General features: G+C 45.2%; 56 protein-coding genes, 10 tRNA genes, 1 other RNA gene and 2 pseudogenes. 14 read left to right on the top strand and 55 right to left on the bottom strand.

Going from position 1 to position 54730, the window contains the following annotated elements:
- Positions 1-288: 288 nt before the first annotated feature.
- Positions 289-372 (top strand): sporulation protein YjcZ, encoded by an 84-nt coding sequence (gene yjcZ, locus MBEAL2_RS30530; RefSeq protein ID WP_047154356.1) that lies wholly within the window; start codon positions 289-291, stop codon positions 370-372.
- Positions 373-488: 116 nt separating this feature from the next.
- On the opposite strand, the gene MBEAL2_RS33850 is transcribed toward yjcZ, so the two are convergent.
- The 3 genes from MBEAL2_RS33850 to MBEAL2_RS21830 all read right to left on the bottom strand — a co-directional run bounded on the left by MBEAL2_RS33850 (position 489) and on the right by MBEAL2_RS21830 (position 1611).
- Entirely contained in the window at positions 489-815 is a 327-nt protein-coding gene (locus MBEAL2_RS33850; protein WP_304511122.1) for a hypothetical protein, read from the bottom strand.
- A gap of 233 nt (positions 816-1048) precedes the next feature.
- Entirely contained in the window at positions 1049-1285 is a 237-nt protein-coding gene (locus MBEAL2_RS21835; RefSeq protein WP_047154354.1) for a DUF1507 family protein, read from the bottom strand.
- 2 nt (positions 1286-1287) lie between these two features.
- Positions 1288-1611, bottom strand: coding sequence for a winged helix-turn-helix transcriptional regulator (locus tag MBEAL2_RS21830; protein ID WP_047154353.1), 324 nt, complete (start codon positions 1609-1611; stop codon positions 1288-1290).
- A gap of 154 nt (positions 1612-1765) precedes the next feature.
- Here MBEAL2_RS21830 and MBEAL2_RS21825 point away from each other — a divergent pair, with 154 nt between their 5' ends.
- Together MBEAL2_RS21825 and MBEAL2_RS21820 are read left to right on the top strand one after the other, a co-directional pair.
- Positions 1766-2533 carry a dioxygenase family protein gene (locus tag MBEAL2_RS21825; protein ID WP_047154352.1) on the top strand — a complete coding sequence of 256 codons (768 nt, stop codon included), beginning with the start codon at positions 1766-1768 and terminating at the stop codon, positions 2531-2533.
- Positions 2534-2575: 42 nt separating this feature from the next.
- Positions 2576-2983 carry a DoxX family protein gene (locus MBEAL2_RS21820; RefSeq protein ID WP_047154351.1) on the top strand — a complete coding sequence of 136 codons (408 nt, stop codon included), beginning with the start codon at positions 2576-2578 and terminating at the stop codon, positions 2981-2983.
- 119 nt (positions 2984-3102) lie between these two features.
- Here the strand turns inward: MBEAL2_RS21820 and MBEAL2_RS21815 are convergent, their stop codons facing one another.
- The 3 genes from MBEAL2_RS21815 to MBEAL2_RS21805 form a co-directional block, all read right to left on the bottom strand.
- The gene (locus tag MBEAL2_RS21815; RefSeq protein ID WP_047154350.1) at positions 3103-4386 is read right to left on the bottom strand and encodes a metal-dependent hydrolase family protein; all 1284 of its coding nucleotides are present in this window, start codon (positions 4384-4386) and stop codon (positions 3103-3105) included.
- A 128-nt stretch (positions 4387-4514) separates the two neighbouring features.
- A complete protein-coding gene (locus tag MBEAL2_RS21810) occupies positions 4515-5294 on the bottom strand; it encodes an alpha/beta fold hydrolase (protein ID WP_052947904.1) in 780 nt (259 codons plus the stop codon).
- A 193-nt stretch (positions 5295-5487) separates the two neighbouring features.
- Positions 5488-6204, bottom strand: a complete 717-nt coding sequence (locus tag MBEAL2_RS21805) for a FadR/GntR family transcriptional regulator (protein ID WP_052947903.1) — start codon at positions 6202-6204, stop codon at positions 5488-5490.
- A gap of 203 nt (positions 6205-6407) precedes the next feature.
- Here MBEAL2_RS21805 and MBEAL2_RS21800 point away from each other — a divergent pair, with 203 nt between their 5' ends.
- The gene (locus tag MBEAL2_RS21800) at positions 6408-7319 is read left to right on the top strand and encodes a fumarylacetoacetate hydrolase family protein (protein WP_047154349.1); all 912 of its coding nucleotides are present in this window, start codon (positions 6408-6410) and stop codon (positions 7317-7319) included.
- Between the two features lie 22 nt (positions 7320-7341).
- A complete protein-coding gene (locus MBEAL2_RS21795) occupies positions 7342-7596 on the top strand; it encodes a hypothetical protein (protein WP_047154348.1) in 255 nt (84 codons plus the stop codon).
- Between the two features lie 222 nt (positions 7597-7818).
- Here MBEAL2_RS21795 and MBEAL2_RS21790 read toward each other — a convergent pair whose 3' ends face one another.
- The 7 genes and pseudogenes from MBEAL2_RS21790 to MBEAL2_RS21760 form a co-directional block, all read right to left on the bottom strand.
- Positions 7819-8937: a YsnF/AvaK domain-containing protein gene (locus MBEAL2_RS21790; protein ID WP_047154347.1), complete on the bottom strand. Its 1119-nt coding sequence runs from the start codon at positions 8935-8937 to the stop codon at positions 7819-7821.
- A 294-nt stretch (positions 8938-9231) separates the two neighbouring features.
- Positions 9232-9855: a nitroreductase family protein gene (locus MBEAL2_RS21785; protein ID WP_236692976.1), complete on the bottom strand. Its 624-nt coding sequence runs from the start codon at positions 9853-9855 to the stop codon at positions 9232-9234.
- A gap of 98 nt (positions 9856-9953) precedes the next feature.
- Positions 9954-10340, bottom strand: coding sequence for a DoxX family protein (locus tag MBEAL2_RS21780; protein ID WP_047154345.1), 387 nt, complete (start codon positions 10338-10340; stop codon positions 9954-9956).
- Between the two features lie 176 nt (positions 10341-10516).
- On the bottom strand, positions 10517-11029 hold the full coding sequence (yraA, locus tag MBEAL2_RS21775) for a cysteine protease YraA (protein ID WP_047154344.1): 513 nt from the start codon (positions 11027-11029) through the stop codon (positions 10517-10519).
- A gap of 108 nt (positions 11030-11137) precedes the next feature.
- Complete coding sequence (gene gnd, locus MBEAL2_RS21770; protein ID WP_047154343.1) at positions 11138-12553, bottom strand: NADP-dependent phosphogluconate dehydrogenase; 1416 nt, start codon at positions 12551-12553, stop codon at positions 11138-11140.
- 31 nt (positions 12554-12584) lie between these two features.
- Positions 12585-13922, bottom strand: coding sequence for a glucose-6-phosphate isomerase (locus MBEAL2_RS21765; RefSeq protein WP_047154342.1), 1338 nt, complete (start codon positions 13920-13922; stop codon positions 12585-12587).
- A 93-nt stretch (positions 13923-14015) separates the two neighbouring features.
- A pseudogene (locus tag MBEAL2_RS21760) lies at positions 14016-14192 on the bottom strand (glucose-6-phosphate dehydrogenase); the annotation flags it as partial.
- A 209-nt stretch (positions 14193-14401) separates the two neighbouring features.
- Between MBEAL2_RS21760 and MBEAL2_RS21755 the strand changes: the two are divergent.
- The 3 genes from MBEAL2_RS21755 (at position 14402) to MBEAL2_RS21745 (ending at position 16979) form a co-directional block, all read left to right on the top strand.
- Positions 14402-14689: a putative quinol monooxygenase gene (locus tag MBEAL2_RS21755; protein WP_047154340.1), complete on the top strand. Its 288-nt coding sequence runs from the start codon at positions 14402-14404 to the stop codon at positions 14687-14689.
- Positions 14690-14922: 233 nt separating this feature from the next.
- Positions 14923-15969 (top strand): phosphodiester glycosidase family protein, encoded by a 1047-nt coding sequence (locus MBEAL2_RS21750; RefSeq protein ID WP_161798267.1) that lies wholly within the window; start codon positions 14923-14925, stop codon positions 15967-15969.
- Between the two features lie 11 nt (positions 15970-15980).
- Entirely contained in the window at positions 15981-16979 is a 999-nt protein-coding gene (locus MBEAL2_RS21745) for a hypothetical protein (RefSeq protein WP_047154339.1), read from the top strand.
- A gap of 206 nt (positions 16980-17185) precedes the next feature.
- Here the strand turns inward: MBEAL2_RS21745 and MBEAL2_RS21740 are convergent.
- The 4 genes and pseudogenes from MBEAL2_RS21740 to MBEAL2_RS21725 form a co-directional block, all read right to left on the bottom strand.
- Positions 17186-20271, bottom strand: a pseudogene (locus tag MBEAL2_RS21740) (efflux RND transporter permease subunit).
- A gap of 308 nt (positions 20272-20579) precedes the next feature.
- Entirely contained in the window at positions 20580-21347 is a 768-nt protein-coding gene (locus MBEAL2_RS21735; protein ID WP_047154338.1) for a hypothetical protein, read from the bottom strand.
- A gap of 95 nt (positions 21348-21442) precedes the next feature.
- Complete coding sequence (locus MBEAL2_RS21730) at positions 21443-21949, bottom strand: anti-sigma factor family protein (RefSeq protein ID WP_047154337.1); 507 nt, start codon at positions 21947-21949, stop codon at positions 21443-21445.
- Positions 21950-22504, bottom strand: coding sequence for an RNA polymerase sigma factor (locus MBEAL2_RS21725; protein ID WP_047154336.1), 555 nt, complete (start codon positions 22502-22504; stop codon positions 21950-21952).
- 293 nt (positions 22505-22797) lie between these two features.
- Between MBEAL2_RS21725 and MBEAL2_RS21720 the strand changes: the two genes are divergently transcribed.
- The 3 genes from MBEAL2_RS21720 (at position 22798) to MBEAL2_RS30525 (ending at position 25601) form a co-directional block, all read left to right on the top strand.
- Positions 22798-24084, top strand: a complete 1287-nt coding sequence (locus MBEAL2_RS21720; RefSeq protein WP_052947902.1) for a bifunctional DedA family/phosphatase PAP2 family protein — start codon at positions 22798-22800, stop codon at positions 24082-24084.
- A 478-nt stretch (positions 24085-24562) separates the two neighbouring features.
- The gene (locus MBEAL2_RS21715) at positions 24563-25078 is read left to right on the top strand and encodes a DedA family protein (RefSeq protein WP_236692977.1); all 516 of its coding nucleotides are present in this window, start codon (positions 24563-24565) and stop codon (positions 25076-25078) included.
- Between the two features lie 355 nt (positions 25079-25433).
- A complete protein-coding gene (locus tag MBEAL2_RS30525) occupies positions 25434-25601 on the top strand; it encodes an MFS transporter (protein WP_082130088.1) in 168 nt (55 codons plus the stop codon).
- A gap of 251 nt (positions 25602-25852) precedes the next feature.
- Here the strand turns inward: MBEAL2_RS30525 and ssrA are convergent.
- Together ssrA and smpB are read right to left on the bottom strand one after the other, a co-directional pair.
- Positions 25853-26217: a transfer-messenger RNA gene (gene ssrA, locus MBEAL2_RS30520) on the bottom strand.
- A gap of 102 nt (positions 26218-26319) precedes the next feature.
- Positions 26320-26784 (bottom strand): SsrA-binding protein SmpB, encoded by a 465-nt coding sequence (smpB, locus tag MBEAL2_RS21710; RefSeq protein ID WP_047154334.1) that lies wholly within the window; start codon positions 26782-26784, stop codon positions 26320-26322.
- 136 nt (positions 26785-26920) lie between these two features.
- Here smpB and MBEAL2_RS21705 point away from each other — a divergent pair, with 136 nt between their 5' ends.
- Complete coding sequence (locus tag MBEAL2_RS21705) at positions 26921-27661, top strand: SDR family NAD(P)-dependent oxidoreductase (protein WP_047154333.1); 741 nt, start codon at positions 26921-26923, stop codon at positions 27659-27661.
- 62 nt (positions 27662-27723) lie between these two features.
- Here MBEAL2_RS21705 and rnr read toward each other — a convergent pair whose 3' ends face one another.
- The 14 genes from rnr to MBEAL2_RS21635 all read right to left on the bottom strand — a co-directional run bounded on the left by rnr (position 27724) and on the right by MBEAL2_RS21635 (position 42008).
- A complete protein-coding gene (rnr, locus tag MBEAL2_RS21700; protein ID WP_047154332.1) occupies positions 27724-30048 on the bottom strand; it encodes a ribonuclease R in 2325 nt (774 codons plus the stop codon).
- A 63-nt stretch (positions 30049-30111) separates the two neighbouring features.
- A complete protein-coding gene (locus tag MBEAL2_RS21695; RefSeq protein ID WP_047154331.1) occupies positions 30112-30864 on the bottom strand; it encodes an alpha/beta hydrolase in 753 nt (250 codons plus the stop codon).
- A complete protein-coding gene (locus tag MBEAL2_RS21690) occupies positions 30861-31577 on the bottom strand; it encodes an alpha/beta hydrolase (RefSeq protein WP_047154330.1) in 717 nt (238 codons plus the stop codon). The genes MBEAL2_RS21695 and MBEAL2_RS21690 overlap by 4 nt, the downstream gene beginning before the upstream one ends.
- Positions 31578-31682: 105 nt before the next feature.
- Entirely contained in the window at positions 31683-31922 is a 240-nt protein-coding gene (secG, locus tag MBEAL2_RS21685; RefSeq protein ID WP_047154329.1) for a preprotein translocase subunit SecG, read from the bottom strand.
- An 82-nt stretch (positions 31923-32004) separates the two neighbouring features.
- A complete protein-coding gene (locus tag MBEAL2_RS21680; RefSeq protein ID WP_047154328.1) occupies positions 32005-32439 on the bottom strand; it encodes a Fur family transcriptional regulator in 435 nt (144 codons plus the stop codon).
- A gap of 145 nt (positions 32440-32584) precedes the next feature.
- Positions 32585-33874, bottom strand: a complete 1290-nt coding sequence (gene eno / locus MBEAL2_RS21675) for a phosphopyruvate hydratase (RefSeq protein ID WP_047154327.1) — start codon at positions 33872-33874, stop codon at positions 32585-32587.
- 38 nt (positions 33875-33912) lie between these two features.
- A complete protein-coding gene (gpmI, locus tag MBEAL2_RS21670; RefSeq protein ID WP_047154326.1) occupies positions 33913-35448 on the bottom strand; it encodes a 2,3-bisphosphoglycerate-independent phosphoglycerate mutase in 1536 nt (511 codons plus the stop codon).
- The gene (tpiA, locus tag MBEAL2_RS21665) at positions 35445-36215 is read right to left on the bottom strand and encodes a triose-phosphate isomerase (RefSeq protein WP_500778848.1); all 771 of its coding nucleotides are present in this window, start codon (positions 36213-36215) and stop codon (positions 35445-35447) included. Before tpiA ends, gpmI begins: the two co-directional genes overlap by 4 nt.
- 2 nt (positions 36216-36217) lie before the next feature.
- Entirely contained in the window at positions 36218-37408 is a 1191-nt protein-coding gene (locus MBEAL2_RS21660; protein WP_047154325.1) for a phosphoglycerate kinase, read from the bottom strand.
- An 81-nt stretch (positions 37409-37489) separates the two neighbouring features.
- Positions 37490-38494: a type I glyceraldehyde-3-phosphate dehydrogenase gene (gap, locus tag MBEAL2_RS21655; RefSeq protein WP_047154324.1), complete on the bottom strand. Its 1005-nt coding sequence runs from the start codon at positions 38492-38494 to the stop codon at positions 37490-37492.
- 51 nt (positions 38495-38545) lie between these two features.
- On the bottom strand, positions 38546-39583 hold the full coding sequence (locus MBEAL2_RS21650) for a sugar-binding transcriptional regulator (RefSeq protein ID WP_052947901.1): 1038 nt from the start codon (positions 39581-39583) through the stop codon (positions 38546-38548).
- A gap of 134 nt (positions 39584-39717) precedes the next feature.
- Positions 39718-39993, bottom strand: a complete 276-nt coding sequence (locus MBEAL2_RS21645) for a glutaredoxin family protein (RefSeq protein WP_047154323.1) — start codon at positions 39991-39993, stop codon at positions 39718-39720.
- An 18-nt stretch (positions 39994-40011) separates the two neighbouring features.
- Positions 40012-41421, bottom strand: a complete 1410-nt coding sequence (gene rpoN, locus MBEAL2_RS21640; protein ID WP_047154322.1) for an RNA polymerase factor sigma-54 — start codon at positions 41419-41421, stop codon at positions 40012-40014.
- A gap of 374 nt (positions 41422-41795) precedes the next feature.
- A complete protein-coding gene (locus MBEAL2_RS21635) occupies positions 41796-42008 on the bottom strand; it encodes a CsbD family protein (protein ID WP_047154321.1) in 213 nt (70 codons plus the stop codon).
- A gap of 162 nt (positions 42009-42170) precedes the next feature.
- Here MBEAL2_RS21635 and MBEAL2_RS21630 point away from each other — a divergent pair, with 162 nt between their 5' ends.
- Positions 42171-42893: a hypothetical protein gene (locus MBEAL2_RS21630; RefSeq protein WP_047154320.1), complete on the top strand. Its 723-nt coding sequence runs from the start codon at positions 42171-42173 to the stop codon at positions 42891-42893.
- A 53-nt stretch (positions 42894-42946) separates the two neighbouring features.
- Here MBEAL2_RS21630 and MBEAL2_RS21625 read toward each other — a convergent pair whose 3' ends face one another.
- Both MBEAL2_RS21625 and MBEAL2_RS21620 read right to left on the bottom strand, forming a co-directional pair.
- Positions 42947-43789 (bottom strand): alpha/beta hydrolase family protein, encoded by an 843-nt coding sequence (locus MBEAL2_RS21625; protein ID WP_047154319.1) that lies wholly within the window; start codon positions 43787-43789, stop codon positions 42947-42949.
- 30 nt (positions 43790-43819) lie between these two features.
- Complete coding sequence (locus MBEAL2_RS21620) at positions 43820-44062, bottom strand: hypothetical protein (RefSeq protein ID WP_047154318.1); 243 nt, start codon at positions 44060-44062, stop codon at positions 43820-43822.
- Between the two features lie 249 nt (positions 44063-44311).
- On the opposite strand from MBEAL2_RS21620, the gene clpP reads away from it, so the two are divergent.
- The gene (gene clpP, locus MBEAL2_RS21615) at positions 44312-44917 is read left to right on the top strand and encodes an ATP-dependent Clp endopeptidase proteolytic subunit ClpP (protein WP_047154317.1); all 606 of its coding nucleotides are present in this window, start codon (positions 44312-44314) and stop codon (positions 44915-44917) included.
- Between the two features lie 124 nt (positions 44918-45041).
- On the opposite strand, the gene MBEAL2_RS21610 is transcribed toward clpP, so the two are convergent.
- The 20 genes from MBEAL2_RS21610 to MBEAL2_RS21520 all read right to left on the bottom strand — a co-directional run bounded on the left by MBEAL2_RS21610 (position 45042) and on the right by MBEAL2_RS21520 (position 54633).
- On the bottom strand, positions 45042-45299 hold the full coding sequence (locus MBEAL2_RS21610) for an HPr family phosphocarrier protein (protein WP_047154316.1): 258 nt from the start codon (positions 45297-45299) through the stop codon (positions 45042-45044).
- A 63-nt stretch (positions 45300-45362) separates the two neighbouring features.
- Positions 45363-46310, bottom strand: coding sequence for a DNA-binding protein WhiA (gene whiA / locus MBEAL2_RS21605; protein WP_047154315.1), 948 nt, complete (start codon positions 46308-46310; stop codon positions 45363-45365).
- A 12-nt stretch (positions 46311-46322) separates the two neighbouring features.
- The gene (gene mgfK, locus MBEAL2_RS21600; protein WP_047154314.1) at positions 46323-47288 is read right to left on the bottom strand and encodes a gluconeogenesis morphogenetic factor MgfK; all 966 of its coding nucleotides are present in this window, start codon (positions 47286-47288) and stop codon (positions 46323-46325) included.
- 9 nt (positions 47289-47297) lie between these two features.
- A complete protein-coding gene (rapZ, locus tag MBEAL2_RS21595; protein ID WP_047154358.1) occupies positions 47298-48176 on the bottom strand; it encodes an RNase adapter RapZ in 879 nt (292 codons plus the stop codon).
- 250 nt (positions 48177-48426) lie between these two features.
- A complete protein-coding gene (trxB, locus tag MBEAL2_RS21590; RefSeq protein WP_047154313.1) occupies positions 48427-49386 on the bottom strand; it encodes a thioredoxin-disulfide reductase in 960 nt (319 codons plus the stop codon).
- 202 nt (positions 49387-49588) lie between these two features.
- Positions 49589-51289 carry a tetratricopeptide repeat protein gene (locus MBEAL2_RS21585; protein WP_047154312.1) on the bottom strand — a complete coding sequence of 567 codons (1701 nt, stop codon included), beginning with the start codon at positions 51287-51289 and terminating at the stop codon, positions 49589-49591.
- A 304-nt stretch (positions 51290-51593) separates the two neighbouring features.
- Positions 51594-51749: a hypothetical protein gene (locus MBEAL2_RS31975; RefSeq protein ID WP_161798265.1), complete on the bottom strand. Its 156-nt coding sequence runs from the start codon at positions 51747-51749 to the stop codon at positions 51594-51596.
- Positions 51750-51926: 177 nt separating this feature from the next.
- The gene (locus tag MBEAL2_RS21580; RefSeq protein WP_047154311.1) at positions 51927-52250 is read right to left on the bottom strand and encodes a hypothetical protein; all 324 of its coding nucleotides are present in this window, start codon (positions 52248-52250) and stop codon (positions 51927-51929) included.
- A gap of 1 nt (position 52251) precedes the next feature.
- Positions 52252-52500: a hypothetical protein gene (locus MBEAL2_RS21575; protein ID WP_047154310.1), complete on the bottom strand. Its 249-nt coding sequence runs from the start codon at positions 52498-52500 to the stop codon at positions 52252-52254.
- 66 nt (positions 52501-52566) lie between these two features.
- The gene (locus MBEAL2_RS21570) at positions 52567-52860 is read right to left on the bottom strand and encodes an SEC-C metal-binding domain-containing protein (RefSeq protein ID WP_082130086.1); all 294 of its coding nucleotides are present in this window, start codon (positions 52858-52860) and stop codon (positions 52567-52569) included.
- A gap of 380 nt (positions 52861-53240) precedes the next feature.
- A tRNA-Leu gene (locus tag MBEAL2_RS21565) sits at positions 53241-53323 on the bottom strand.
- Between the two features lie 173 nt (positions 53324-53496).
- Positions 53497-53572, bottom strand: a tRNA-Lys gene (locus MBEAL2_RS21560).
- A gap of 24 nt (positions 53573-53596) precedes the next feature.
- Positions 53597-53671, bottom strand: a tRNA-Gln gene (locus tag MBEAL2_RS21555).
- A gap of 9 nt (positions 53672-53680) precedes the next feature.
- Positions 53681-53765, bottom strand: a tRNA-Tyr gene (locus tag MBEAL2_RS21550).
- Positions 53766-53772: 7 nt separating this feature from the next.
- Positions 53773-53848: transfer RNA gene (locus MBEAL2_RS21545), tRNA-Phe, on the bottom strand.
- A gap of 155 nt (positions 53849-54003) precedes the next feature.
- Positions 54004-54080: transfer RNA gene (locus MBEAL2_RS21540), tRNA-Asp, on the bottom strand.
- Positions 54081-54180: 100 nt separating this feature from the next.
- A tRNA-Thr gene (locus MBEAL2_RS21535) sits at positions 54181-54256 on the bottom strand.
- A 3-nt stretch (positions 54257-54259) separates the two neighbouring features.
- Positions 54260-54335 (bottom strand) — tRNA-Val (locus MBEAL2_RS21530).
- 64 nt (positions 54336-54399) lie between these two features.
- Positions 54400-54476, bottom strand: a tRNA-Glu gene (locus MBEAL2_RS21525).
- 81 nt (positions 54477-54557) lie between these two features.
- Positions 54558-54633 (bottom strand) — tRNA-Asn (locus MBEAL2_RS21520).
- Positions 54634-54730: the final 97 nt, after the last annotated feature.

Below are 54730 nucleotides of genomic sequence, written 5' to 3'. Positions count from 1 at the left end.
GCGGACGTCGAAGCGGGCGCAGTGGACGCAGTGGACGTAGCGGACGTCGGAGCGGGCGCAGTGGACGTAGCGGACGTCGAAGCGGGCGCAGCGGGCGTCGCAGTGGGCGCAGTGAACGCAGTGGTAGAACGGGCTGGATTATATGGCGCCGTCGCTCTATAGGGCGTCGCCGCACAACGGGTCGTCGCCGTACTACAGGTCGTCGCCGTACTACAGGTCGTCGCCGTAGAACCGGGCGCAGCTAAGTTTATCAGGTCATAGAAGATAACATATATAGGAGGTGATAGCATGGCTGGTTTTTTTGATGATGAATTCAGTATTATCCTTGTACTCTTCATCCTCCTGGTAGTTATCGCGTGTGCGTGTGATTAATGAATGGTAAGAGCCAGCCTGGGCCAGGCTGGCTGCTTTGTTTACATACTCTGAAGGTTTTAAAAAGCCTCTTCGATAAGTGGCTCCTGCAGATTACTTATTTCACGAATATCTTTTTATGGTTGGTTGCGATTAGGCTGTGGATTTTTATTTCCTCCACGTGCGCCTAAAAGACCCGCTAATCCTAATAATCCCAGCCAGCCCCAATCGCGGCGTCTGGCACCATCAGGTGCAGCGGTAGTTCGAGCACCTCTATTATCGCCTCGATAACCAGCCGTATTCGTGTAACCATCCCGGTAACCCGCTGTATTTGTATAACCATCTCGATTACCTGCCGTGTTCGTGTAACCATCCCGGTTTCCAGCCGGATTTGCATATGGATTATTGTTAGTTGTACCCATATCCTCAGCAAAAACCTGAGTTCCCAGAACAGTTGTCAGCATGAAGGCCATCAGTGCAATTTGCAGTTTTCTCAGCACGGCTAATTAAACCCCTTTTTTCTTAAATTTAACTTCAAAATTTATATTTTACATTTCGTTACTTTTTATACGTCCTGCTGTAAAGATTCGATATTTTAGAGCGCGGTGCAAATAAAGGAAAAAATAAAAAGACCGAGCAAGCTGGTCTTTTTATTTTTTCCTATAAAGAGCATTTAGTAAGATTGAATACAGCCTTCTTAAACGAGTCTTCTTTCCAACTCGTTTAAAATTCCCTTCCCTTTTTCAGCACTTATTAAATCCAGCTGAACGGTGAAATCAATAATGCGGGATAACCCAAAAATTTGCGTATCCAGAACTTCTTCATAAACGGGACAGCCTGGATTATTTAGATTGTCTTTCTGTATCTGAATTAAGCGTTCAATTTTTTGTACTTCAGCCTTCAATAACGCTAGCGTCTTCTCATTTATATGCATGCTTACGATTCTCCTTCGATTTCTATCCACGCTTGGGACCACTTTGCAATTTCACTTATTACAGGCTCCAGGGCGAGGCCTTTTTCCGTTAAAGAATATTCTATCCGAACAGGAACCTCCGGAAAAACCTGACGGTTGACAATCCCTTCGCTTTCTAAATCCTTCAGCCTTTCCGATAAGAGCCTTCCGCTAATAGGAAGATCCGCTTCAATGGTACAAAATCGCTGAGGGCCAGAAAGAAGGTGGGAAATGATTAAGCCAGTCCAACGTTTACTTAGGATTTGCATCCCTTTCTCAAATCTTGGACAGAGTAAAAATGGGTTCATGTTATCACCTCAATCTCCTATTATTATAATACTTTATTACCTTTATTAAATAAATTACTTTTCGTAACTAATCTGTATTGACGTTCGTTTGTTATTATTATATACTAACTTACGAAAAGTAAACAACAAACTTCAATGTAAGGAGGTTCAAAGAATGGTTCCGTCTTTATTTTTAGCGCATGGTTCTCCCATGATCGCGGTTGAAGATACTGAATACACTCGTTTTCTTAAAAATCTCGGTGAACAAATTAAGCCAAAAGCCATTGTGATTTTTACCGCACACTGGGAAAGTAATGTTCTTGCCATTTCTTCTATAGATGGTGTATATGATACCATTTATGATTTTGGTGGATTTCCGGATGAACTGTATGCGATGAAGTATCCGGCGAAAGGCTCAAGCAAATTAGCCTCCATGCTGGAAGAGAGGTTCAGAAAACAGGGAATAACAGTAAGGAAAGATACTACAAGAGGATTAGACCACGGTTCCTGGACACTGCTCCACCATCTGTATCCAAAAGCGGATATTCCTGTGGTTCAGGTCTCGGTCAATCCTTACCTTTCTCCGGGGGAGCAGTTCAAAATCGGCGAGGCCCTTCAAGGACTTGGGAAGGAAGACATTTTGATTATCGGCAGCGGGGTGACAGTCCATAATTTACGGATGGTGAAATGGGAACAAACAACTGCAGAACCGTGGGCGATTGAATTTGACGATTGGCTGATCGAAAAGGTACACAACAAAGATTTGGATTCGCTTTTCAAATACGATGAGCAGGCGCCTCATGCCCGCCTGGCTGTTCCACGGGCGGAACACTTCGTTCCTTTCTTTATCGCGATGGGAAGCGGAGACCCGCAGGCAAAAGCAAAAGTAATTCATCAAAGTTATGATTTAGGCACGTTAAGCTATCTTTGCCTGCAATTTTAATTATCGATCTTATAAAAATTCTTTTAGGGAGAAGTTGAAAATATGGTTAGAAAATATGAAACAGGTGCACTTATTCTTCGTTTGGTGATAGGGATTACATTTTTCATTCATGGCCTGGCTAAATTCCAGATGGGTCTCGGTAATACTGCGGGATTCTTTCAGAGTATCGGGGTTCCAGGGTTCATGGCTTATATCGTGGCCACGATTGAATTAGTTGGCGGCCTTGCGATGATTTTAGGCATCGGAACACGTATTGTATCGATTTTATTTGCCCTCGTCATGGTTGGAGCCATTGTTACCGTTAAACTCGCTGTTGGATTTATGGGCAACGGACAAATGGCCGGATATGAGCTGGATCTGGCTCTACTGGCACTCTCTATCTACCTTGCAATTAGCGGAAGTCAATTGTATTCCCTCGACTCCTTATTCCGTAAAACAGAAAACCTGTAATACGTAAATAGTACTTGTGGGCAGTAAAACAACAGCCGAACCTAAATGGTTTCGGCTGTTGTTTTATAAGTTTGATAAAAGCAAGGTTTCTAGTATTGAATAATCCACAATCATTCCTCTTAGGCTACTGTATCCTCTACTTGATGGGCAACTTCCAGAAGGTTGGTAATGTATTCTCCGTCTTTTAGAATGACTTCTAATTTACTGTGATCCTGCAATACTGTAATATCCTCTAGTGGGTTTCCATCAACAACGACGATATCCGCGAGCTTTCCGACTTCTATAGTGCCCAATTCATCTTCCATCTCCATGATTTGGGCACCATATTTTGTAGCAGAGACAATTACGTCCATCGGATCCATGCCAACCAGTTTTACAAAGTGCTCCAAATCTCTTGCATATCCGCCATGTGGACACCACTTGAATCCGTAATCTCCACCCGGTAAGATACGAACGCCAGCTTGATAGAGACGTCTCATATTTTTGAGGGCAATTTCCAATCCTTCTTTATACCCGGTAGCGTCAATCGCTTCCTGTCCAAAGTATTTAGCGCCTTCTTCAATCGTGGAAACGAGCCAGTTTAAACCAGGTACAATGAAAAGTCTATCTTTGTTTTCCACTACCATTTCAAACACTTCATCATTAATAAAGTCCGCATGAGCAATAATATCAACTTCTGCTTCTACACAAATTTTTACCGAATCCGAGGAACGCGCGTGTGTATAAACTCTTTTTCCGCGTGCGTGCGCTTCTTCGACAGCAGCCCGCACTTCTTTATACGTATAAAGCGTCATTTCATTACGGGCGTGCGGTGTAAGACTCTCACCGCTTACATTCAATTTGACGAGATCGGCCCCTTCTTTAAATAGGCTTCTTACGGTGCGGCGTACCGCATCTTCCCCATCAGCCAGAATCGATAATCCACTTACCTGTACGTGACTTGGGTGTAAATCAGTGAAGCTTCCTGTCGCGGAAACTTCAGCTCCATTCGCAAGCAATCGAGGGCCAATGAGACTGCCACGGTTAATGGCATCACGGATTGCGATGTCCACCCGGCCTCTGGCGGCAGCACTTACACAAGAAGTATAGCCGCTCTTAACCATGATTTCGGCATTCTTAATCGCCGCAACCATCGTTTCTTCAATCGGCGCAAAATCAATATCTTGAATGTAGAGGGAATTGTTCCAGGTTAAATGAGTATGCGCTTCTGTCATACCAGGCATAATGGTTTTACCATTCAATTCAATAATGTCAATATCTTGAGATTGATACTGGGATGGAACTTGTAATCCGGGACCAACAGCAGTGATTCGATTCCCTTCAATTAATACATCAATGCCAGCTTTCTCTTTTTGTCCTGTGCCGTCAATTAACAAGCCATTACGTAATAATTTTGCCTTCATAAATACATCCCCTCTCAATATATTGAATTTTCAATCTAATTTTCCTAAATGTATGCCCTTACAATTTAATGGATTTGACATTGCTAGTCCAGAAAGCATTCGTTATCCTTCCGAACTAGCAATGAATTTTAGAGCGTGGTCAAAAAGGTTAATAAAGCACGGTTAACATCATTCGGTTTTTCAATAGTTGCCCAGTGGCCGCAGTCTGGGATTATCTCTAACTTTGCATTGGAAAAACCTTTATAAAGCTGTTGAGCCATCCGAATCGGGCTCGTTTTATCTTCATCTCCTACAATCAGGAGAACAGGCTGCGTTATTTCCTCATGCTCAATGGCCTTGCCATCTGCAAGTGCTCTGCATGATGCCGCATAGCCTTCCGAATCGTTCCGCTGTAACAATTCACGTACTAATCCCACAAGCGCAGGATTTGCAAATTTAGTATAAGCGGACAAACCGCCTTCAGTAATTGCGTCAGCTACCGCATCCATCCCTTTTTCTTTTACCAGTTCAGAGCGGGCGGCTAATCCATCTTTACCTGCAGGCGGAATTTCAACAATACCGCCAACTAGGGCAAGGCTTTTCACTTTTTCCGGGTAGCGGGTTGCAAAATGCTGAATGATAAGAGTGCCCATGGAATGTCCGACTAAGTGGGCGGAATCTACGTTTTCTTGCTCAAGAAGGTCTTTCAAATCTTCTACATATTGGCTAATAGAGTATTCTGGATGAGAAGTTTCTGTACGGCCTGATCCTCTCAAATCATAGGTTATTGTTTTATAATACCGGGAACAAACGTTTACCTGGCTGTTCCAGATGTTTAAACTTCCACCTAACCCATGAACAAATACGACTACATCACCGGTTCCTTTAACTTCATAGTTAATTTGAAGGCTATTCATTTGACTAAGCACCTATGTACCTCCTCCATTTTGAATTAAAATTGGTTGTGAAAATATAAAATTGGTCGAACCATGTTTATAATCCATATAATAATGGACACCTACCGACTTCGTCAACAAAGATTTTAAATTTACAAAAAATTTTTCGTTGCAAATAAAAAAACAAGCCCGATGGAAAACTTTAAGCTTGTTTTCATAAGTTCAATTAGTCCCCTAACATGTTTTCACGTACATTTTTTAAATGCTGCAAGGTTAAAAGCTGCGCCTTGTGCGAATCACGTTCATGGATAGCTTGATATATAGTATGGTGTTCAATATGGTATTGTTTCATTTTATCCGGATTCAAACTTCTTTCCTTTAGTGTTCCCCATAACTTCTCTAGCCTTACGTTGTTTATAATGTTAACCATGTGTAACAGGAACGAATTTTTAGCAGAGAGGGCAATGGCATAATGAAATTGGCCATCCAGCTTCTCAAACTGCTGGATGTCCGTATTCTCGATTGCCGTATCAAACTCAGCTAGTATGCTCTTTAACGAAATAAAATCTTCCTGAGTCGCCCTTAATGCCGATAAATGGGCTAAATACGGTTCAAAGGCATACCTGGCTTCAAATACTTCAGATGGACTTGTTTGTTTCGATATTTCTGCAAATAAACCGTCCATGCTGGAGAAGCTGATGTTCTTTATAAAAGTCCCCTGCCCTACCTTGCTTTCAATAACCCCAATAATCTCTAATGCCCGTAATGCTTCTCTTACTGTTGCCCGGCTAGTCCGGAACTTTTCTGCTAATTCACGCTCGGAAGGCAATCTGGAATCCACCTTTAAAACACCTTTTTCAATGTTATCTCTTATTTGATTAGCAATATCCAGAAAAGCCTTATTTTCACCAACGGGTGTGAAATTTATATCTAATGCTTTCATTTCATCCCTTCCCTTCACTTCGTTTACTCTCTCTGGATCTAAATAATACATTTTGGCTGCCCATTACGTCAAATATCGGCTCCAATAAAAGTCTATCTTGACTATGAAAGGCAAGTAGGATACGATTTTATCAATAAATGGTTAGACCAATTATAAAAATCGGTCCCGATTTGTTGGAAATTATGTTAAGGAGGATACATGATATGTATTTAGCAACATTTTTACATGATGGACAATTAAAGTTTGGATTTAGAACAAAAGATGAAAATTCAATCGTTGATGCTGCGGCGGCGGAAAAACAGTTTTTTCCCCATCCTCTTCTGCCTGAAACTTTGCGTGAAGTAATTGAGAATCAGGAAGCGGTAGCGAGACTAAGAGAGCTCAACAATGAAATATCGGAAAATTCAGCCAATTACATAGTACCTTTATCTGAAGTAACACTTCAAGCTCCTCTTCCGGATCCTAAAAGGGACATTATTTGTTTGGGTCTTAATTATCATGAGCATGCTCTTGAGTACACCACAGCAATGGAAGAAGCAAAAAATGTGCCCCAGTATCCTATTGTTTTTAGCAAAGCGACGACAGCCGTTATTGGAACGAATCAAGAAATCAAAAGCCACCGCAATGTGACAAATCAAATCGACTACGAAGCGGAATTGGCGATTGTGATTGGCAAAGAAGGAACAAACATTTCAGAAGAAGAAGCTTATGACTATATCTTAGGTTACACCATTATAAACGATGTAACTGCACGTGACCTGCAAAAAAAACATAGCCAGTGGTTCCTTGGAAAAGGATTAGATACCTTTGGGCCTATGGGACCTTACCTTGTAACGGCGGATGAAATCCCTGCGCCTGTTCATTTAAATATTCAATGCAGAGTAAATGGGGAAGTAAGACAAAATTCGAACACAGAACTCCTGATTTTTGATATTCCTACCATTATTAAAACCGTTTCAGCCGGAATCACACTGCAGCCTGGAGATATCATTGCTACAGGAACTCCTAAAGGTGTAGGAATTGGCTTTCAACCCCCAAGATTCTTACAAGAGGGTGATATTGTAGAAGTTGAAATTGAAAAAATCGGGGTTTTAACGAATACGGTTGCAAATTAACATTACTTTAGGGGTGATAAAGATGTTAGATAAATCATTATTAACCAAAACGACTGTTGATTATACGGATGAGCAGCTGGATGCCATTGCAAACGGCTGCTGTCCTAAATGCCTTCCTACATTCAACAGATACCGAATTCTTGAAGCTTCTTATAACACCGAACTGAATATGGAGTTACTCCATGTTAAATGTTCCAACATTGTTGAGTGTGAATGGGATGAACAGATTCCAAATAGCAGGCCGGATCCTGGACTTGAAGGATTTTTCACTTCTTAAATCACCCTTTTACCTCTAATGAGTAAGGCTGGAAGGATTATGGGGAACCTTAAAGATTCGAAATTTAAGTAAAGAAAGGATGTAGTTTAAAATATTTGAGCAGTATATTTTTCTTTATAAAAACAGCCGGACCCGAAGTGAAGGGGTCCGACTGTTTTTTGATTACGGATTAACATGTATATCCTTAAGTTGGAGCGGTGCCTTCCCAACTCTCAATTCCTTCTATTTCTTTTTCTTGTTTTCTGAAGCTATAGTATTTTTATTTTCCCCGGCAGTTGAAGAGTCCGCACGCTTGCTACCGGGTTCTTCTTTTTTGTTGTTCGCTGAAACGGCAGGGCTTTTATTATCTCGAATGCTAGAAGAGGTCGATTTCTCGACAGGATCGGCTTCCTTCGTCTCATTTAACAACTCAATGACGGTTTCCTTCGTCTCATTGATTAGCTCATTTGCCATATCTAAGATTTCTTTATCTTCTTCTGAAACTGGCAAGTCCGAAGGGGGAATTGAAAGTTCTTCCTCTTTACTGTCTATTAAATCAACGGTAGCCACGAAATCTTTATTTTCCTGAACAATCGGAAGATCCGAACGTTCAATACGAGCCTCTTCCTTCCTAATAATACCCTGTACTTCCCTGGTTTCCTGGACTCTGCGTTTACCAATGATTACTTCCTCAACGACCATTGGTGTTTTCGTCACTTCGATCCGCTCCTCTATAATAGGGACACGAATGACCTCACTCTCGTCCATCAGGGTGCCATCGAACTTGCCGTCTATAACAGGTCGCCGCTCTACATAAACTTCCTCACGGGTGAACGGAACAAAAACCGTTCTTTCTTCTTCCACGATTGCTTTACGCAGCTCTACCTCACCGACCTGTACGCGCTCCTTCGTTACGCTGAGTTGCTCTTCCCAAAGACGAACGGCTCTTTGCTCTTCGGTCTCGTACTGTGCCTCCGTACCGGTACTGTATGCCAAATCGATGGGAGCCAGGTTCGCATCAACCATTACAAGGATTTTCCCTTTATTCACCTCTGATTCATAACGCTTCGCGGTAAAATCCGGGATGCCCATTCCGGAGAGTTTATCCGCCAGTCCACTATCGCTGCTTACCATCCCACCTGTCATGACGGTAAAAAAACTCTCCATCATTGCACCGGCTAACGTACTGGCCGGCCTGCTGGATTCTACCCGTGCCCCGGTATTTGCCACCATCGGGACAGCACTTCTGTCCTGTGAGATGACCATGATGTCTGCTGGTTGGTACCCCTGACGCTTCAAGTCATTAATGGCATAAATAGCTTCCTGCTCTGAATGATAGGTTCCGACAATTCGTTTTCCCATTTTTTTGTCCCTCCTAAAGTTAATTACCTGGACATGTGGGTCGCTGAATGGACTGCTGGAAACAATTAATTATTTGTCCCCTGTTTAAAAGTACCCCCGTTTTCTGTGCTTTAACCATGTTAAATATTAAACATTTGTAAATTTCTATTTATTTTAATGCCTTCTTCTCGCCTGTCACTATGTACATAAGATTAATTGGTTCAATTGATTATGACAGAGCTGAACATCTTTTGAGCAAGGTAAAAGGGAGTAAGCTACTATTGCCTACTCCCTTTGTTGTTTCTTAATCTCGGCTTAATGAAATGTCACAATTTTGTTGAAGTCAAATCGGTGATGAGGGTATCCCTCACCATCAGGTTTTCCTATAGGAAGGATGCCAGCGAATTTCACGTGTTCAGGAAGCTTTAATAGTTCCTTTACCTTATCCTGGTCAAAACCCAGCATGGGATTACTTGCATAGCCGTATCCCTGAACAGCAGTCATCAGGAAGCCAAATGCGATGTTGGTTTGAGTTAATCCCCATTGCCCGCGTTCCTCAACACTCATACCATTAAAGAATGCTGATAAATTCGCTACTTCCTTTTCTTTTTGCTCTTCGGAAAGTCCAGGGTGAACAGTGTCTCGAAGATTTGCTAATACATCTTCCATGTCACTTGTTACAACAATGACTGCAGGAGCAGATGTAACCTGTTTTTGTCCGTAAGCTGCTTCTTCAAGTTTTTCCTTCAGGTTAACGTCTGTAACAACATGGAAACGCCATGGCTGCAGGTTCCATGCGCTTGGAGATAAACGTACAAGCTCAAAAATCTTCTGGAGATCTTGTCTGTCAATCGGTTGTTGGACAAATTTGCGAATACTATGCCGTGATTCAATTGCTTGCTGGACTGAAATGGTTTGTTCTGTCGTTTTCTGTGTCAAGTTCATCATCCTCTTTATAATATTTGTCCACTTATCTTCTCCATAAGAAAAGAATATACCCATTTTTCTGCTTGATTAGCGCTCTTTTCGAATATTTATTAGAAAAGAACGTAAGAACCAGGACCAATCAAAGCGACACCAATTGCCACAGCAATCAAAGTAAGGTTATACTCAAACCCACCTTCTGTTGCCCAGTACCCGTTTTTACCATGCACGGTAAAGATGGATACCAGCATGGTAATGACGATAAGAGCAGCTCCAACGGGTGTTAAAACGCCTGCTGCAAACAAAAGACCTCCGATCAGCTCCCCTGCTCCAGCAAGAAAGGCCATCAATACACCCGGTTTCGCACCAATCGATTCCATCCATCCAGCGGTACCTTTTAATCCATGTCCACCAAACCAACCAAATAATTTTTGTGCACCGTGTCCCATAAAAGTCAATCCTATCACTAAACGAATAATCAAAAGTCCAAGATTTATCATTTTAAATCCTCCTCTTATATTTTTTGTTCGTAACAAACTTTATGTAAGTATAATAAACTCTTTTTCTTACTTTTGTCAAGTAACTATTATAAAATAAAAAAGTTCCGTCTTAAAAATAGAAAGTTTTTAAGACGAAACCATTATGTTACCGCACAAGAATAATATGCCCAGCTGTATTATTTAGCTAATAACTTTAGCGATTCACGATTAAATGCAGGAATATCATCCGGTGTACGGCTTGTTACGATGTTCTTGCTTACTACTACCTCTTCATCTTTGTAGTTCACACCCGCATTTTTTAAGTCGTTACGGATTGACTTATAACCTGTCATGTCGACACCTTTTAATAAGTCAGTATCAATTAATACTTGCGGTCCATGGCAAATCGCGAAAACCGGTTTTCCTTCTTGGACGAATGCTTTAGCAAATTCACCAAAACGATCATCCGCACGTAATAAATCTGGAGAGAACCCGCCAGGGATGAGTAAGGCATCGAAGTCTGCAGGGTTTACTTCACCAATTCCTTTATCAATGGTGATAGTCTCCCCTTTTTTACCTGTTACCTGTTTGCCTGCTTGTTTATCAATCGTGATAACTTTATGACCAGCTTCTTTAAAAGCTTTAGCTGGTTCTGTATATTCTACATCCTCAAATAAATCCGTAACAATCGCAGCAATTTTTTTACTCATTGTAGACCAACCTCCTTAGTATGACCATTACCCGTGTTTGTTATTTCTAACACAGATATCAGTATAAAGGGTTTTATAAATCTAATATGATTTACATATATCAAAACCTTATTTCTGAAACCATTCTGTATGGAAAACACCTTCCTTATCTACACGTTGGTATGTGTGTGCACCGAAATAATCACGCTGCGCTTGCAGCAGATTGGCCGGTAACGTTTCTGTACGGTAGCTGTCGTAGTAAGCTAGAGCACTAGAGAATGATGGCACCGGAATACCGCGCTGGATTGCGATACCTAGAACCTCACGCAGTGCAGATTGATAGCTTTCTACAATTTCTTTAAAGTAAGGGTCTAACAATAAATTTGCTAAATGAGGATCACGATCATAAGCCTCCTTAATTTTTTGCAGGAATTGGGCACGGATGATACAACCGCCACGGAAAATCATAGCGATATCACCGTAACGAAGATTCCAATCATATTCCTCGGAAGCAGCACGCATTTGCGCGAAACCCTGGGCATATGAACAAATTTTACTCATATATAAAGCTTTACGAACAGCTTCAATTATCTCTTCCCTGTTACCTTCGAAAGCCTTTTCTTCCGGCCCCTTTAAAAGCTTGCTTGCCTTTACACGTTCTTCTTTCATGGCAGAGATAAAGCGGGCAAACACAGATTCTGTAATAATCGGAAGTGGCACTCCTAAATCTAAAGCACTTTGGCTGGTCCATTTCCCTGTCCCTTTTTGGCCAGCTGTATCTAAAATCACGTCAACAAGCGGTTTGCCTGTTTCCTCGTCTACCTTCGTAAAAATGTCTGCTGTAATTTCAATCAAATAGCTATCTAATTCACCTTTATTCCATTCTGCGAACACTTCATGAAGTTCCCCGGCATCTAAGCCAAGAACATGCTTCATAATAAAATAAGCTTCCGAAATCAACTGCATGTCCCCATATTCAATGCCGTTATGAACCATTTTTACATAATGCCCGGCACCGTTCGGCCCAATATATGTACAGCAAGGATCTCCATTTACTTTTGCTGAAATCGCCTTTAAAATCGGTTCTACAAGTTCATACGCTTCTTTCTGGCCGCCCGGCATAATGGAAGGGCCTTTTAATGCTCCTTCTTCTCCACCTGAAACACCTGTACCGATAAAGTGAATACCCGCTGCTTCTAATTCTTTGTTCCGTCTCCTCGTGTCCTGGAAAAACGTATTTCCACCATCGATAAGAATATCTCCTTTTTCAAGGTAAGGTTTTAACGAATCAATGGTTGCATCCGTTGGCCCACCCGCTTTTACCATTAATAAAATTTTACGCGGCTTCTCTAAAGAATTTACAAATTCTTCAATGGTAGAGGTGCCCACAAAATTCTTCCCTTCCGCTTCTGTCTTTAAAAACTCCTCTGTTTTTTCAGCTGAACGGTTGTAAACAGAAACAGAGTAGCCCCGACTTTCAATATTTAAAGCAAGATTTCTCCCCATCACGGCTAAACCAATCACGCCAATTTGTTGTTCTGCCATTCATAATCACCTCTTATTTATTTTAACTAGCTTACTTGGATAAACGCTTCTCGAGTTCCTCTTTTTCCTTTTCAAAGCCAGGCTTGCCTAACAAGGCAAACATATTCTTCTTGTAAGCTTCGACCCCCGGCTGATTAAACGGATTCACACCAAGCAGATGTCCGCTGATACCACACGCCTTTTCAAAGAAATACACCACTTCACCAAACGTATATTCGTTCATTTCATCCAATTCAACGAGCAAGTTAGGCACTCCCCCATCAACATGGGCCAAAAGGGTACCTTGAAAAGCTTTCTTGTTAACGTCATCCATCGTCTTACCAGCCAGGAAGTTCAATCCATCGATGTTATCCGGATCTTCTTGGATCGTCAACTGAATTTTAGGTTTCTTTACCTGCAGCACTGTTTCAATAAGATTCCGGCGGCCTTCCTGTACATATTGGCCCATCGAATGTAAATCCGTTGTAAAATCAACGGATGCAGGGAAAAGGCCCTTCTGGTTCTTTCCCTCACTTTCTCCAAACAGCTGCTTCCACCATTCGGATACATAATGAAGAGACGGTTCATAGTTAACAAGTAATTCGATGGCCTTCCCTTTACGGTAAAGCGCATTTCGTACTGCAGCATACTGATAGCACTCATTATTCAACAGGTCCGCGTTGTTGTATTTACGACAAGCCTCTGCTGCTCCTTCCATCATCCGGTCAATATCAAGTCCGGCAGCCGCAATGGGCAAAAGACCAACGGCTGTAAGCACGGAATACCTTCCCCCCACGTCATCCGGAATCACAAAGGATTCATATCCTTCTTCATCGGCGAGCTTTTTTAACGCTCCCTTTGCCTGGTCAGTGGTCGCGTAAATACGCTTTTTCGCTTCTTCTTTTCCATACTTCTTCTCCATATAGTCACGGAAAATACGGAAAGCAACAGCAGGCTCCGTCGTTGTTCCAGATTTAGAAATGATGTTAAGAGAGATATCTTTACCTTCTAACACTTCTAACAAATGGGATAGATAAGTGGAACTAAGATTCTGGCCGGCAAAATAGATTTGTGTTGTATTGTTCATTTGGTTATGGAAGGTATGGGATAAGGCTTCAATCGCTGCTCGTGCGCCTAGATAGGAACCCCCAATACCGATAACAATGAGAGCATCTGAACTATTCTTGATTCTCTCAGCAGCTTGTTTAATTCGCGTAAATTCATCTTTATCATAGCGGAGTGGCAAATCAACCCAGCCAAGAAAATCGGAGCCTGGCCCCTTTTTTTCATGAAGCATACTGTGAGCGACTTCCACAAATTCACTCAAATGATTGACTTCGCTCTTTTCCATAAAAGATAATGCATTAGAGTAATCAAAAGAAATAGTCATATAACATCTCCCTTTTCAATTAAAAATAATACTGTCAATATCATCTCATTTAGTTTGAACTTCTGACCTTAATTTAATCATCGAGTTGTAAAATCACACCAAAGCCTCAACACGATTTTTATCTTGCCACCACTTAAATCCGTCCTCTTCCAATAATTGATGTGAAACCTCTGGACCCAGTGAGCCCGCCTGATATAGATGAAGAGGTAAAAGATTTTCCTCAAACGCCTCTAAAATAGGTTGTACCCACTTCCAGGACAATTCAACTTTCTCTTTATAAAACATTCTCCTGGAAGAAAAATGCTCGATTTCTTTTTTCACTTGTACAGATTTTACTATAACGTGTATAACATTATTTTGTAAGTACACACTTAATTAAAGTAAGGAATCCAGCCAGTAGGAAAGTCCTTTTTCAAAGACATTTGTTGTTATAATATAAATCTAGACAGCACATCTTAAATAAGAAAGAGGGACAAAAAATGGAACCAATCATCATCACAGCCATTTTAAAACCACAAGAGGGCTTCCAGGAACAGTTGTTATCAGCACTAAAAAAAGTTCAAGCGGCATCCAGGGAAGAAGCTGGTTGTATAAAGTATAACCTCCATCAATCTGTTGGTGATTATACATTTGTTCTATATGAAGTATGGAAGGACAATGAAGCAGTAGAGCGCCATATTCAGTCCAGTCATTATCAAGAATACCGAGACAACATCTCCGACATCGTTTCAACCAGAGAAGTGTATAAGATGAAAACAATCGAATAATTAGTAAGTACTTTATACTAATAACGACCGAGCCTGGTAGAGTATCTACCGGGCTATTTATGCGGCTTAAACTTATTTCTTAATATTCATATAACCATACTTCCGCCCGATGTCTGTTAAAATAGTAAGCATGTGATTGTAACTCAAGCCTGGTGTGCTTTTTCTCATTCCGTTCTAAGAAAACAATGATAAACTACTCGTGTTGTACGATATCTAGAGAAGGAGGGAATTTTTTGTACAAACCACCTGTAAAACAGCCCATTGAACAAGAACCACAAGCTGCAAAGAAAAGAGTTATCCGAAAAAAACCAAAGAAAAAGTTCAAAAGAAAAGTATTTTCTCTCTTCCTTGGACTATGTTATATATATATTTCTACAGCCCTGTTTGTTTTCAAGGGACCCTACCAAAATGTGACAGATTACGCACTCCAATCGCTCGGGACTACACAGCATCCAAAGCTTTGGATCTCTCTCTTTTCACTGAATACTGTTTCTGCGGCGGAAATTGCGAAATATGCTGCAGGAACCGGGCAGCCTACTATTAATAGCAGCGGGAACGTAACCAGCCTGGGTGATTTTGGCGGTATTAAGGATAGTTCCATCCAAGTTGATGATTACAAAGATAATACGTACTCGGCAAAGATTATGCTTGTTCGTGATCCGATGCGCATCAAAGTTGCAGTCACAAACCAAATGGGCAAGGTTGGCCAAACAGTGAGCGAAATGGTGCGTGATAACAAAGCGGTAGCTGGTGTTAACGGTGGATCGTTCCATGATGTTGGCTGGCATGGAACCGGGGGAAATCCTCTTGGGACAACCATTCATGACGGAAAATATTACGTGACCAGTGAAAACAGCAATATTATTGGTATCACCTCAAACGGTTCTTTGATTTCGGGAAAATATTCGGCGAAAGAACTGCAGGATATGGGAGTTAATGAAGCTCTGTCATTTGGGCCGATTCTTGTTAAGGACGGGCAAGGGCTTGTTCGCGGCAATGGAGGCTGGGGCAATGCTCCCCGTACTGCGATTGGTCAGAAGGCCGACGGTACCATCATTTTTGTTGTTACAGACGGCCGCTTTATCCATGGACCCCAGAACCTGGGGGCAACCCTGCATGATATACAGGATCTCATGTTGAAATACGGAGCTGTCACCGCAGTTAACCTGGACGGAGGTTCTTCTACTACAATGGTATATAATGGAAAACTGGTGAATGAACCAAGTGATGTGCTCGGAGAAAGAAAAGTCGCTACTTCATTTATCGTTATGCCGGAATAGGAGGAGGCAACATGAAAAAAATTATCTGGTTTTTGTTAATTGTAACGGGAATTCAAGTCGGGGTATTTTCTTATTATAATCACCTGCTGGTTAGGGGAGCCAATGGGCCGGCTGCAGCCGCGGTTTCATACCAAACCGGCGGATCGAATGGAGACCCGGTTAAACTTTTTGATGGGCAGACGGAGCAGGTGGCCTTATCGGACAGCAAGAATTTGGCTGCATATGTTGATGAGCAGAATACACTTCATGTAAAAGACGTAACGAACAACAAAGAGGTATATGCGCTCAGCAATGAAGGCAAGATCGATTATATAACATGGATTCAGGATAACGGATTGCTGCTTGGAATCAGTAAAGGAAGAGGTTCGAATAAAAAACTGATCGTAAAAACAGCGATGCTTTCAACGAATAACGTTCGAACCATACGAACTATCGGTCCGGTATCGTCCACTTCGACGTTTAAAAAGATGACATTTAGCCCTTTTACGAACGATATTTATATACTGGTTGGCAACAAAAAAATCTCCAAGCTTTATCATGTCGGCACAAGCGGGGACTTTACTATGGTGGATATCAGCAGTTACTATATTGATGATGTTCTCATGGCATCCACCAAAAATGAGCTTTTCTTTGAAGATGTAAAACAGAGCATTCCTTACCTGCATAGCCGGAACGAAAAGGGGACCCATCGAATCGAAAAGAATGCGGTGCCGCTTCGAGCGATTAATGATACGCTGTATTACGGCAAGCTTGATGCTGCCGGCAACGTTACTTCCGTTTACACGTATGAACAGGGGACTTCGAATAAAATTATCGACCTAAATCAGCCGGTTAAGCCCGATCGTCTGCTTGTCAAAGAAGATGGAACACTCCTACGTGTTGGGGATGCGAATTATGTGGATCTGAAAACTAACAAGGAAACAACGATAGCTGAAGAAGGACAAGCAAGCATAAAAAATAATGTGCTGTTCAAGTCGTCGCCATCAGGTACAACACTTATCAACTTATAAAGAAAATTTGATCCAGCACAAAGATAACGGGCACCTTGATTTTTCCCTCCAACTCCAACACCAACTCTTAATCCTTGCCACCTGATAAGCATCAGGACAATCATGATACGCAGGGGTATGTTCATACAAAACCCCCTATAAGTAAAAGATAAAAAGACGGATTATAACCGTCTTTTTATCTTGGGATTATATAGCGGTGATTTTAACTAGATGAGATTTTGTGTTGCCTCTGGTGCCTGATTTTTTCTTTGGTTTGTCTTGCGTTGCAGCCATTCATAAATCACAGGAATGACAAGAAAGCTGTTGAGCGTTGAGGTAATCATTCCGCCAATCACGACAATCCCGAGTGTTTGGGAGATTACTGTATCCGTGCTATGTGTAAATGCCAGCGGCAGAAGGGTTAAAATGGTCGTTCCAGCCGTCATCAAGATTGGGCGTACCCGAGATAAGCTTCCTCGAATTGTAGCTCCTGAAGTTCCATTCCTTCCAGACGATTACGCTCAATTTTGTCGATCATCACGATCCCATTTGTCACTACGATACCAACCAACATGAGCACCCCAATTAAGGCAGCCAGGTTCCATTCTCCTCCAAAAAGAATCAGGCTCAATACAACCCCGCTCAATGCCATAGGAATGCTTAAGAGAACAGCTAGAGGCGCTCTCCACCCTTTAAAGACAGCACTTGTAATGAGCAATACAAGCAGTACAGAGAAAGCTAAGGCAATCGACATATCGATAATCATTTGTGTAACCTGCTCTGAAATTCCACCTAAAGAGAATGAGACACCTTTCGGTAAGGAAGTCTGCTCCAGGGTTTGTTGTACTTTCGCAGACACACCGCTCATGTCGTTCGATATAATTTGAGTGGTTACAGCAGTATATGGTTGTCCATCACGCTCCTGAATAGAAGAAGGAGTATGATTCTGCGAAATCGTTGCAAGCTGATCGAGACGAACTTTTTGTCCATTCTTTGCGGTGAACGCTTCACTAGCAAGAGAAGACATCAGTGTTGCTGCATCGTTCCCCCCGTTGCCTTTTTCCTGCAACTGATCAAGATACATATCACCAGGAATCGCGAGTGCACTCGTTGTAATCGAAAAGTCTTTAGGCTGGGTAAAATAACGTGAAAGGACACGTGTAATATCATCCAGTTTGACACCAGCCTGCTCAATTTTATTTTGATCCAGTGCCACCATATATTTTGGTGTTCCGTTTGTCATATCCACTTTACCATCTACACTGAGTCCTGAAACTTGAGCTAAGGCAGCCCGGACTTTCTGTCCTGCATCATCCACCGATTTCTGATCCGGACCGGTAAGCATTACTTTTAACTGTGAATCATCACCGGAAATGTTCTGATTCGACACGGTATAGATGACTTTGTTTGAAAGGGGCGAAAGTGAAGACTGAAGGCTTGGAATAAAAGAATTCAGTTGATTTTTATCCTTCAGTGTGACCGATAGGTTGGCGACATTTGGCTGTGCAATAGAGCCACCACCCTGATCAAATACGTCGTCACTTTGCGGTTCAAAGCTTGAACCGAAGGTCGCAGAGAATGCAGCTACATTTGGATTCGCCTTAAGAGTGTCCTCCACTTTTTTCACTTCTGCATCAACCTGACCGAGTGTACTTCCTTTAGGAAGTTCAACTTTCACTGCAACCTGACCTGATTTTGCACTTGGTAAAAAGTTAACAGGTAAGAAAGCGGAGTAAATCCCAGCTCCAACAAAGATCACAATGGAAGTGAGAATGACCAGTCTCTTGTTTCGAAAAGCAAAGTGCAGAAGTGGTTTCATCTTTGATTCCAGTGTGACCGATTCGCCCGTGACTCCCTTCCAGCCCATAAAGAAAAAGGACGGGATAACCAGCATAGCGACAAAGAAGGAAACCACCAGCGCGGTGACAACTGACCAGGCGAATCCGGAAAAGGAAGCACTAATCACACCGCCTACCAGGGCAATCGGTACATACACGGCAATGGTGGTTGCCGTCGATGCGAAAATCGCAGGCAGCATTTCATTGACCGCAGAAGCGGTTGTGTGCAGCATAGATTTTCCGTTATCCGCTTTAGATTCCTGTATTCTTCGATACATGTTGTCTAAGATAACAATCGAATCATCCACAATTCTTCCCATCGCAACAATAAGACCGGATACGGTGAGAATATTAAGCGTAATGCCCGCCCACTTAAGGACCGCCGTTGTCGCCAGCAGTGAAATGGGAAGAGACACTGCGATAAGCAGGGTCGAACGCACATTTCGGAAAAAGAAGAAGACGCAAAGCATGGAAAACAGACATCCGAGCAGACCTTCACGAACCAATCCCATTAAGGAAGCATTTAACTCGTGTGCTCGGTCAAGCATCATAGTAAGAGAAACATCTCCATCTTTGATGGCAGGGATTTGAGCGATCCGCTGCTGTACGCGATCTGAAACATCTGTAATATTAGCTGATGGTGCTTTTAATACATTCAGCAGTACACTTGGTTTTCCATTCGTTCTTGAAACGGTCTTAACATCGGTCAGGGAATGAGACACATCCGCAACGGCAGATAACGGGATTTTCTTGCCCTGTTTATTTTGAATGGCGATATCCCGAATTTGCTGATCGCTCCAGTTTAACCCCTCAATACGAATCGGGATCGAAGCCTTTCCATTCGGAATTTTACCGGATGCCCAGGCAGGCATGGCAGTTGTAAGCGATTTGTTTATATCATCTACTGTCATTCCATTTTTCTGTAAATCATTCATACGCACCGTAATGACATACCCATCGTTGGCTGCCCCTACTGCTTGTACATTAGCAACACCAGGAACTGATTTCAATTGTTTTGTGATGGCTGTCTGAACCGTAGAGCGGAGGGCATTTCCATCCATACGGTCACTGGTGAGACTATAGCTTAAAATCGGAAAGGAATTCGTTGTCAGACGCGTAACGGTTGGCTGATTGACACCATCCGGCAAATCAGCGCTTTCTAACGCTTGTTTCACCTGACTCTGTGCTTTCGCCATATCGTAATCCATTGGGAAATAAAGATTCATGAGAAGTCCGCCATCATAGGAGGTGGTCTCTACATTGGTAAGTCCGTCCGCTGTACGAACAGCGTCTGCTACTTTATCCGTCACTGTCTTCTTGATTTGATCCGCCTGGTACGACGGAACACGAAGTGAAACAAGCAGGGTTGTATTATTAATGCTTGGCAGGTAGTCACGCTGCATTTGGAATGCTGAAATCGCACCCCATGCAACAATGAGCACGATGCAGACCAAAAGAAGCACTGCCCTTTGCATAGAAGCTTGAATTATTTTTTGCATAGTTTCTTGGAATTAAATCTAACTCCAAATTCCCCTCCTCATCGTAGTCTTATATTGAGCTTTAGAATTCTTGCGCGCATAAAATCCTTTATTAGCCGTTCATTCAATAAGACTGTAGGAAAGGACGAAAAAGTTCGGTCTTATAAAAAAGTTTTTTTCATTCATTAAAAAATCCCCCACCCAAGCCTTTAGGATTTTGGGTGGAGGACTCCTCACTTACATTGTATCTACAACCATTTCATGATGGTTTAACCAAATACCTACGGCCATTTTAATGAAATGAATTACTGATTTTCAGTTTTCATTCGTCTTTGCCAAAGCGAAACAGCCGCAACACCAACGGAGACAAACAGAACCATAAGAAGCAGAATCCAGCCAAGAAGCGGAAGATTACTTAAAGCCGTCACTAAGGTAGCCCCTGTTAAGGTCGAGAACCAAACTTCATCCCGTTTAAACCTTTCTTGGAAAAGAAAATCGCCAATGTAATAGGCAACTATAGCGTATCCAAAGGCAGCTGCACAGAATAGGACAAGGAGAAGAATGATGGTGATTGGCAAGCCAATAATAGTCAGTCCAATCAAACTACTCACAACGGAAATTAAAATAGATAACACAAGACCAATGACACCTAATTTGATGGGAGACTGTCTTAGTATATCGATTGGTTTTTGTAGACGGTTGCGGAAAATTAGAACAATAAGAATGGGCACAATGACCAATAGAACACTAAGGGCGATACGAATTCCCCAGAATCCAACCATAATCATGAGTGCCATTAGCGTGTTATTCAATAAGGTATTGTTAAAATCAAGACTAATGCTATCGAGTACCTTCGCTCCGGTTTCCTCTGTCACCGTACCACCTAGAGCAATGACGACGCCTGTATGTGAAGTTCGGGTTAAATGGACATCACCCTGGATGACAAACACGGTATCCGTAACGGTTCCAGAAATGATAGCATCATGACCAATCACCACCAAGCTTTCCATTGATTGCCCTTGAGCTATATTTGTAGGTGCGTTTCGAATCATCGTATTGGGTTGTCCCGCCAAAACAAATCCGCCGGAAGAGGCGAAAAGAAAAAGAAAATAGGCATAACATCGCCACAATGTAAGGAAGGGTTTTTTTTAGTAAATTTTTCACATACTCACCCACTTACAGCAAAATTTCTCAATAGTTTGTTTAAACTCCAAATGCTCAACGTGATGAGAACGGCGCTAATCAATAAGATTTCCCCAAATAAAACGGTGTTCTCTAGGACAAGTGAAGGTAACACCGATAAAGATTCAGAGACAACGTGCATGAATAAATAGATGACTCTCCCTTCAAGTAACCCCAACTGGGAGAAGAACCAGGTGAATACAGCGAGGACACTCATAAGGGTACCAAGTACGAAGCCGAATATCCACCGGCTTTTACTAAACATATTTTCGGATTGTTGGATATCAGCAAAGATTCGCTCTGTAAGATCGTCCGAGGCATCATACGTAACCCACTCCTTGTGAATCGATGTAGATAAAAAGGAAAGATCTTGAAAAACGGCTCGGCAAGATGAACAGGATTCCAGGTGAACTGAAACCCTTTGATTTTCTTCCTCTGAGAGTTCATCGTCAAGGAACTCTGATAATTGTTCGACAACGTGTACATCCCTCAATTATATTTCCTCCTCGTCTTCTTGTTGTAAAAGAAAATTACGCATCTGTAAGCGCCCATCCCGCAACCTGGATTTCACCGTTCCTAATGGAATCGATAGGATATTGGCAATCTCCTGGTAATCAAATCCATGAACTTCCCGAAGAATCACCACCGCTCGTTTCTCAGGGGAAAGCTTAGCAACTGCCTCTTGCAGCGAAAGACGATCCATCGATTCTAACTGTTCTTGATGAACAGAGGGATACACGTCTACTATGCTTTCGATATCTTCTGTTTGAATCGTAGCGCGTCGTTTTTTTATACGATCGAGGCAAATGTTTGTGACAATACGGGATAACCATGAATGAAAAGCATACACACTTTTTAACTTTTTTATCGAGAAAAATGCTTTCGTAAAGGATTCCTGCACAGCATCTTCTGCTTCCATGCGATCATGTAAGATTCCATAGGCTAACTGGAAAGCAAAGGATTGGTATCGACGCACAATCTCTGTGAAAGCTTCCCGATTCCCCTGCATGGCGGATTGAATCACAGGTTCTATATCGGGATTGACCATGATACAACCCTCCATACTCTTATTTCAAACGAAAATCGGTTCAATGTCCACTGTTTCCCTGATCATAGCAAAGGAAATAAATAAATGCATCTAACCAAAACTCACTGAACACTTGTATTCATTCGCTCTTATATAAAAAGGACGATTCTTTTATGTCCAAAAGTTCGTATCGATAAAAAATTTTTTATATGACAGATAATGTTAACTTGGGGATAATAATGGTATAAGTTTTGGGAAAATAGGAAGGAAGAAACGAATCAATTTTATGAAGTCAACATAGGGGAGGGAAATTTTTGGAGCACTTAACAACATGGATTAATCATTATGGATATGAAGTTTTACTCGTCGCCCTTATGCTAGAACTTCTTGCCCTCCCATTACCAGGAGAAGCAGTGATGAGCTACGCGGGTCTCCTGGTTTATCAAGGCAAGTTAAACTGGATACTAAGTATTCTCGCAGCTTTCAGCGGAACTGCAATCGGGATCACGCTCTCTTATTGGATCGGGTTTAAATTGGGGACGCCTTTTTTTCACAAATATGGTCACTACGTTCATTTGGGTCCCGAGAGGTTAGAAAAAGTTTCCCGTTGGTTCAGCCGATATGGAAACAAGCTGTTGGTCATTGCCTATTTTATTCCCGGCATCCGGCATTTCACCGGCTATTTTTCTGGGATTAACCGTTTGCCTTTTCGTACCTTTGCCCTTTATGCCTATACAGGTGCCTTTATTTGGACTGCCACCTTTATTACCCTTGGCAAAGTTTTAGGACCGCAATGGGAACATTTCCACGGTGTAATCAAGAAGTATTTAATTATCGCTGGGATTGTGGCTGCTGTGGCGATTGTTCTTTACTTGGTATATAAAAACAACAAGGAGCAAATAAAAGAGACCCTAACAGAGACCCTTAGTAGATTGGTGGATACGTTTCATTCTCTTGGGCGTGTGAGGTTTCTTGTGACGGCAGTATTGGTAATTGGGGTCTTTCTTTTCATTGCCATGATCAGTCTAATTCAGGATCTTCTGGCAAACGAGTTCAGGCAGTTTGATGAGGTTGTGAGCATTCTTGTTCCCTTATTTTTTACTCCAGGCTGGATATCCTTTTCTTACTTGGCATCTTTACCGGTTCTAATTTCATTTGGTGTCCTTTCGCTTGTGGGGATTTTCCTTATGGGGAAAAACCGAAGAGTCGAAACGTTCTTTCTTTTCTTTGTCTTTCTCGGTGCAGAATTTTTTGAAGAAGCATTGCGACGTATTTTCCACCGTTCACCACCGTTGGTATCACATACCAAACCTCTTTCGTACACCTTTCCAAGTGAATATACGCTGATGGCAACGGTTGTTTATGGATTCACTGCCTTTTTACTTTTTCGGCATCTCAAAAGCCGAGTGGGAAAGCTTTTTGTAAGCATCAGCTTTTTTCTTGTCCTTGTTCTCATCGGAATAAGTCGTTTGTATATCAGAGTGGAGTACCCGAGCGATGTGGTAGCCGGTTACGTTTTTGGGGGCGTATGGTTGAGCTTAAACATTGTATTACTGGAAATCAACCGTTTGCTGCATAAGGTCAGAGATGTACATTCATAATTTCAACGTCTTTTTAGTAAGTACGTTCACTTTACTTAAAGGATAGAATCATATAACAAGAGAGAGGACACCGTAAAAGAACGGCGTCCTCTCTCTCACAAAAAAAGAACACGGATGATTACAAGCTTCGGTTTTCTAAGTCCTGAATCCGCTTTTCAAGTCGTTGAATTTTCCGTGCATACACACGGATTTTGTTTATCACGATTGTAATCGGATTGAGTATCTGGTTGATGATTCGCAGACTTCTAGCCGATAAGGAATAACAATGGAATAAAAAGGGGAAAATTCACTGGTGAGAATATTCGCTCTGAAAACGGGTCTGTTACCTTTCATTCATGCATACTGGCGCCGCCTTTACTTGGGGCCTGATGAGTGTATATGGTTCCATCTCGGTCTACGTATTAAGGGAGGGATAAGGATGATACAGTACCTTTTAAGCTTCTTAAACGGATTGGGAATGGTGGGTTTATTAGTGGTAATGGCTATTGAAGGGTTATCTATCCCGTTTCCGAGTATTCTCGTTGTTCCAACTTACGGATATTTTTCACACCCCACTTTGCCTGAAATAGTGTTAATGTCTTTTTGGATGAGTATTACCTGCACGGTTTTTAGTTTTGTTCCTTATATCGTTAGCAATAAATTGGAAGTGAAAATCAAAAAACGATTTTCTAAGAAGTTCCAAAAAGGGCAACGCTGGTTTCATAAATACGGGGAATGGAGCATTCTATTTTCCCGCCTGTTAGGAGTAGGTTATATTTCTTATGTTGCTGGTATGAGCAAAATAAGCTGGTGGAAATATGGATTTCTTACTTTTATAGGGGTATATCCATGGGCGTTCATCCTGTTATTTCTTGGCCAGCTATATAAAGGTAATGCAGAAGAAATCAGTCGATTAGTGGGACAATACCGGTGGTACATTTTTATTAGTTTACTTATCCTTGCTGTAGGATACGGCCTTTTTTATACTCGACGCAACTCTGAACGTTTGAAATAGTGATAAGGAGGTATGTGAATTGATTTTAATGAATAAACTAAAGCCCTTTTTTCATTCTCCACTTAGAAAGTTTGGAAACTTCCTGGTACATTATCGTGGTAACCACTCTTCTTATATTGGCGATTGCATGTGATTCGGTATGATAAAGAAAGCATGGACGTTCCTTCGGAATCCAGCAGATGATGGATATGCTCGGATCTGCTCTCGGGGCCGTCATTGCTTATCTCATGATATATGGAAGTGGAACCTTTCCGATAAATGGGGAAGGAAAAAAGTTCTGGCGGCTGGTTATCTTTTATAGGGGGTAGAGAAGGCGCTTGTCGCTGATGTTGCCCCACAGGATTTAAAGGGTACCATGATGGGACTATACTCCATGGTAACAGGAATAGGGTTATTAGCTTCTTTAATTACCGGCTTTATCTGGGAGCGATTTGGGACTCCAGCGTCTTTTTACTTTAATGGTATGTTGGCTATCGTAGCAGCACTTCTTCTCTCCTTCTTTTTGAGGAACCAGGTAGAGTAAAACGTCAATTACATTAGCCCGCTATTTTACGGCAAAGTGTTTATATTGGGTATATGACAAACAATGTCTAACAAGCTTTTTTTAAGCGTCTGCACACTTGTATTTAAACAAAAAATAAAAATATTCTACTATTATAGTAAAAACAGCTTAAAAACATTATAATAATAATGTTTTTAAGCTGTTTTAGTTAATTACTAACATTGTTTTATGCTCATTTTTATACAAATAAAAATTGCTCCACACATATGTATTGGTGGAGGCGGTGGGAATCGAACCCACGTCCGAAGACTCCGATGACATAAGCTTCTCCGAGCGCAGTTACCTGTGGTTGATTCGCCTACCGGGCTGCCAGGTAACCCACTACCTGATAGGCTAGTCTGATTAGTCTCTTCCCTCAGCTCCAGACGGAAGCTTTAGGCGTAGTCCACTAAAGGTTGAGTCTTATTCCCGCCACATGGACGATGGAGAGATAAGACCGCTACTGCTTATTAGGCAGCTAAAGCGAAGTTGTTTTGTTCTTTAGCGTTTGTATTTACGCTTGCGTTGTTTACGGAATCGCAACCCACCGGCTCGCTACTCATGCTCGAACCATCCCCGTCGAATCCAGAACGCCCCCATATAGGAAGGTCGCTCCTGGGAAATCAGAGCACTCATAACTTATTCAGTTATGTTTACAGTATAGCACATTTTGATATATTTCGCAACATACCGCCCCTATTTACCTGTTTCTTTCACGCAGCGCCCGCTGCACTTCACGCTGGGCATCTTTCTCCTTCAGCGATTCACGCTTATCGTAATTCTTCTTCCCTTTTGCCAGGCCAATCTCGACCTTGCAAAAACCGCCTTTTAAATACAGGCGCAGCGGTACGAGCGACATTCCTTTTATCTTCGTCTGGCCGAGCAGCTTGGCGATTTCACCACGATGGAGCAATAGTTTGCGCACACGCACCGGGTCGTGATTGTACCGGTTTCCCTGCTCATATTCACTAATGTGAAGGTTAAAAAGATACGCTTCTCCATTGCGGATCCCCGCGTAGCTGTCCTTTAAATTCACCCGCCCGTTGCGAATTGACTTAATCTCCGTCCCTGTGAGTATAATGCCTGCTTCGTATGTTTCTTCGATAAAATAGTCATGCCGCGCTTTTTTATTTTGCGCGACGACTTTGATTCCTTCTTTGCCCATGGCGTTCTCCTTCATCTACATTGGTTATGTGTATACATAGTACCACAAAAAGAACCGTTTAAAAAAGGAGGAGATCCGCCCACCCGTTAGAGAAATTACATAAGAAGGAAAAAATACATGGAGGAGGAATCAACCTATGTTTGCAGGAAAAGTAGCGATCATTACCGGAGGCGGCAGCGGAATCGGTGAAGCAAGCGCAAAAGAACTCGCTCGTGAAGGTGCGAGCGTTGTTGTTGCTGACTATAACGAACAAGACGGCCAGCGCGTGGCAGAAGAAATAAAAGCAGCCGGCCAGCAGGCCCTGTTTGTAAAAGTCGATGTCAGCAAGGAAGAGGATGTTCAGCAAATGGTCCAACGCACAGTGGAGGAATTCGACGGCGTTCATATCTTGTTCGCCAACGCCGGAATTGGCGACATAACGCCTGCCGCAGAATTAAGCCTGGACAAGTGGAACCAGCTCATTGGAATCAACCTGACCGGCGTGTTTCTCTGCTGTAAGCATGTCATTCCGGAGATGCAAAAAGCAGGCGGCGGCAGCATCATTAATAATGCTTCTATCCTCGGTCACGTAGGCCAGCCGGGCGTCACGTCGTATACGGCAGCCAAAGCGGGTGTCGTCAATTTGAGCCGGACGCTGGCACTTGATTATGCTAAAGATAACATTCGTGTCAACTCCGTTTGTCCGGGATATATAGAAACACCGCTTCTCAAGGATCTGGATGAAAAAGCGCGGAACTTCCTCGTTTCCAGGCATCCGATCGGCCGCCTCGGCCGGCCTGAAGAAATCGCGAAGGCGGTTAAATTCCTCGCCAGCGACGACGCTTCTTTCGTCACCGGCGCATCCCTGCTCGTTGACGGCGGCTACACCGCCCAATAATTAAGACCGCAAGGTCAAAAACGTTAGAAAAAAGGAAGGACTGTTCTTCCTTTTTTCTTTTCTCATTTCTTCTTTTTCTTTTTCGCGGATTTCGGCACATTTAGCTTCTTCTTCTTTTTCTTCTCTGCCACAACATCCATCCAGAAAGGATTATCCTTCCCCTGCGCCACTTTTCCTTTTCCCTTGTGCTTCCGGTCGCTCGTGGTAACAGCAATCACTTTCGCCTTTTTTCCCTCTCCGCGTCCCGCGGATCGGCTTTTCTTCAGCCCGACGACTTCAAAGTCGATCGTGTGCTCATCAACGTCCACCTTTAACACACGCACGCGCACCTCATCCCCAATGCGGAACATTCTTCCTGTCCGCTGACCGACCAGGGCATACTGCTTCTGGTGGAAATCATAGTAATCATCGCTTAGATTACTAATATGGACCATGCCTTCAATCGTATTCGGCAGCTCGATAAACATCCCGAACGAAGCGACACTGCTGACAATCCCATCGAATTCTTCGTCCATGTGCCGGAGCATAAATTCCGCTTTCTTCAAATCATCGGTTTCCCGCTCCGCGTCAACCGAGTTACGCTCCCGCTCGGACGTTTGCTCTGCGATAACAGGCATCTTCTGCTGCCACTCTTCGATCCGCTCCGGCGTGAACCCGCCCGGCTTTAGCGATTCACGAATCATCCGATGAACAATTAAGTCCGGATAACGGCGAATCGGAGACGTGAAGTGCGTATAGTATTCGGCTGCTAACCCGAAGTGCCCCTTGTTTTCTGCATCGTATTTCGCCTGCTTCATGGAACGAAGCATCACTTTGGAAATGATGATTTCTTCCGGAGTTCCTTTCGCCTCTTCCAACAATAATTGAAGCGAACGGGGATGAATATTACTCGCCTTTCCACGGACGAAGTAGCCAAAATTCGTAACGAATTCCAGGAACGTCTGGAGGCGGTCTGCATCCGGATCCTCGTGAACACGGTAAATAAATGGAACGCGCATCCAGTGGAAATGCTCGGCCACCGTCTCATTCGCCTTCAGCATGAATTCTTCAATGAGTTTCTCCGCAATCGTCCGCTCGCGCATTTTTACTTCCGTCGGCTTTCCCTCTTCGTCTACGAGAATTTTCGCCTCCCCGAAGTCGAAGTCAATCGCACCACGCTCCATCCGGTAATTGCGGAGTCTCAGGGCCAGCTCTTTCATCGCCTGGAAGTGCGGCACCAGTTCCCTGTACCTCTCGATGAGTTCCTCGTCATTTTCTTCGAGAATTTTGTATACGTCCTTATAAGTCATCCGCTCATCTGTACGAATCACGCTTTCGTAAATGTCGTATTTCACTACGGTTCCTTCGGCGTTGATTTCCATATCGCACGTAAGCGTCAACCGATCGACTTGTGGGTTCAAACTGCAAATCCCATTTGAGAGGCGGTGCGGCAGCATCGGAATGACCCGATCAACCAGATAGACACTCGTCCCGCGGCGGAAAGCCTCTACATCTAAGTCTGAGTCTTCCTTTACATAATAGCTAACGTCGGCGATATGAACGCCAAGCCGGTAATTGCCATTGTCCAGCGTTTCGATCGACACGGCGTCATCCAGGTCCTTCGCATCGGCGGAGTCGATGGTCACCATGACACGATCGCGCAAGTCGCGGCGCCCCTGGATTTCCGACTCACTGATAACCTCCGGCACCGCTTCTGCCTCCCGCATAACATCCTCCGGGAACGCTTCAGGCAGATCGTATTTACGAATAATCGACAAAATATCGACACCCGGATCGTTTTTATGGCCCAGAATCTCAATGATTTTCCCTTCCGGGTTTCCCCGGCCGGTTTCCGGAAACTTCACGATGTCGACGACAACCTTGTGCCCATCGACGGCCCCCATCGACTCTCCCTTAGGAATAAAAATATCTTTGGGGATTCGCTTATCATCCGTTATAACAAACCCATAGTGTTTTTCATCCTGATACCTGCCGACGATTTTCTGATTGCTGCGCTCCACTACTTTGACAATTTCACCTTCAAGGCGCGGACCGTTGCTGTTCTGGTTCAGACGGGCAAGCACGATATCGCCATTTAGCGCCCCGTTCATGTCATTTGCGTGGATATAAATATCCGGCATGCTTTTATCCTCGGGAAGTACGAACCCGAATCCCTTCGCGTGCCCCTGCAGTTTCCCGCGGGTTAAATTCATTTTTTCCGGAACACCGAAGCGGTCTGTCCGCGTTCGAACAATCTCTCCGGCACTCTCCAACTGGTTCAACACTTTTACGAACTCTTTAAAAGAACCTGCGGAATCAACGCCAAACGCTTCTTCCAGTTCTTTCACCGTCATTGGACGATACGCTTGCTCGCGCATAAAGAGCAAAATATCTTCTTCTCTCGGCATGCTCGTCCTCTCCTTTACGAAAATATAAAAGGCGGGTCGGCCTGTTCTTCACAGGCCCCTCCTTTACTTCTTACCAATAATGCCTGCCAAAAAATCAGCCACTTCTTTAAAAACGTGCTCCCGCTCCCGATCAAGCGTAATAATATGGCCGGAGTTGCTGTACCATTTCATCTCTTTATATTCTGAACCAATATTTGAATAAATATAATCAGCGCTTGCCGGCTCAATCGTTTCATCGTTCGTTGATTGGACAATGAGCGTGGGTGCCGTGACACGAAATAGGTTTTTTTTCGTGTCTTTGAGTAAATCCCACAGGCTGCCGGCGCAGGCGACCGGGTTGCGGTCATACGGAAACAAGCCTGATTCAATGTGGTCTTCTTTCCTCTCCCGCCGTGGGATATAAGGCTTGAAATAATGGACGTATTTCGCCCACTTGATTCGCTTATCGCGCACTTCCACCGGCGTATTCAGCAGTGCAACCGCCTCCGGTGAGCGGTGGTAAGAAAGGCGCATCGTAAGCAAGCCTCCCATGGAAAGCCCGGCAACCGCGATTTTCTCACAGCCGGCCTCCACAAGCCGGTCATACCCGTCGAGTGCGCTTTGCCACCAGTCGGGCCAGCGGGTTTTTGCCATTTCCTCCGGTGTTTTTCCGTGCCCGGACAACAGCGGTGCATGAACCGTGTACCCGAGATTGTGAAAATAACGTCCCATCGGCTGCATTTCGGCCGTGCTGCCGGTATATCCATGAAGTAAAAGAAGTCCTGTATTCCCGCCTGGATAAAAAAACGTTTCCGGTGAACGAGGTTTGCTCTTCATTCGGCGTCTCCCCTTTCCTCCTTGTTTGAGCCGGTAAGAAAACGGTCAATGAGGGAAAGCAGTTCTTCCTGCTCGCAATCATGACAGATGATATGCTTTGATTCAGGTAAAATATGCATTTCTTTTTCTGTCGAAGCGATCGTGTTATAGATGTATTCTGCACTGCTCGGGTCGACGAGATCGTCCTTGCCCCCTTGAATGATAAGGGCAGGCACGGTAACATGCGGAAGATCCTGCCGCAGCACCCGGACAAGATGGCGAAAATGAACGACAGCGCGCGGAGGTGTCGAGAACGCTTTATTGACATAGCGGCGGTACGTTTCCTTTGCATCCGGCCCGGACGTAAAATGCTTTTTAATGATGGCTGCCGCATCGCGAAAGAGCTGTTGGGGGTTTATGTAAAATAAGCTTGCATTCAACAAAACAAGCTTCGATACGGGATAGCGTGTAGACAGGTGGGCTGCAATCATTCCGCCCATGGAAAACCCGATGACATATACCTGCTGGCATACCTTAAGCAAATTCTGCAGGGCATCCTCGGCAGATCGGACCCAATCATGCCACGTAGCCTTCCGGAACGGCATAGGGTGGCCTTCGTGACCTGCCAGCACAGGAGATTCAATTTTCCAGCCGCGCCCCTCTAAATACCTTGCAATCGGCACTACTTCATACGGGCTGCCGGTAAAACCGTGTATAAGAAGACAACCAATCACGTCTATCGCTCCTTTGTAACCTGTAGGTAAAGAAAAACAGCAAGCATTACACTTGCTGTTTTTCCCTTCATGATTTGAAGTTAAACCAATGATCATTCTTGTTCGTTATGCCACGCGCAGCAAATAAGCGACAACAATGGTTAAAACCATAAAGGCAACCGCGAGAATAACCGTTAATCTATTCAACAGGGCATCTACCCCGCGCGCTTTTGCTTTTCCCATAATTTGCTCCGCGCCGCCCGCGATGGATCCGGAAAGCCCGGCGCTTTTGCCTGATTGAAGCAATACAACAAGAATAAGACCAATCGAGACGATTACAAGCAGAATTTTTAAGGCAACTGCCATCTTGTGTTCCTCCTCCTGACGGAGCTATACAAATTTTTATACTTTTTACCACCTCTTAATGTATCACAAAGAAGACAGCTTTTCAATGTTTGTCCCCTGTCTCCTCCCGGCAATCTTTGCACAATCCTTGCAAAATGACTTTTGCTTCTACAGGCCCGAATTCGGATTCGAGCTCGGGATCCGGTGTGACTGAAATTTTCTCCGGTGAAATATCAGTAAGCTTATCGCAGCGCAAGCATTGGAAGTGGTGATGGGGGATTTCGCTAATTTCGAAGCGCGAACGTTCATCCTGGTGGTATTCATGCACAACCCCAAGTTCTTTCAGTGATTTTAACGTATTATATACAGTCGTAAAGGAAAGGGTGGGAAAGTCAGCCTGCATGAACTGATAAATTTCCTCTGCTGTCGGGTGATCAAGACGCATTAACACATTAATAATGGCAAGACGCTGTACGGTAACTCGTCCGCCTCTCTCTTTAATCCGCGTGATAACGGTATCGATGATACCTGGACTCATACGCCGACCCTCCTTCTGCTTTATTTACTATTATAATACACTATTTGTAAAAAATCATTACAAATAGGAAGCAAGGAAAAAGGACAAAAATAGCATGCCCTAACAGCAGGCATGCTACTTCCATTCACCGGTTATCCGGCTGATTTTATTGTTCTTTAATATTGTAGAACGCTTCTCTGCCGGCATAGCCGCCAATGTAAGCAAGCTCGTCTTCGATGCGGAGCAGCTGGTTGTACTTCGCTACGCGGTCTGTGCGGGAAGGTGCACCCGTCTTAATCTGGCCGGCATTTGTCGCCACAGCAATATCGGCGATAATGGAATCTTCCGTTTCACCGGAGCGGTGGGAGACAACCGCCGTATAGCCGGCGCGCTTCGCCATTTCAATCGCATCGAACGTCTCGGTTAGCGTACCGATCTGGTTTACTTTTACAAGGATGGAATTGGCTGTTCCCTGCTCAATTCCCTGCCAGAGGCGCTGTGTATTCGTTACAAACAAATCGTCCCCGACAAGCTGTACTTTCTTGCCGAGGCGCTGTGTCAGCTTATTCCAGCCATCCCAGTCGTCTTCAGCAAGCCCGTCTTCAATGGAAATAATCGGGTACTTATTCGCAAGCATCTCAAGATAATCAACCATTTCTTCGGTTGTTCTTGTCACGCCTTCACCGGCAAATTCATACTTCCCATTCTTGTAGAACTCTGTGGAGGCAACGTCCAGGGCGAGCATAATGTCCTTGCCTGGTTCATACCCTGCTTTTTCAATGGCGGAAAGAATCGTTTGCAATGCCTCTTCACTGGAAGCAAGGTTTGGTGCAAATCCGCCTTCATCGCCGACAGCGGTATTTAAACCCTTGTCCTTCAATACAGCCTTCAGGTTATGGAACACTTCGGCTCCCATGCGAAGGGCGTGAGCAAAATTGTCAGCACCAACCGGCATAACCATAAACTCCTGAATGTCCACGTTATTATCGGCATGCGCTCCGCCATTCAAAATATTCATCATCGGCACCGGGAGCGTTTTGGCATTAAATCCGCCAAGGTAGGTGTAGAGTGGAATATCAAGCGCATCCGCCGCCGCACGGGCAACCGCCATGGAAACTCCGAGAATGGCGTTGGCGCCCAGCTTTCCTTTGTTGTCTGTTCCGTCCAGCTCGATCATCAGGTGATCAATGCCTACTTGATCAAGCGCATTAAACCCGATGATTTCAGGCGCGATAATGCTGTTTACATTATCCACCGCAGTAAGCACGCCTTTGCCCATGTAGCGCGTCGCCTCTCCGTCGCGAAGCTCAACCGCCTCATATGCACCCGTGGAAGCTCCGGAAGGAACGATGGCGCGTCCTTTCGCTCCGGATTCCAGGTGTACCTCTACCTCAACCGTAGGATTTCCGCGGGAGTCAAGTACCTCACGTGCGTATACATCTGCAATAATTGTCATATCTCATTCATCTCCTTATATCTATGTAATTTGTTTGGTTAACTGTACAAAGACTGTCCCGTCATTTCTTTAGGTTGCTCAATGCCAAGCAGTTTTAGAATCGTCGGGGAAATGTCCGCCAGAACCCCGCCTTCACGCAGGGCGGCATCCTTTTTCGTTAGAATGAACGGAACCGGATACGTACTGTGGGATGTAATCGGATTTCCTTTCTCGTCGAGCATTAAATCCGCGTTTCCATGGTCGGCCGTTATGAGAGCAACCCCGCCCTTAGCAAGGAGTGCATCCACTACTTTTCCTACGCATTCATCCACTGCTTCCACAGCTTTAATCGTAGGTGCCATGAGACCGGAATGCCCAACCATATCGCAGTTGGCGAAGTTCAGAATGATAACATCCTGGGCCTCCTGCCTGATTTCTTCAAGCAGAGCGTCCGTTACTTCATAAATGCTCATTTCCGGCTGCAAATCATAGGTTGCCACCTTCGGAGAATTAATGAGAATCCGCTTCTCTCCCTCAAATTCAGGTTCCCTTCCGCCGCTGAAAAAGAACGTAACGTGGGGATACTTTTCTGTTTCCGCAATGCGGAGCTGCTTCATCTTATGCTGCGCCAGCACCTCACCAAGCGTATTATCCAGGTTGGTCGGCTTGTAGGCAACATAGCCGTCCACACTCTCGCTGAACCTCGTCAGACACACATAGAAAAGGTGTTTCGGACACTTGTCTCCGCGATCGAACCCGCGAAAGTCTTCGTTTGTAAATACCTGTGAAAGCTGGATAGCACGGTCCGGACGGAAATTGAAGAAAATCACGCTGTCATTATCCTTTACAGTCGCTACAGGTGTACCGTCGCTGTTCACAATGACCGTTGGCATCACAAATTCATCATACACGCTATGCTTATATGACTCGCGTACCGCCTCGATCGGATCGGTGTACTGCGGCCCTTCCGCATAGACCATCGCCCGGTACGATTTTTCCGTACGTTCCCAGCGTTTGTCCCGGTCCATCGCATAGTAGCGGCCCTGCACCGTTGCGATACGCCCTACGCCGTATTCCTTAATTTTTTCCTGCAGTTCTTGAATATAATTAACCGCACTGTCAGGTGCCACATCTCTCCCATCAAGGAAGGCGTGGATGTATACTTCATGTAAATCCTGCTGTTTCGCGAGCCGCAGCAGCGCGAATAGGTGATCGATATGGCTGTGTACACCGCCATTTGACACTAACCCGTAAAGGTGCAGCGCGGTTCCGTTTTTCTTGGCGTGCTCTACTGCTTGAAGGAGGGTTTCATTTTGAAAAAACTCTCCTTCCTGGATGGCCTTTGTTACCCGCGTTAATTCCTGGTAGACGACCCGTCCGGCACCGAGGTTTAAATGCCCTACCTCGGAGTTGCCCATCTGGCCTTCCGGCAGCCCGACGGACAGTCCGCTTGCTCCAAGGGTTGTATGTGGAAATTGGCTCCAGTACCGTTCAAAGTTTGGCTTCTTAGCCTGCTTCACCGCATTGCCGTACTCTTCCGCTCTGCATCCAAAGCCGTCCATGATAATCAATGCTACAGGTTTAGGTCGACTCATTCCACTTTGCCTCCTAACGCTCCTTGTATCAGTTGTATAAATGAATCTGCAGTGAGGCTGGCTCCTCCTACAAGCGCTCCATCAATATCGGGCTGCTCCATGTAGGATGCGATATTTTCAGGTTTTACTGATCCTCCGTACTGAATACGCACCTGATTCGCTGTTTGTTCATCGAATGCCTCGGCTATAACGCTGCGAATGAAAGAGATAATCTCGCCCGCTTCTTCTGGGGAAGAAGATTTACCCGTTCCAATTGCCCAGATCGGCTCGTAAGCGATGACAAGCGTGCCGGCCTGTTCTGCGGTAAGGCCCTCAATAGCAGCCCGGACCTGGCCGCGAATCCATTCCTTTGTTTCTCCGGCTTCGTATTGAGCGAGGTTTTCTCCGACGCAAACAATGGGAGTTAATCCATGCGCAAAAGCAGCCTTTGCTTTCTTATTGACCCTCTCGTCTGTTTCGGCAAAATATTCCCGGCGTTCCGAATGGCCGATAATGACATAGCGCACGCCAATGCTTGTAAGCATTTCCGGACTGATTTCGCCCGTGTAAGCGCCGGATTCCTCCCAGTGCATATTCTGCGCACCTATGGCGATCGGGTATTCACCGAGAGATTCCGCAAGTGCCTGAAGTGCAGTAAACGGGGCACAAATAACGGTCTCCACGTCCCTTTCAGGCAGCAGCTGCCGTACCGCAATGGCGAACTCCCGCGCTTCTTCCACTGTTTTATTCATCTTCCAGTTGCCGGCAATAATCGGTACCCTTAACAAAATTAACTCAGCTCCTTATCAGCAAGAACTGCGACACCTGGCAGTTCTTTTCCTTCCATAAACTCAAGGGAGGCTCCGCCCCCAGTAGAAATGTGGGTCATAGCTTCCGCTACCCCGGCTTTTTCTACCGCGGCAACAGAGTCACCGCCCCCGATAATGGTTGTCCCGTCTACTTCCTGTAAAGCTCTTGCTACTTCATTTGTCCCATTGGCAAAAGCGTCCATTTCAAACACGCCCATTGGCCCGTTCCAGATGACTGTTTTTGACTCACGGATGGCGCCTTTGTACAACTCGATTGTTTTCGGCCCGATATCAAGCGCCTGCCAGCCATCCGGAATGGCGTTTACTTCCACCGTCTTTGTATTCGCGTCATTCGAGAAGGCATCTGCAACAACAACATCAAGCGGCACAAGGAAACGAACCCCTTTTTGCTCCGCTTTTTCCATAAATGACTTCGCAAGTTCTACTTTCTCTTCTTCCAGCAGTGAGTTGCCTACGTCAAAGCCCTGCGCCTTCACAAACGTATTGGACAGTCCGCCGCCTACAATTAAATTATCCACTTTGTCCAATAAATTCTCAATCACGCCGATTTTATCTTTTACTTTGGCCCCGCCGATAATGGCAGTAAAAGGACGTTCCGGCTGGGACAGCGCTTTGCCCATGAATTCAATTTCTTTCTCCATCAAAAACCCGGCCACCCCTTCAACATAGCGGGCAATGCCGGCTGTTGAAGCATGGGCGCGGTGGGCCGTTCCGAATGCGTCATTCACGAATAGATCGGCGAGCGAAGCGAACTGTTTGGACAGCTCCTCGTCATTCTTTTCCTCACCGGGATGAAAACGAACATTTTCGAGGAGCATAACATCTCCGTTAGCCAGCTTGTCAGCTGCATCCTGGACTTCCGGGCTGTACACCTCATCCATTTTAATGACGTTCTGCCCGAGCAGTTCGGAAAGCCTGTCTGCAACAACGCCAAGGCGCAGTTCCTCGACCACTTTTCCCTTCGGGCGGCCCAGGTGGCTGGACATAATAATCCTTGCACCCTGCCCGATTAAATACTCAATCGTAGGAAGGGCAGCACGAATGCGTGTATCGTCGGTAATGCTGCCATTTTCCATCGGTACATTAAAGTCGAACCGGCAAAATACACGTTTTCCTTTTACATCTACATCACGAACAGACTTTTTGTTCATAAAAGACATCCTCCTTGATAAGAAAAGAAGGAGAGAATGCAAATTTTTTCTCCCCTTCCATAGCTTTCTATATTTTATCTTTTACAAACCTTTTTTTGCAACAAAATTCACCAAATCAACGACACGATTTGAGTAACCCCACTCATTGTCATACCAGGATACAACCTTCACCAGATTGTCTTCAATAATCATCGTAGACAGCCCATCGATGATGGAAGAACGCGGATCTCCATTGTAGTCGCGTGATACAAGCGGTTCATCCGAGAAGCCGAGAATCCCCTTCAGTTCGTTGTCCGCAGCGTTCTTTAACGCCGCATTGATTTCCTCTACCGATGTATTCTTATCCAGTTCTGCCACAAGGTCAACAACAGAAACGTTCGGTGTAGGAACACGCATCGCAAATCCGTTTAACTTGCCTTTAAGAGCAGGAAGAACCAGAGCGACTGCGCGAGCGGCACCTGTCGATGTTGGGATAATGTTTTCCGCAGCGGCACGGGCACGGCGAAGATCCTTGTGCGGCAAATCAAGGATTTGCTGGTCATTTGTGTATGAATGCACGGTTGTCATCAGTCCGCGGCGAATGCCGAAGTTATCATTAAGCACCTTGGCAAACGGAGCCAGACAGTTCGTTGTACAAGAAGCATTGGAAATAACATGGTGGTTGTTCGGATCGTAGTTCTCATGGTTAACACCAAGCACAATCGTAATATCTTCGTTTGTAGCCGGTGCGGAAATGATGACTTTCTTTGCTCCCGCTTCCAGGTGCTTGGCTGCATCTTCTCTTTTGGTAAAACGTCCTGTCGCTTCGATAACGATATCCACGCCCCATTCCTTCCACGGAAGGTTCGCCGGATCACGCTCGGCGGACACTTTCATTTCCTGATCGCCAACGATAATGCTGTTTTCTCCGGCACGTACAGTCTCCGGATAGACGCCGTGAATAGAGTCGTATTTGAAAAGGTGGGCCAGCGTCTCCGCGTTCGTCAAGTCATTAATCCCTACAATTTGAATATCAGGATTCTGCAGGGCAACACGCGCCACGTTCCGTCCAATTCGACCAAATCCGTTAATTGCAATCTTTACCATTTCTTTTCCTCCTTCAGCTTTTAAAAAATAATGTGCAATGTATTTTAGGGACTATCTTATGGTATCCAGTAATGCCAGTACTTCTCTAATTGCCGCCTCGTCCGTAACCAGGGTGTAATTGCCCCGGTTTTCAATATAGGACAAAATCGCTTCTGCCTTGCTTTTCCCGCCTGCAATGGCAAGCACCGAGTCTATTTTTTGCACACTCTCCATGGGCATACCCATCGTACTCATCCGGTAAACCATCTCCCCGGAGCGGTTAAAATAGTAGCCAAACACTTCGGAAACCGCTTTTCGCTCTTTTAGTATACGGAGAATTTCCTGATTCAAACCCCGCCTGCGGGACATTTCAACTGCTTCCCCGATTCCGTGGACAAGCAGGCGTGCGCTTCCAATGAGCTGCAGTACATTGGAAATCGCGGGATCACGTTTCACATTGCGCTGAACTTCCTCATCCATTACGTCGGGAATGTGCAGGAGCCGATGCGAAACCCCGAGCTTTGCGGCCATCCGGGCAGCGATTGTATTCGCCTCCAGGTCCACTTCTTCTCCCAGGGCTCCCCTTGCAGGCACGAAGACGACCCCGTTCAGATGGGACAGCGGTAAATAATTCGCCATCCGTGCCACACTGCTTCCCCCGGCAACCGCCACAACGGTATCTTCGACAAGCGAATGGAATAATTCCCCAGCAGCGTGACGGGACAATTCTTCCCGCACCCATTCACTTTCATCTGAATTTCCGGGCACAATACTAACGCGCCGAATCCCCAGACGCCGGGCCGCCTCTTCTTCCAGCGAACCAATGCCGTCGGCTTCCTTCCAGAAAGAATGGAAGGCTGCCATGATTTCTTCACCTTCTGCTGTAATAAACATCCCGGCACGGTTAGAATCAATGAGCCGCTGTTCCCGTAAAAAATCCACTTCACGCCGGATGACGCGCTCCGTATTCTGCAGTGTATCCGCAAGCATCCTTCTGCCGACAGGCTGGAGCAGCCGGATTTGCCGGAGAATCTTGTAGCGGCTCTCCATAATCGGTAACGTTTCCGGCGCCATTCTTTGCAGCAGTGTAATCCAGTTTATTTCGGACAATGGCTTCCCACCTTACAGGGACACAAAACGTCCCTACGAGATAAATAATGTCCCATATAGTGTTTAAAAAAATACCTGTTTTTAAACAGGTATTTTTTTCTTCTTTTTCATCTTATCAAATTTTGACAGCCGATTCAACCCTGCTCTTTCATTCTCAACTCCAGCTCACGCCGAAGCCAGAGTTCAGCCATCTTCGATACGAATACTTTTTCCCCGTCAATGTGGACAACCGGGATAACCAGGTCATATTCGGCATGAATCTCTTCATCCTTCGTGATGTCGAACATTTCGATTTCAAGCGGATAATCGCGGGCCACTCTCTCTACTTTTTCTTTCACCTGCATGCACAGGCCGCAGCCTTCCCGTGTATAAATCGTAATATGAAAAGGCCGCCTGTTGTCTGCCGTCATGTTTCCTGCTCCTTTGATCTAAAAGCGTTTTCTCTTGGAAGAAGAATCAATATTTAGTTCTTCCCGGTATTTCGCCACTGTGCGGCGCGAAATATCAATTCCTTCTTTAACAAGGATATCCGTAATCTTCTGATCGGATAGCGGTTTTTTCCTGTCTTCTTTTTCTACCATTGATTTGATCTTTTCCTTAATGGTTAGAACGGAGGATGCTTCTCCGCCGTCTACCCGGCTGAGCCCTGTAGCGAAGAAATATTTGAGTTCGAATAACCCCCGGGGTGTCTGCACATATTTATTGCTTGTTGCCCTGCTGATTGTAGATTCATGCATTCCGACCTTCTCCGCTATGTCGCGCAGGGTCATTGGCTTGAGGCCAGTAATTCCCCGCTCAAAGAAAGCCTTCTGCTCCTCAACAATCGCCTGGGTTACTTTGTAAAGCGTCATGCGGCGCTGTTCGATGCTTTTAATGAGCCAGAGCGCGGAATGCAGCTTATCCTGAATGTACCGGTAAGCCGGGTCTTGCTCATCCTTCTGCAGCATTTGCTGATAGAAGCGGTTAATGCTCAAATTCGGCGTTGTACCATCATTGACGATGACAATGTACTCCCCCTGCACCTTTTCTACCGTGACATCCGGTGTAATATAGCGGGGTGTCCCTTTTGCAAATATGGCGGCGGGCCTTGGATTTAGTGTACGCACATAATCCGCGATTTGCTGCACTTCCTGTACGGTTATTTTCAGGGTAGCCGCGATTTTCTGGTATCTCTTCGCCCCGAGATCTTCCAGATAGTCTTCAACAACAGCCGCGGCCAGCACATTTTCTTCCGGCTCCTCTTTTATTTGTAAAAGCAGGCACTCCGAAAGCGTTCTCGCTCCTACTCCTACCGGGTCCAGGCTTTGGAGAAGCCACAGTATTTCCTCCGCTTCCTGTACCTTCACACCAAGAATCTCTGAAACTTCTTCTATCGAAATCACAAGGTAACCGCTTTCATTCAAATTACCAATAAGGTACTTAACAATGCGAAGTTCGATTTGTGTCAAATGTTTAAGCATCGCCACCTGCTCAAGCAAATGGCTTTCCAGCGTTACGCCGCCGGAAGCTACAAAATCAAGCGGATCATATTCATTCGTACCGGCGCTGGAGCTTCCCCGGCTGTAATAGGTCTCGTCCCCGGTGGCCCGGGCCTTTATATATTCGTCTCTGTCTATATCGATTCGTTTGTCGCTGTCTATCTTCTTCTCTGCTTCTCCGTAAAGCATTTCTTTCTGCTTCTCTGACAAATCGAGAACCGGATTCTCGTTTGCCTGCTCGTGAAGGAATTCAAGTAAATCAACTGCAGAATATTGCAGAATGGTTATCGCCTGCCGCAATTCAGGTGTCATGACCAATTTCAACGTCTGTTGCTGATATAAACCAAACCCCATTTGCATCTGGCATCACCTTCTGTTCTATAGAAGTCTTTTTCTATACCGTTATTATACAACAAGGGTCCGTATTTTCTCTAGCAAAAATCTTGCCAAGAACAGAAAAACATCGCGGGCATGCCGCTCGTTCTTTCCCCTCCTGGAAGCGGGACGGCCGCTTAGTCTCACGACGGGCGGACCGGCAAAACATCTGGGTATCTCAATGATGGAGACAATTGCCGGTCTGTTTCGCCCTATGTTCCACACGCTCCACAGGGGAAAGAAAAGAGTCGTCATCGCCCGCAATGTTTTTCTTGAACGTTGGAACCTTACGGTTCTATGATAAAAATGAAAAAAGCCTTGCGCTGATGCGCAAGGCTTTTCTTTCTCTATCGAAATCATTATAAGTTATCCCTATCTTCATCATCCACCAGGTCATTCACTGCACGGGCTGTTCTGTCTTTTGCTTCGCCGTACTCTTCCTGCACTTTGCCTTTTGCTTTGTCTACATTTCCTTCAAGTCGTGTTGATTCATCGCCTGTCATCTCGCCCCACTGCTTCTTCGCTTCGCCTTTGACCTGGTTCCATTTTCCTTTTAGTTTGTCGTCATTCATCGTTGATCGCTCCTTTAAAAAGAATTCAGCCACTCAGGTGCAGCAGCAATTTTGGCTGTATGTACTAATTACCCGATGAAAAAATGCCCCAAACATTTGTCCCTTCACGTGGGAAAGGGAAAACGGTAAAATGACAGGGATGCTACAATCAAGGAGGCTCACATGAAAAACTACGTACTTGCAGGCGGATTGGCTTTGATGTTGGCCGGAAGCTTACTGTCCGGATGCTCAGGCCAGCCGTCCGAAGGAAACACAGCGGCCCCTGCGGCGCAGCAGCCCGCTTCTTCATCTCCAGCTGAAAAACCTGCTGAAAACGCCGGAACCCCGGCAGTAAAATCTCCAACCGGAGATAACGGGGCAGCTGGCCAGCATGAGCAGAGTAACCTGCCAAAAACAAAACAGGGAACGATAAACATCGAAGGCAGCGATCAACAAATGACATTCAAGCTGTTTGAAGCCAACTTGAAAGGATCGGCTTCTTTTACCACGTACTATCCTGAAGACATGAAGGCAGAGGAAGTAGGTTCTGGCGAAGCTCGATTTACTTTAAACAACAACAAGGACGCGTACGTTTCCGTTGTTTCCCTTCCAGGCGTAAAAACAGACAAGGAAGCGGAAAAAGCAGCGGAAAACACCAATAAAGCGATCCAGCCTCTTAATGAAAAAAATCAAGCGTGGACGTTAAAGGAATATAATATCGATGAAACGAAAAACAACACGGATTACGGTGGCAGCGTTCTTATCGGAAAGCACGGTAGCGGCTACTTCCTCGTTGCTTACTACTTCCCGGTTGAAGCCGGTGACGGAATGGGGCCGCGAATCGATGCGATTTTGAAAAACTGGGTGTGGAGCGATACAGGTGAACACCTAGTGAAGGCCCCATAGAAAAACCGCAGCGCCCTCGGGGCCTGCGGTTTCTTTTCATTAAGGAAAGGTTCTTATAATATTTCTTTAAAAAATCCGGCTGTAACAGCGAGAGCTTCCAGAAGCTGTTCCGTGTCACCCTGGTAAGGATGCACCGTGTTAAACGTATGCCCCGCTCCCTCAATCCAGTGCAGCTTTGCGTTTCTCGCGTGCTGTTCAAGGCTTTGCGCTCCCTTTACGAGCCGGGCAAAGTCCTCTTTCCCCTGGACAATGAGCAGCGGCGGCTGCATTTTTGCCACGCAATTCAGCAAGTCGTACTGCCTTGCATTTACATCAATATCGTCAATCGCCGCTTTCTCAATTGGCATTTTCTGGCCCGTTCTTCCATTGACAATATACCCGTTCCCATTTTCTTCGACCTGCTTGCGGATTTCACCGCCAAACACATCGACATGGGCAATGCCGTTCCAGGTAACGACTGCTTTTATGTTTTCAGGATAGGAGAACGCGTAAAGCAGCGAATCCCCGCCTCCCTTGCTATGCCCTACCAATCCGATACGGGCCGTATTCATTTGCTGCGCCAGCGGCACGTTCCCGCGCTTTATTTGCTGAATAAGAAAATCGAGGTCACTTAACTCCTGCTGGTACGTATTCCGGCCAAACTTCTCCAGCTCCGTGAAATTTTCCAGGTCGCGTCCGACCCCGTTGCCCGAAAAGTTAAAGGTAATCGCCACAAACCCTTCGGATGCGAGATACTCGCCAATCCGGGGAAACATCCCCCAATCTTTAAATCCTTTAAAGCCATGGCAGATGATAACAACAGGCTTTTTACTGAACGGGTCTGCTCCATCCTTTATGAAGATATCTCCGCGAATGGTTAATTCTTTTTCTCGTGTCATTTCAAAAGGCTGCTTCATCTCTCATCTCTCCCTCGCTTCATCGCCTCATTAGGCGAATTGGTCTGGAGCGAACGCATGCTCCGGGGACCGTGAAGATAAGTCTGCCTCTCTTACTTCCACTACATGGCGGTTGTACACAATCATCTGCCGGCCTTCACTCATCGTCTCAAAGACAAACGCCCGGTTTTTCAGTGTATAGAGAATAGACCCTATTTCGCACACCCGTTCCCCGTCAAGGTCGCTGTACGTTAATTGTATCACTTTTCCGATATAGCTGTCGTATTGCATCATTTTCAAAGCCCCTTTCTTTATCCCCTATGTCTATTCGTGTATTTTTTCTATTATACATACTTTCTTACCAGTATTTTCATCTTCGACAAAGGTTCTATAAATACGGCTGAAGTCGACATTTTGTTTAGTATGATTAAATTAAGGGAAAAACGCATATAAATGAAGAGAGTATAGTGCACACTTTTAATATTTGACCTTTTTTGACCAATGCGGTACTATATTTAGTAAATACGAGAGGAGGAAGTAACAGTGAACTTAATTCCTACAGTTATCGAACAAACGAACCGCGGTGAAAGAGCCTACGATATTTATTCTCGCCTTCTAAAGGATCGGATTATTTTTCTGGGCACAGGCATTAATGACCAGGTAGCAAACAGTGTTGTCGCACAATTGCTGTTTCTTGCCGCCGAAGACCCAGAGAAAGATATTAGTGTGTATATTAATAGCCCTGGCGGTTCCATTACATCGGGAATGGCGATTTATGATACGATGCAATTCATTAAACCCGATGTATCGACGATTTGCGTGGGGATGGCTGCGTCTATGGGCGCTTTCCTGCTGACAGCAGGGGCTCCGGGCAAGCGTTATGCACTGCCGAACAGCGAAGTAATGATTCACCAGCCGCTGGGCGGGGCACAGGGCCAGGCATCGGATATTCAAATCGCAGCGACCCGTATTTTGAAAATGCGCGATTCTTTAAACCGAATCATCGCAGACCGATCCGGCCAGCCGCTTGAAAGAGTCGAGAAGGACACGGATCGTGACTACTTCATGACAGCCCAGGAAGCACAGGAATATGGCCTCGTGGACAAGGTTATTGAAAGCCTTGGCAAAAAGGATCCAAACGTTCTGTAAAGAAAACTTGGCTAGCACCAAGCCGCAGGCGCCGGTGATCGCCTTAGTTACCCTTATGTAGATAAGAAAGCACAAAACAAAAAGCCCGAAATGTCGATGCATTCCGGGCTTTTCCTCTTTATTTCTATTCCTCGCGCTGAACCATCTCGGTAAGGCTTTTTACCGCTTCTTCCGCATCCGTTCCTTCTGCGCTGATTGTAATTTCCGCTCCTATGCCAACAGCAAGACTCATAATCCCCATAATGCTTTTCGCATTAACTTTCCTGTTCTCTCTCTCAATGAATATCTCGGATGCATACCGATTCGCCTCCTGCACGAAAAAAGCAGCAGGACGGGCCTGCAGACCGGTTTTCAGCTTTACTACCACACTTTCCTGCACCACACAACTAACCTCCCCGCCCTCTACCAGGCTTCATTTTTTTCAATTATACCATGATTGTGTTGATTATTCTGCCGGTTTGGCCTCTTTTACGCGAAGTTTTGAAGCGATTTCATTAATTTTTCGCAACCGGTGATTGATGCCTGATTTGCTCACCTTTCCCCCCGGCAGCATTTCACCCAGCTCCGCCAGGTTCATGTCCCTGTACTTCAAGCGCAGTTCGGCCACTTGACGGAGTTTATCCGGCAGGTTGTTCAGTCCGAGCTCTTCATCAATAAGCATAATGTTTTCAATTTGCTGCATCGATGCCGCTACGGTTTTATTCAGATTCGCCATATCACAATTATTGAGGCGGTTTGCTGAGTTTTTCATATCCTTCACAATGCGGACGTCCTCAAAAAAGAACAGCGCCTGGTGCGCTTCGATAATCCGCAGGAACTCGGCGATTTTCTCGCCTTCCTTAATATACATAATATGCCCTTTTTTTCTCTCGATACAACGGGCGTTTAATCCGAAATTATTCGAAAGCTCCACGAGCCTGTCGCAGTGTTCCTGATGGGAAGAGAAAATCTCAAGATGATAGCTGGAAGCTTCCGGGTGGTTGACCGAGCCCCCCGCCAGGAAAGCCCCGCGCAGGTACGCGCGCTTACAGCAATCATCTTTAATAATCGCATCAGAAATCCCGTAATAAAACGTTCCCTCGCTCATAATCCCCAATTGCTCAAGAATTTCGCGCGCACTTTGCGGAATCCGCACAAGGTAAACGTTGTTCTTCTTCAGCCTCATTTTTTTACGCACAAGTAATTCCGCATGAATATGAAAAATTTTTTTGATAAGCGAATAAATCCGCCGGGCAATCGCCGCATTCTCTGTCGAAATGTCGAGGACGAATCGTTTTCCGCCGAATTGGAGGGCTCCGTTCATGCGAATGAGAGCGGTTAATTCCGCTCTCTCACAGCACAACGGCGTATTAAGCTGTGTAAGTTCTTTTTTCGTTTGCGCAGCAAAGGACATGCGATCACCTCATCATGCTTTCGCGCCGATTAACTCCATAATAATCTGACTGAGTTTTACGGCGTCATGGCGTAAAAACCCATCATAAATAAGCAAATTATCGGCGATAATATGGTACCCTTTTGCCATCAGGTTCTGTTCCGAGTAAGCTACCGGTTCTGACCCTTTGGCGGCGTACATTGCCCGGACTTCATCCGTTACCGTTCCATTATTCACGATAACATGCTGAAACAGCGAGTTACCCACGTGATCGTGGATCGCCTGGATATGATCCTCCGCCTGGTACCTGTCTGTTTCGCCGGGCTGGGTCATTACATTCGATATATAGGCTTTTACCGCTTTGCTTTCCCGAATCGCTTCCACAATTCCCGGGACAAGCAAGTTGGGCAGGATGCTTGTGTAAAGGCTTCCAGGCCCGATAAGAATCGCATCGGCCTGCTTCAGTGCATCGATTGCCTCCTGAAGTCCGTGTACGTTCTCCCTATCAATGAATACGCGCTTTATCCGTTTTCCGGATTTAGGAATTATCGATTCACCGGACACAATCGTCCCATCCTCCATTTCCGCATGAAGGACAATCGAGTGATTGGCAGCCGGCAGCACCCGCCCTCTTACCGCAAGGACGTGGCTCAACTGCTCAATCGCCCCCACAAAATCACCGCTGATTTCCGTCAGCGCGGCGATCAATAGATTCCCAATCGAATGGCCCGCCAGCCCGTTTCCATTTACGAAACGGTGCTGCAGCAGGCTTTCGAGGAGCGGTTCCGTATCGGCAAGCGAGACCAGTACATTTCTAATATCTCCCGGAGGCGGCATGTGCAATTCACTGCGGAGCCTTCCGGAGCTTCCGCCATCGTCGGCCACCGTTACGATAGCTGTAATATCAATCGGCTCATGCTTTAAGCCGCGAAGCAGGACAGAAAGCCCTGTTCCTCCCCCAATAACGACAACGCGGGGTTTATTCTGTTGTATCTTCATACTCCACCTCTATGAACGACCTCTCTCCATATCCCGGTGAGTTACACGAACGTTATATTGATCATGGTAACGTTCTCCCAGATACTCCGCAATAGCTACAGAACGGTGTTTACCGCCTGTACAGCCAATCCCTACCACAAGCTGGCTTTTCCCCTCTTGCTGGTAATGCGGAAGAGTGTAGTCTATCAGATTCGTTAGCTTTCCTAAAAACTCCTGCGTGACATCCCACTTGAATACGTAGTCGGATACCTCGGCGTCTTTTCCTGTTTTAGGCCGGAGTGTATCCACGTAGTGTGGGTTAGGCAGGAAGCGGACGTCAAATACGAGATCGGCATCAATCGGAATGCCGAATTTAAAACCGAATGACTGAATGTTCACCGTCAGCTTTTGATTGATATGGCTGAACACCTGGCTAATTTTTTCCTTTAACAATACGGGCTTCAGGTGCGAAGTATCAATAATTAAATTAGCCAGCCCTTTTAATTCCTCAAGCAGCTTCCGTTCAGCGTGGATTCCGTCAAGCGGAAGTCCCTCCGGAGCAAGCGGATGATTGCGCCTCGTTTCTTTGTAGCGCTGGACAAGCGTCTGATCGCTCGCATCCAAAAAAAGAATTTGATATGATATATTCTCCATTTCCCGGATGCGTTCAAGCGATTCGGCAAGAGAGTCGAAAAACTCCCGTCCGCGCAAATCGATGACAAGTGCTACCTTCTCAATGCGCCCTCCGGACTGGTTAATCAGTTCTGCAAACTTAGGGATAAGAACGGGTGGTAAATTATCTACACAGAAGAAGCCAAGATCCTCAAGCTTTTGGATGGCTACCGTCTTTCCGGCCCCCGACATCCCTGTAATAATGAGCAAATTAATTTCGTTCATTTTCTTTTCCATCAGTTTATTCACTTCCCACGAAAAAAGATAGGGCTTCCCCCTTAAAACGTTATTCTTTCGTTAATTTAAGCATAACACCCCTGTCAATACAAATGAGAACACGATCTGGTCTTTCGCAAAAAAAGACGCAGACTTCTGTCTGCGCCAAGTTAACTATCATAAAAGGGGTCAATTAATTATCTTTACTATACCTCTTTTATATTTCGGTAGTGTTACAGAGTTGTTAAAATTTCGTTACTTTTATATTTTCTTAACGGGAAGCGCCGGCTTCTTCCTTTAAACGCTCTTCCAAGCTTTCTACATAATACTGGGCAGAAAGGGCAGCATCCGCTCCGTCCCCTGTCGCTGTAACGACCTGGCGCAGCGTTTTCTCCCGCACATCACCTGCCGCAAAAATACCCGGGATGCGTGTGCGCATTTTTTCGTCTGTTTCAATGTAGCCCGCTTCATTGGTGATGCCTAGATTTTTCACGGCAGCAGTGAGCGGGTCCATTCCTACATAAATAAACGCACCATTCGCTTTAAATTCCGTTTCTTCTCCCGTTTCACGATTGCGAAGCAGGACGGATTGGACAACGTTCTCTCCGCGGATTTCTTTGACGTCCGTGTTCCAGATAAAGTTCACTTTTTCATTCTCAAACGCCCGCTTTTGCAGGATTTTCTGCGCGCGCAGTTCACCGCGGCGGTGGATAATCGTAACTTTTGTCGCAAAGCGTGTCAGAAACACACCTTCCTCGACCGCGGAATCTCCACCCCCCACGACAACAAGCTCTTTGCCGCGGAAGAAAGCCCCGTCACAGACGGCGCAATAGGAAACCCCGCGTCCGGACATTTCTTTTTCACCCGGAACGCCCAATTCCCGGTGTTCCGCTCCTGTCGTAATAATGACAGCTTTTGCTTTATATTCTTTGTCTCCAACTTTTACTGTTTTGTACGGATTGCCGTCCACAATTTCCTTAATATCGCCATATTGGTATTCAGCCCCGAATTTTTTCGCATGCTCAAACATTTTAGTCGATAAATCGGGCCCTAGAATGGATTCAAATCCTGGGTAGTTCTCTATTTCTTCCGTATTGGCCATTTGTCCGCCCGGAATCCCGCGTTCGATCATTAATGTGCTCATGTTTGCACGAGATGTATAAACAGCCGCTGTCATTCCTGCCGGGCCTGCTCCTGCAATGATTACATCATAAACTTTTTCTTCGCTCATCATTACTACCTCCCAATTATATATATCTTTACCTCAAAAAAAGAGGTTATACTCACTTCATCGATATATTTCGATTTAATGTCTCCATCATAAAACGAATTGCAGCAAATGTCTACTATACCTTTGCCTATTGTACATAAAAATACCCCGGTATTGTACCGGGGTTCTTCGTTTTTCTTGTTATTTCCCGTTTTTACGCAGCTTATGAACGGGTTTTCTGCACCACGCATGCCTGATGAATCATCTTATAAATCCGGGCGAGCGATGCGGCGGATACTCCGTAGCGGGCTGCCATTTCCTGCTGTGTAACCGGGTGGTTGTTTCTTCGTGCGATAACAAACTCAACGGAAGCAGCCCATGCTTCTTTCTTGCGAATCGAAGGAACATCCGGATACGCCTTGCCGATATATTCTACCCATAGCGTATGGGCTTCCTGCTGCTCAAAAATATCATAGCGCTCCTGCATTCGCTCTTGAAAGCAATCCGCAACTTCCTGCCATTTATCGAGCCAGACAGGGAGCTTGCCGGAAGGGCTTTGCGAGTCGATTGTTGTCGCCTGATGGTTAATAATGGCCTGATACGGCTCTTTTGCCCCGATTTTTCGAAGAACAGAAATAGCAACCTTCTTCAAATAGTCGTCCTCAGCAGGGTTGATAAGGAAAAGGCGCAATGCAGCCTCCACTTCCTCGTCAGCTACGTATTCAAAAGCCTCGATAACCTCCAGCTTGGTATCTTTATCTCCAAAACGAAGCGCCCAGAGAAGCGAGGAGCGAATAAGCGGATCCCGTTTCATTTCTTCGTCCATTTCTCCCTTTGGATAAAAAAACTCATCCGCGTCAGGGAGCTGGTAATGATAAGAGGCCTCCTGGATGGCAGACATCCCCATCTCCTTAAGGCGTATATGTTTTAAGTAAAAAGGTGCAATCTTTTCGGATGAGTCCAGCCGATCAACCTTTTTCCACAGCGCTTCCGCCGCCTTTAATCTTCCGGAGTTGTAGGCGGCGACCGCTCCATAATGGAGCATATGCAAATCGCAGTACCCTGTTTGGGTGATCATTTTGCGAAACAGGAAGTAGGCCGCGTCGTTCTCCCCGAGAATGCCAAGTGTGGTGGCCAGCTTGTAGGTTTGGTCGAAATGATAAGGAATGATTTTCTTTAATAAAGCGAGCAGCTCATCCAGCTTCTCCCTGTTTTTAACATGAGAATAAAACACCGCAAGATTACAAAGCCCATGAATGTTGTATGGCTCCATTTCAAGTACGCTGTCTACCGTCTCCATTGCCTTCTCAAAACGGCCCATATAATAGTAACAGAGCGCTAAGTTATTGCGTGCGGCAATAAATTTCGGATGGGTCTCACACAGGCCTTTCAACAGACGGGATGCCTGCGTAAAGCGCCCTTCTTCAAGCATTCGGCGCGCTCTGTCATGGAGAAGCGTAACCTCAAGGTCCTCTTCGGTTTCTCTTTCCCGTGGAGACTGCTGCAATTGGTATGTTATATAGTCAAGTAAATCTTCCGCTTCATCCGCATAATCGTCATTCGGAAAGATTTCAAGATATTTCAAAATGTATTGCTCTGCCAGCTCAAAATCCATAAGGTTGGCATAATTGCTCGCGAGGTAGAAGTAGCATTCCTCCATTGAGGGATCCACTTCTTCGAGCACATGCCAGACGAGCCGGTTGGACTCTTCATATTTTCCCATTTCCGCGAGAACGCCCGCCATGCTGCAGTAATGATCCGGGTTCTTGGGTTCAAGTTCAACGGCTTTACGAAAGCAGCGTAAAGCTTTCTGGAAATTAAGTTTATCAAGGTATTTCATTGCTCGCTCATAATAGAAATTTGCGTCCATGTTGATGGGAACAATGTTACTTTTCTTTTTCGGCACATGTTGTTGCTTGGCCATATGTCCCTCCAGTTAGTTATGCTTATACCTTTAGTATAGCACAATCAAGAGGGTTTTCTCCACATGGGGGGCATTCCAGAAATTAGCTAGGGATTCATATACTGTTAAATGGGTTCAAAAACCTGTCTTTTCGTTCCACGAGGAAGGGATTTTGTATGTATCGACCTCCTCTTGCTCCTTTCGAAACTTTCCTACTTTCTTACATGTAAGGATTTCTTATTTTCCCAAAAGGAGGGAGAGCGATGTTATAAGAATCTTCCTTTCCCACTTTAAAGCGACTTTTCCACTTTAAAGCGACATATACTTAATCAATAAGAAAAACATCGCGGGCATGCCGCTCGTCCTTTCCCCTTCTGGAAGCTGGACGGCCGCTTAGTCTCACGCCGGGCGGACCGGCAAAACATCTGGGTATCTCAATGATGGAGACAATTGCCGGTCTGTTTCGCCCTATGTTCGACACGCTCCACAGGGGGAAAAGAAAAGAGCCGTCATCGCCCGCGATGTTTTTCTTTGACTTTGGGACCGCACGGTCCCATGATAGTAATTCCCTTTAACACTTTAAAGCAACATATACTTTCTTTAACGATAAACAAGACCGCTTCTTATTATAGAAGCGGTCTGCAGCACTAAATCCTAATTATTCCGCTCTTTTTGCCAAAAATGTTGAATTGTCCCCAAAGTGAATTTTGAATTCACCTTCTACTATATCTTCATGCTTCATTCTGAGCCATCCAGTGCCGTGAAGATAGTCTCCTTCATCTGTCCCTTCCCACGTGAACTCATACTTCCCGCCATTTGAATACTCTACGATTTTGCCGTCCATTTGGCCTTGAACCAGACCAAACTGAAAATGATCAGTGAGACCCGCCCTGATTGTAATGTGGGCCCGCACTTCTATATTCACGTAATCTTGATCCCACATTTCCATTTCGCTAATATGCCAAACTCCTTCGATTTTCATATCAACACACTCGGTCGATTTCGAAATCCCCGGAATCGTCAGCTTCACCTGTCAGGCAGGTGAAGCATGCATTCCATCCTGCAATAGCCGTTCCAATCGCCCAGATCTGTTGGCCACATTGACTGCAGAGAGTTCCTTCTTGTTTAGCCGAAACTGCTGCTTTCAGTTGTATGATAATATCCTGCCTTTTTTCTTTAGGGTTGCTTTTTATATAAGATGCAACGAATTTATCAATAGATGTAGGAATCACTTGCGAAACCTCTCCCTCTTGCTAATAATGGATTACCTCAAGAAGAACCTTGATTACCTATAATCGTTAACTCTGGGAATCGAATTCCTCGACATATTGGTCGATATCGAAATTTTTCATTTTCCTCGCGCAGCAAAACTTGTATTTCAAACCGCTATCGCAAAGACAAGGATCGTATACGTTAGCAGGACCCAGCGTATCCTTGAGTGCTTTTCTCAGATCGGTCAAATCCTCTGTATATTCTAAGCCTATAATGTAATGCCAGCCGAACCGCTTGCATATAAGGGCAACCTTCTCCCCTTTCTTTTCCGACTGTACTTTTACAATAATGGGACGCTGTTCCGTACCGAGAGAGAACATGCCGCTTCCTCCTCCTTTCCTGAATTCCAACTTTCTTTCACTTCCGGCAAGATACTTGTCCAACGTTCGCGAATTCTCATGTTGCAATTTTTGAATTTATAATAACACAAAAGGCCTTCAGGTGGTTGATACCTCCTGAAGACCTTGATTTTCGTAGTGGTGTACCCTTACGGGTATTATTGATATCATTCTAACGAGAAGTAATTCGAGGTAGTTAGAATGACAATTTATGGTGCACCCTCAACGGGTACTACTGATATCATTCTAGCAGGAAGTAATTCGACGTAGATAGAATGATAATTAATGGTGCACCCTCAACGGGTACTACTGATTTCATCTGAACAAGGAAGCTGATTCGACGTCGTACAGATGAAGATAGATGGTGCGGGTGGAGGGACTTGAACCCCCACGCCGAAGCGCTAGATCCTAAGTCTAGTGCGTCTGCCAATTCCGCCACACCCGCACATGGGATAAATATATGGTGAGCCATACTGGACTCCGACGCGCACGACGCGCGAGGTTCTGCGTTAGGCACAGGACGTGCCTGCTTTTAGCAGAACTTCCTCTCTGGTGAGAGTCCAAAGGATGAAAAGGCACAATTCTTCGGACTTGATCATGGTATGCTTTCCACCTAAATGGTGAGCCATACTGGACTCGAACCAGTGACACCCTGATTAAAAGTCAGGTGCTCTACCAACTGAGCTAATGGCTCATTCGTTAAGAATGAAGTGGTACATGGCTGGGGTACCTGGATTCGAACCAGGGCATGACGGAGTCAAAGTCCGTTGCCTTACCGCTTGGCTATACCCCATCAAATAACTGGTGGAGGGGGACGGATTCGAACCGCCGAACCCTCAGGGAGCGGATTTACAGTCCGCCGCGTTTAGCCACTTCGCTACCCCTCCGCAGTGATGGTGGCTCGGGACGGAATCGAACCGCCGACACGAGGATTTTCAGTCCTCTGCTCTACCGACTGAGCTACCGAGCCATGCTATAGTCAACCTTTTTCAAACATAAAAAATGGCGGAGCCGAGGGGACTCCGACACGCACGATGTGCGAGGTTCGGCGTTGCAACAGGACGTTGCGGTTTTAGCCAAACTTCCTCTCGGGTGAGAGGTCCGTCTACCTTACTGTTAAATAAATGGCGGAGCCGACGGGACTCGAACCCGCGACCTCCGGAGTGACAGTCCAGCGTGAACTCCAACTTCACCACGGCTCCGCATTTATAAATGAAACTATACCATCATTGCCCTTCCGGGCCCCGTAAAAGTAATCGAACTATGCTGCAAAGCATTGGCTTCACTTTTATAGGATAATAATGGTGCCGGCGAAAGGACTTGAACCCTCAACCCCCTGATTACAAGTCAGGTGCTCTACCAGTTGAGCTACACCGGCATATGGTGGAGGATGACGGGATCGAACCGCCGACCCTCTGCTTGTAAGGCAGATGCTCTCCCAGCTGAGCTAATCCTCCGACGCACAGGACGTGCTAGTATCGCTAACGCAACAGGACGTTGCGGTTGTTAGCGATGGATAAATGGTGACCCGTAGGGGATTCGAACCCCTGAATGCATGCGTGAAAGGCATGTGAGTTAAGCCGCTTCTCCAACGGGCCAATAGGATGTTGGTCGTTCTGCGTTAGGCACAGGACGTGCCTGCTCTTAGCAGAACTTCCTTATCTACCTTTGAAAAAAGGTGGCTCCGCAGGCCGGACTCGAACCAGCGACCGATCGGTTAACAGCCGATTGCTCTACCGACTGAGCTACTGCGGAATAACAGGACGTGCCTGCTTTTAGCAGAACTTCCTTTTTAAAGGTTTTTACACCTTCAAAACTGAATCAGAAGAAACAAGCGTCTTTGTATTAAATT

This window comes from Aneurinibacillus tyrosinisolvens (genome assembly GCF_001015055.1).
GTDB classification, from domain to species: Bacteria; Bacillota; Bacilli; order Aneurinibacillales; family Aneurinibacillaceae; genus Aneurinibacillus_A; species Aneurinibacillus_A tyrosinisolvens.
This window is presented reverse-complemented; position numbering and strand designations above follow the sequence as displayed.

Bases quoted from the DNA above. Each gene is read 5' to 3' on its own strand.
- yjcZ (WP_047154356.1), top strand. From the start codon at position 289: ATGGCTGGTTTTTTTGATGATGAATTCAGTATTATCCTTGTACTCTTC.
- MBEAL2_RS33850 (WP_304511122.1), bottom strand. From the start codon at position 815: ATGCTGACAACTGTTCTGGGAACTCAGGTTTTTGCTGAGGATATGGGT.
- MBEAL2_RS21835 (WP_047154354.1), bottom strand. From the start codon at position 1,285: ATGCATATAAATGAGAAGACGCTAGCGTTATTGAAGGCTGAAGTACAA.
- MBEAL2_RS21830 (WP_047154353.1), bottom strand. From the start codon at position 1,611: ATGAACCCATTTTTACTCTGTCCAAGATTTGAGAAAGGGATGCAAATC.
- MBEAL2_RS21825 (WP_047154352.1), top strand. From the start codon at position 1,766: ATGGTTCCGTCTTTATTTTTAGCGCATGGTTCTCCCATGATCGCGGTT.
- MBEAL2_RS21820 (WP_047154351.1), top strand. From the start codon at position 2,576: ATGGTTAGAAAATATGAAACAGGTGCACTTATTCTTCGTTTGGTGATA.
- MBEAL2_RS21815 (WP_047154350.1), bottom strand. From the start codon at position 4,386: ATGAAGGCAAAATTATTACGTAATGGCTTGTTAATTGACGGCACAGGA.
- MBEAL2_RS21805 (WP_052947903.1), bottom strand. From the start codon at position 6,204: ATGAAAGCATTAGATATAAATTTCACACCCGTTGGTGAAAATAAGGCT.
- MBEAL2_RS21800 (WP_047154349.1), top strand. From the start codon at position 6,408: ATGTATTTAGCAACATTTTTACATGATGGACAATTAAAGTTTGGATTT.
- MBEAL2_RS21795 (WP_047154348.1), top strand. From the start codon at position 7,342: ATGTTAGATAAATCATTATTAACCAAAACGACTGTTGATTATACGGAT.
- MBEAL2_RS21790 (WP_047154347.1), bottom strand. From the start codon at position 8,937: ATGGGAAAACGAATTGTCGGAACCTATCATTCAGAGCAGGAAGCTATT.
- MBEAL2_RS21780 (WP_047154345.1), bottom strand. From the start codon at position 10,340: ATGATAAATCTTGGACTTTTGATTATTCGTTTAGTGATAGGATTGACT.
- yraA (WP_047154344.1), bottom strand. From the start codon at position 11,029: ATGAGTAAAAAAATTGCTGCGATTGTTACGGATTTATTTGAGGATGTA.
- gnd (WP_047154343.1), bottom strand. From the start codon at position 12,553: ATGGCAGAACAACAAATTGGCGTGATTGGTTTAGCCGTGATGGGGAGA.
- MBEAL2_RS21765 (WP_047154342.1), bottom strand. From the start codon at position 13,922: ATGACTATTTCTTTTGATTACTCTAATGCATTATCTTTTATGGAAAAG.
- MBEAL2_RS21755 (WP_047154340.1), top strand. From the start codon at position 14,402: ATGGAACCAATCATCATCACAGCCATTTTAAAACCACAAGAGGGCTTC.
- MBEAL2_RS21745 (WP_047154339.1), top strand. From the start codon at position 15,981: ATGAAAAAAATTATCTGGTTTTTGTTAATTGTAACGGGAATTCAAGTC.
- MBEAL2_RS21725 (WP_047154336.1), bottom strand. From the start codon at position 22,504: ATGGTCAATCCCGATATAGAACCTGTGATTCAATCCGCCATGCAGGGG.
- MBEAL2_RS21715 (WP_236692977.1), top strand. From the start codon at position 24,563: ATGGCTATTGAAGGGTTATCTATCCCGTTTCCGAGTATTCTCGTTGTT.
- MBEAL2_RS30525 (WP_082130088.1), top strand. From the start codon at position 25,434: ATGATGGGACTATACTCCATGGTAACAGGAATAGGGTTATTAGCTTCT.
- smpB (WP_047154334.1), bottom strand. From the start codon at position 26,784: ATGGGCAAAGAAGGAATCAAAGTCGTCGCGCAAAATAAAAAAGCGCGG.
- MBEAL2_RS21705 (WP_047154333.1), top strand. From the start codon at position 26,921: ATGTTTGCAGGAAAAGTAGCGATCATTACCGGAGGCGGCAGCGGAATC.
- rnr (WP_047154332.1), bottom strand. From the start codon at position 30,048: ATGCCGAGAGAAGAAGATATTTTGCTCTTTATGCGCGAGCAAGCGTAT.
- MBEAL2_RS21695 (WP_047154331.1), bottom strand. From the start codon at position 30,864: ATGAAGAGCAAACCTCGTTCACCGGAAACGTTTTTTTATCCAGGCGGG.
- secG (WP_047154329.1), bottom strand. From the start codon at position 31,922: ATGGCAGTTGCCTTAAAAATTCTGCTTGTAATCGTCTCGATTGGTCTT.
- MBEAL2_RS21680 (WP_047154328.1), bottom strand. From the start codon at position 32,439: ATGAGTCCAGGTATCATCGATACCGTTATCACGCGGATTAAAGAGAGA.
- eno (WP_047154327.1), bottom strand. From the start codon at position 33,874: ATGACAATTATTGCAGATGTATACGCACGTGAGGTACTTGACTCCCGC.
- gpmI (WP_047154326.1), bottom strand. From the start codon at position 35,448: ATGAGTCGACCTAAACCTGTAGCATTGATTATCATGGACGGCTTTGGA.
- MBEAL2_RS21660 (WP_047154325.1), bottom strand. From the start codon at position 37,408: ATGAACAAAAAGTCTGTTCGTGATGTAGATGTAAAAGGAAAACGTGTA.
- gap (WP_047154324.1), bottom strand. From the start codon at position 38,494: ATGGTAAAGATTGCAATTAACGGATTTGGTCGAATTGGACGGAACGTG.
- MBEAL2_RS21645 (WP_047154323.1), bottom strand. From the start codon at position 39,993: ATGACGGCAGACAACAGGCGGCCTTTTCATATTACGATTTATACACGG.
- rpoN (WP_047154322.1), bottom strand. From the start codon at position 41,421: ATGCAAATGGGGTTTGGTTTATATCAGCAACAGACGTTGAAATTGGTC.
- MBEAL2_RS21635 (WP_047154321.1), bottom strand. From the start codon at position 42,008: ATGAATGACGACAAACTAAAAGGAAAATGGAACCAGGTCAAAGGCGAA.
- MBEAL2_RS21630 (WP_047154320.1), top strand. From the start codon at position 42,171: ATGAAAAACTACGTACTTGCAGGCGGATTGGCTTTGATGTTGGCCGGA.
- MBEAL2_RS21625 (WP_047154319.1), bottom strand. From the start codon at position 43,789: ATGAAGCAGCCTTTTGAAATGACACGAGAAAAAGAATTAACCATTCGC.
- MBEAL2_RS21620 (WP_047154318.1), bottom strand. From the start codon at position 44,062: ATGATGCAATACGACAGCTATATCGGAAAAGTGATACAATTAACGTAC.
- whiA (WP_047154315.1), bottom strand. From the start codon at position 46,310: ATGTCCTTTGCTGCGCAAACGAAAAAAGAACTTACACAGCTTAATACG.
- mgfK (WP_047154314.1), bottom strand. From the start codon at position 47,288: ATGAAGATACAACAGAATAAACCCCGCGTTGTCGTTATTGGGGGAGGA.
- rapZ (WP_047154358.1), bottom strand. From the start codon at position 48,176: ATGGAAAAGAAAATGAACGAAATTAATTTGCTCATTATTACAGGGATG.
- trxB (WP_047154313.1), bottom strand. From the start codon at position 49,386: ATGAGCGAAGAAAAAGTTTATGATGTAATCATTGCAGGAGCAGGCCCG.
- MBEAL2_RS21585 (WP_047154312.1), bottom strand. From the start codon at position 51,289: ATGGCCAAGCAACAACATGTGCCGAAAAAGAAAAGTAACATTGTTCCC.
- MBEAL2_RS21580 (WP_047154311.1), bottom strand. From the start codon at position 52,250: ATGAAAATCGAAGGAGTTTGGCATATTAGCGAAATGGAAATGTGGGAT.
- MBEAL2_RS21570 (WP_082130086.1), bottom strand. From the start codon at position 52,860: ATGTTCTCTCTCGGTACGGAACAGCGTCCCATTATTGTAAAAGTACAG.